The sequence below is a fragment of the Kineococcus arenarius subsp. arenarius genome (assembly GCF_050871845.1).
In the GTDB taxonomy this organism is placed as follows: Bacteria; Actinomycetota; Actinomycetes; order Actinomycetales; family Kineococcaceae; genus Kineococcus.
The window spans coordinates 1-57,671 of sequence record NZ_JBJLSE010000011.1; the positions used below are offsets into that span (position 1 = coordinate 1).

General features: G+C 73.8%; 48 protein-coding genes, 1 tRNA gene and 2 pseudogenes (1 of these 51 running past the window's edge). 39 read left to right on the plus strand and 12 right to left on the minus strand.

Annotated elements, in window-relative coordinates; translation table 11 throughout:
- Positions 1–732: 732 nt before the first annotated feature.
- Together ACRYM0_RS04715 and ACRYM0_RS04720 are read right to left on the minus strand one after the other, a co-directional pair.
- The gene (locus ACRYM0_RS04715) at positions 733–1,230 is read right to left on the minus strand and encodes a response regulator (RefSeq protein ID WP_432502570.1); all 498 of its coding nucleotides are present in this window, start codon (positions 1,228–1,230) and stop codon (positions 733–735) included.
- Positions 1,231–1,789: 559 nt separating this feature from the next.
- The gene (locus ACRYM0_RS04720) at positions 1,790–3,358 is read right to left on the minus strand and encodes a methyl-accepting chemotaxis protein (protein WP_432502571.1); all 1,569 of its coding nucleotides are present in this window, start codon (positions 3,356–3,358) and stop codon (positions 1,790–1,792) included.
- Between the two features lie 472 nt (positions 3,359–3,830).
- Between ACRYM0_RS04720 and ACRYM0_RS04725 the strand changes: the two genes are divergently transcribed.
- Both ACRYM0_RS04725 and ACRYM0_RS04730 read left to right on the plus strand, forming a co-directional pair.
- Positions 3,831–4,241 carry a hypothetical protein gene (locus ACRYM0_RS04725; RefSeq protein ID WP_432502573.1) on the plus strand — a complete coding sequence of 137 codons (411 nt, stop codon included), beginning with the start codon at positions 3,831–3,833 and terminating at the stop codon, positions 4,239–4,241.
- A 675-nt stretch (positions 4,242–4,916) separates the two neighbouring features.
- Positions 4,917–6,011 (plus strand): matrixin family metalloprotease, encoded by a 1,095-nt coding sequence (locus tag ACRYM0_RS04730; RefSeq protein ID WP_432502575.1) that lies wholly within the window; start codon positions 4,917–4,919, stop codon positions 6,009–6,011.
- A gap of 375 nt (positions 6,012–6,386) precedes the next feature.
- On the opposite strand, the gene ACRYM0_RS04735 is transcribed toward ACRYM0_RS04730, so the two are convergent.
- The 4 genes from ACRYM0_RS04735 to ACRYM0_RS04750 are packed head-to-tail and all read right to left on the minus strand — an operon-like array spanning position 6,387 to position 9,185.
- Positions 6,387–6,995, minus strand: a complete 609-nt coding sequence (locus tag ACRYM0_RS04735) for a phosphatase PAP2 family protein (RefSeq protein ID WP_432502577.1) — start codon at positions 6,993–6,995, stop codon at positions 6,387–6,389.
- Positions 6,992–8,146, minus strand: a complete 1,155-nt coding sequence (locus ACRYM0_RS04740; protein ID WP_432502579.1) for an MAB_1171c family putative transporter — start codon at positions 8,144–8,146, stop codon at positions 6,992–6,994. The genes ACRYM0_RS04735 and ACRYM0_RS04740 overlap by 4 nt, the downstream gene beginning before the upstream one ends.
- Positions 8,146–8,673 carry an ImmA/IrrE family metallo-endopeptidase gene (locus ACRYM0_RS04745; RefSeq protein ID WP_432502580.1) on the minus strand — a complete coding sequence of 176 codons (528 nt, stop codon included), beginning with the start codon at positions 8,671–8,673 and terminating at the stop codon, positions 8,146–8,148. The genes ACRYM0_RS04740 and ACRYM0_RS04745 overlap by 1 nt, the downstream gene beginning before the upstream one ends.
- Positions 8,670–9,185: an XRE family transcriptional regulator gene (locus tag ACRYM0_RS04750; protein ID WP_432502582.1), complete on the minus strand. Its 516-nt coding sequence runs from the start codon at positions 9,183–9,185 to the stop codon at positions 8,670–8,672. The genes ACRYM0_RS04745 and ACRYM0_RS04750 overlap by 4 nt, the downstream gene beginning before the upstream one ends.
- A 238-nt stretch (positions 9,186–9,423) precedes the next feature.
- Here ACRYM0_RS04750 and ACRYM0_RS04755 point away from each other — a divergent pair, with 238 nt between their 5' ends.
- The 4 genes and pseudogenes from ACRYM0_RS04755 (at position 9,424) to ACRYM0_RS04770 (ending at position 12,035) form a co-directional block, all read left to right on the plus strand.
- On the plus strand, positions 9,424–10,515 hold the full coding sequence (locus tag ACRYM0_RS04755) for a transglycosylase SLT domain-containing protein (protein ID WP_432502585.1): 1,092 nt from the start codon (positions 9,424–9,426) through the stop codon (positions 10,513–10,515).
- 22 nt (positions 10,516–10,537) lie between these two features.
- Positions 10,538–10,747 carry a DNA-binding protein gene (locus ACRYM0_RS04760; protein ID WP_432502587.1) on the plus strand — a complete coding sequence of 70 codons (210 nt, stop codon included), beginning with the start codon at positions 10,538–10,540 and terminating at the stop codon, positions 10,745–10,747.
- A 98-nt stretch (positions 10,748–10,845) separates the two neighbouring features.
- Positions 10,846–11,409: pseudogene (locus ACRYM0_RS04765) on the plus strand (site-specific integrase); the annotation flags it as partial.
- Positions 11,410–11,567: 158 nt separating this feature from the next.
- Positions 11,568–12,035 carry a tyrosine-type recombinase/integrase gene (locus ACRYM0_RS04770; protein ID WP_432502676.1) on the plus strand — a complete coding sequence of 156 codons (468 nt, stop codon included), beginning with the start codon at positions 11,568–11,570 and terminating at the stop codon, positions 12,033–12,035.
- On the opposite strand, the gene ACRYM0_RS04775 is transcribed toward ACRYM0_RS04770, so the two are convergent.
- Both ACRYM0_RS04775 and ACRYM0_RS04780 read right to left on the minus strand, forming a co-directional pair.
- Positions 12,009–12,081, minus strand: a tRNA-Thr gene (locus tag ACRYM0_RS04775). The genes ACRYM0_RS04770 and ACRYM0_RS04775 overlap by 27 nt on opposite strands.
- Before the next feature lie 90 nt (positions 12,082–12,171).
- Entirely contained in the window at positions 12,172–12,978 is an 807-nt protein-coding gene (locus tag ACRYM0_RS04780; protein ID WP_432502590.1) for a formate/nitrite transporter family protein, read from the minus strand.
- A gap of 190 nt (positions 12,979–13,168) precedes the next feature.
- Between ACRYM0_RS04780 and ACRYM0_RS04785 the strand changes: the two genes are divergently transcribed.
- The 8 genes from ACRYM0_RS04785 (at position 13,169) to ACRYM0_RS04820 (ending at position 23,404) form a co-directional block, all read left to right on the plus strand.
- Positions 13,169–14,695 carry a mannitol dehydrogenase family protein gene (locus ACRYM0_RS04785; protein WP_432502593.1) on the plus strand — a complete coding sequence of 509 codons (1,527 nt, stop codon included), beginning with the start codon at positions 13,169–13,171 and terminating at the stop codon, positions 14,693–14,695.
- Positions 14,692–15,435, plus strand: coding sequence for an HAD family hydrolase (locus tag ACRYM0_RS04790; RefSeq protein ID WP_432502595.1), 744 nt, complete (start codon positions 14,692–14,694; stop codon positions 15,433–15,435). Before ACRYM0_RS04785 ends, ACRYM0_RS04790 begins: the two co-directional genes overlap by 4 nt.
- Before the next feature lie 275 nt (positions 15,436–15,710).
- A complete protein-coding gene (locus ACRYM0_RS04795) occupies positions 15,711–16,202 on the plus strand; it encodes a hypothetical protein (protein ID WP_432502597.1) in 492 nt (163 codons plus the stop codon).
- A complete protein-coding gene (locus ACRYM0_RS04800; protein ID WP_432502598.1) occupies positions 16,199–17,983 on the plus strand; it encodes a hypothetical protein in 1,785 nt (594 codons plus the stop codon). The genes ACRYM0_RS04795 and ACRYM0_RS04800 overlap by 4 nt, the downstream gene beginning before the upstream one ends.
- On the plus strand, positions 17,980–19,491 hold the full coding sequence (gene pelF, locus ACRYM0_RS04805; RefSeq protein WP_432502600.1) for a GT4 family glycosyltransferase PelF: 1,512 nt from the start codon (positions 17,980–17,982) through the stop codon (positions 19,489–19,491). The genes ACRYM0_RS04800 and pelF overlap by 4 nt, the downstream gene beginning before the upstream one ends.
- Positions 19,488–20,795, plus strand: a complete 1,308-nt coding sequence (locus ACRYM0_RS04810; RefSeq protein WP_432502601.1) for a hypothetical protein — start codon at positions 19,488–19,490, stop codon at positions 20,793–20,795. The genes pelF and ACRYM0_RS04810 overlap by 4 nt, the downstream gene beginning before the upstream one ends.
- 26 nt (positions 20,796–20,821) lie before the next feature.
- On the plus strand, positions 20,822–21,730 hold the full coding sequence (gene pyrF / locus ACRYM0_RS04815; protein WP_432502678.1) for an orotidine-5'-phosphate decarboxylase: 909 nt from the start codon (positions 20,822–20,824) through the stop codon (positions 21,728–21,730).
- Between the two features lie 207 nt (positions 21,731–21,937).
- On the plus strand, positions 21,938–23,404 hold the full coding sequence (locus ACRYM0_RS04820; protein ID WP_432502604.1) for a M1 family aminopeptidase: 1,467 nt from the start codon (positions 21,938–21,940) through the stop codon (positions 23,402–23,404).
- A gap of 49 nt (positions 23,405–23,453) precedes the next feature.
- Here ACRYM0_RS04820 and ACRYM0_RS04825 read toward each other — a convergent pair whose 3' ends face one another.
- Positions 23,454–27,554, minus strand: a complete 4,101-nt coding sequence (locus tag ACRYM0_RS04825) for a Pls/PosA family non-ribosomal peptide synthetase (RefSeq protein ID WP_432502606.1) — start codon at positions 27,552–27,554, stop codon at positions 23,454–23,456.
- Between the two features lie 320 nt (positions 27,555–27,874).
- On the opposite strand from ACRYM0_RS04825, the gene ACRYM0_RS04830 reads away from it, so the two are divergent.
- From ACRYM0_RS04830 to ACRYM0_RS04850, 5 genes are all read left to right on the plus strand, one after another.
- Positions 27,875–29,146 (plus strand): heparan-alpha-glucosaminide N-acetyltransferase domain-containing protein, encoded by a 1,272-nt coding sequence (locus tag ACRYM0_RS04830; protein ID WP_432502609.1) that lies wholly within the window; start codon positions 27,875–27,877, stop codon positions 29,144–29,146.
- A gap of 7 nt (positions 29,147–29,153) precedes the next feature.
- Positions 29,154–29,909 carry a BPL-N domain-containing protein gene (locus ACRYM0_RS04835; RefSeq protein WP_432502611.1) on the plus strand — a complete coding sequence of 252 codons (756 nt, stop codon included), beginning with the start codon at positions 29,154–29,156 and terminating at the stop codon, positions 29,907–29,909.
- Between the two features lie 383 nt (positions 29,910–30,292).
- On the plus strand, positions 30,293–31,489 hold the full coding sequence (locus ACRYM0_RS04840) for a hypothetical protein (RefSeq protein WP_432502613.1): 1,197 nt from the start codon (positions 30,293–30,295) through the stop codon (positions 31,487–31,489).
- A gap of 177 nt (positions 31,490–31,666) precedes the next feature.
- Complete coding sequence (locus tag ACRYM0_RS04845; RefSeq protein ID WP_432502615.1) at positions 31,667–32,086, plus strand: hypothetical protein; 420 nt, start codon at positions 31,667–31,669, stop codon at positions 32,084–32,086.
- Between the two features lie 95 nt (positions 32,087–32,181).
- Positions 32,182–32,358 carry a hypothetical protein gene (locus ACRYM0_RS04850; RefSeq protein WP_432502618.1) on the plus strand — a complete coding sequence of 59 codons (177 nt, stop codon included), beginning with the start codon at positions 32,182–32,184 and terminating at the stop codon, positions 32,356–32,358.
- A 133-nt stretch (positions 32,359–32,491) separates the two neighbouring features.
- Here the strand turns inward: ACRYM0_RS04850 and ACRYM0_RS04855 are convergent, their stop codons facing one another.
- Positions 32,492–32,641: a hypothetical protein gene (locus ACRYM0_RS04855; RefSeq protein WP_432502620.1), complete on the minus strand. Its 150-nt coding sequence runs from the start codon at positions 32,639–32,641 to the stop codon at positions 32,492–32,494.
- Between the two features lie 67 nt (positions 32,642–32,708).
- Between ACRYM0_RS04855 and ACRYM0_RS04860 the strand changes: the two genes are divergently transcribed.
- The 12 genes from ACRYM0_RS04860 to ACRYM0_RS04915 all read left to right on the plus strand — a co-directional run bounded on the left by ACRYM0_RS04860 (position 32,709) and on the right by ACRYM0_RS04915 (position 48,167).
- Complete coding sequence (locus ACRYM0_RS04860) at positions 32,709–33,539, plus strand: helix-turn-helix domain-containing protein (protein ID WP_432502622.1); 831 nt, start codon at positions 32,709–32,711, stop codon at positions 33,537–33,539.
- On the plus strand, positions 33,461–34,714 hold the full coding sequence (locus tag ACRYM0_RS04865) for an MFS transporter (RefSeq protein ID WP_432502679.1): 1,254 nt from the start codon (positions 33,461–33,463) through the stop codon (positions 34,712–34,714). Before ACRYM0_RS04860 ends, ACRYM0_RS04865 begins: the two co-directional genes overlap by 79 nt.
- A gap of 232 nt (positions 34,715–34,946) precedes the next feature.
- Positions 34,947–35,957: an IS630 family transposase gene (locus tag ACRYM0_RS04870; protein ID WP_432502623.1), complete on the plus strand. Its 1,011-nt coding sequence runs from the start codon at positions 34,947–34,949 to the stop codon at positions 35,955–35,957.
- 16 nt (positions 35,958–35,973) lie between these two features.
- On the plus strand, positions 35,974–36,486 hold the full coding sequence (locus tag ACRYM0_RS04875; RefSeq protein ID WP_432502625.1) for a transposase: 513 nt from the start codon (positions 35,974–35,976) through the stop codon (positions 36,484–36,486).
- 38 nt (positions 36,487–36,524) lie between these two features.
- Positions 36,525–38,267 (plus strand): ABC transporter transmembrane domain-containing protein, encoded by a 1,743-nt coding sequence (locus ACRYM0_RS04880; protein WP_432502628.1) that lies wholly within the window; start codon positions 36,525–36,527, stop codon positions 38,265–38,267.
- On the plus strand, positions 38,264–40,114 hold the full coding sequence (locus ACRYM0_RS04885) for an ABC transporter ATP-binding protein (protein ID WP_432502631.1): 1,851 nt from the start codon (positions 38,264–38,266) through the stop codon (positions 40,112–40,114). Before ACRYM0_RS04880 ends, ACRYM0_RS04885 begins: the two co-directional genes overlap by 4 nt.
- Positions 40,115–40,199: 85 nt before the next feature.
- On the plus strand, positions 40,200–42,818 hold the full coding sequence (locus tag ACRYM0_RS04890; RefSeq protein ID WP_432502632.1) for an ExeM/NucH family extracellular endonuclease: 2,619 nt from the start codon (positions 40,200–40,202) through the stop codon (positions 42,816–42,818).
- 287 nt (positions 42,819–43,105) lie between these two features.
- Positions 43,106–44,065: a universal stress protein gene (locus ACRYM0_RS04895; RefSeq protein ID WP_432502634.1), complete on the plus strand. Its 960-nt coding sequence runs from the start codon at positions 43,106–43,108 to the stop codon at positions 44,063–44,065.
- Positions 44,066–44,255: 190 nt separating this feature from the next.
- Positions 44,256–45,269, plus strand: coding sequence for a siderophore ABC transporter substrate-binding protein (locus ACRYM0_RS04900; RefSeq protein WP_432502636.1), 1,014 nt, complete (start codon positions 44,256–44,258; stop codon positions 45,267–45,269).
- Positions 45,270–45,380: 111 nt separating this feature from the next.
- The gene (locus ACRYM0_RS04905) at positions 45,381–46,397 is read left to right on the plus strand and encodes an ABC transporter permease (RefSeq protein WP_432502638.1); all 1,017 of its coding nucleotides are present in this window, start codon (positions 45,381–45,383) and stop codon (positions 46,395–46,397) included.
- Complete coding sequence (locus tag ACRYM0_RS04910; protein WP_432502639.1) at positions 46,387–47,412, plus strand: iron chelate uptake ABC transporter family permease subunit; 1,026 nt, start codon at positions 46,387–46,389, stop codon at positions 47,410–47,412. Before ACRYM0_RS04905 ends, ACRYM0_RS04910 begins: the two co-directional genes overlap by 11 nt.
- Positions 47,409–48,167, plus strand: a complete 759-nt coding sequence (locus ACRYM0_RS04915) for an iron ABC transporter ATP-binding protein (RefSeq protein ID WP_432502641.1) — start codon at positions 47,409–47,411, stop codon at positions 48,165–48,167. Before ACRYM0_RS04910 ends, ACRYM0_RS04915 begins: the two co-directional genes overlap by 4 nt.
- Positions 48,168–48,213: 46 nt before the next feature.
- Here ACRYM0_RS04915 and ACRYM0_RS04920 read toward each other — a convergent pair whose 3' ends face one another.
- Together ACRYM0_RS04920 and ACRYM0_RS04925 are read right to left on the minus strand one after the other, a co-directional pair.
- Positions 48,214–48,858, minus strand: a complete 645-nt coding sequence (locus ACRYM0_RS04920; protein ID WP_432502643.1) for a CBS domain-containing protein — start codon at positions 48,856–48,858, stop codon at positions 48,214–48,216.
- A gap of 96 nt (positions 48,859–48,954) precedes the next feature.
- Positions 48,955–49,608, minus strand: a complete 654-nt coding sequence (locus ACRYM0_RS04925; protein WP_432502646.1) for a QsdR family transcriptional regulator — start codon at positions 49,606–49,608, stop codon at positions 48,955–48,957.
- Between the two features lie 71 nt (positions 49,609–49,679).
- Between ACRYM0_RS04925 and ACRYM0_RS04930 the strand changes: the two genes are divergently transcribed.
- From ACRYM0_RS04930 to gmk, 8 genes and pseudogenes are all read left to right on the plus strand, one after another.
- Positions 49,680–50,858 (plus strand): acyl-CoA dehydrogenase family protein, encoded by a 1,179-nt coding sequence (locus ACRYM0_RS04930; RefSeq protein ID WP_432502648.1) that lies wholly within the window; start codon positions 49,680–49,682, stop codon positions 50,856–50,858.
- Positions 50,859–51,075: 217 nt separating this feature from the next.
- Entirely contained in the window at positions 51,076–52,782 is a 1,707-nt protein-coding gene (locus ACRYM0_RS04935) for an ABC transporter substrate-binding protein (RefSeq protein WP_432502649.1), read from the plus strand.
- A 34-nt stretch (positions 52,783–52,816) separates the two neighbouring features.
- Entirely contained in the window at positions 52,817–53,821 is a 1,005-nt protein-coding gene (locus ACRYM0_RS04940; protein WP_432502651.1) for an ABC transporter permease, read from the plus strand.
- Positions 53,818–54,747 carry an ABC transporter permease gene (locus tag ACRYM0_RS04945; RefSeq protein ID WP_432502652.1) on the plus strand — a complete coding sequence of 310 codons (930 nt, stop codon included), beginning with the start codon at positions 53,818–53,820 and terminating at the stop codon, positions 54,745–54,747. Before ACRYM0_RS04940 ends, ACRYM0_RS04945 begins: the two co-directional genes overlap by 4 nt.
- Complete coding sequence (locus ACRYM0_RS04950) at positions 54,744–55,781, plus strand: ABC transporter ATP-binding protein (RefSeq protein ID WP_432502654.1); 1,038 nt, start codon at positions 54,744–54,746, stop codon at positions 55,779–55,781. Before ACRYM0_RS04945 ends, ACRYM0_RS04950 begins: the two co-directional genes overlap by 4 nt.
- Complete coding sequence (locus tag ACRYM0_RS04955) at positions 55,778–56,842, plus strand: ABC transporter ATP-binding protein (RefSeq protein ID WP_432502656.1); 1,065 nt, start codon at positions 55,778–55,780, stop codon at positions 56,840–56,842. The genes ACRYM0_RS04950 and ACRYM0_RS04955 overlap by 4 nt, the downstream gene beginning before the upstream one ends.
- A gap of 124 nt (positions 56,843–56,966) precedes the next feature.
- Positions 56,967–57,287: pseudogene (gene mihF, locus ACRYM0_RS04960) on the plus strand (integration host factor, actinobacterial type); the annotation flags it as partial.
- Between the two features lie 113 nt (positions 57,288–57,400).
- Positions 57,401–57,671, plus strand: partial view of a guanylate kinase gene (gene gmk / locus ACRYM0_RS04965; RefSeq protein ID WP_432502658.1) — the 5' portion only. 338 nt of this gene lie beyond the right edge of the window; only the first 271 of its 609 coding nucleotides appear in the window; it begins with the start codon at positions 57,401–57,403; the stop codon falls past the right edge of the window.

The window sequence follows — 57,671 nt, forward strand, 5'->3', positions numbered from 1 at the left end:
GGCAGTCACCTGTCCATCTTCGACCACGGGGGTGGGTGTCGTCACGGTCACGATCATGGTTCCGATCTCGCCCTGTCAGGAGAGGTTGCTACGAGCGGCTGGCCTCAACTCACCCTGACAGACAGGGGGATGCGGTCTTGTCGGCCACTCTGCAAGGCGTGCGCCAGGACGACGTCGCTGTACTGGCCCTGCACGCACGAGTCCAGGACCAGCCGCGATCAGCAGTGGTCACGGCACCCCGATCACACTGACCCTCGAAGTCCGTAGACGCGGGCACGTCATCGACGGACTTCTGTGACGTCACCAACCGTCGCCTCTGAGACGTCCGCGGCCTCAGTGATCGCAGTGTCGAGGGGGGAACGGGTGAAGCGGTGAGCCGGGCATCCGCTGCTCGCTCCAGAGGTGCTCACCCGCCTGAACGACGCCGGAGCCTGTGGGCCCAGATGGTCCGGTCGCAGGGGGACTGGTGGCCGCTGCGTGCTGTATCGGCACCGACTGCTTCGGGCTTGAGTCCGCGTGGAGGTGATGCCGGTCACAGCGCAGTGGTGGTGCTGCTCTGAGCGCTGGACGGAGACAGACAGTGCCTCAGTGCTTGGCGCGGCGAAGGAGTCTTGGCAGGGCCAAGGAGCCCGCCAGCTCCCCCTTCGCCGCCGAGGCCATCTGGGAGGCGCTCACCCCGACCTGCCGACCGTCGGTGAAGACCTGCTCAGTGTCAGGCGTCGTTCGCGGTGCTCACCGGGTGCAGCGCGTCCGCCGCCAGCTGGCCTGCTGGATGCCTTCGCGCAGCGTCGCCAGGGTGAACGGCTTGTGCACCACGGCGTCGGCGCCGGCCTGCAGCGCTTCCTGCGGGCCCTCGGCGTCGGCGAAAGCGCTGATCAAGACGATGGCCGGCTGCCACAGCTCCTGCTGCCGGCGGATCGCACGAGTGACCTCCACGCCGCTCAGGCCCGGCATCTGCACGTCCAGCAACAGCACGTCGAAGTGCAAGCTCATGGCCAGCTGCAACGCCACGTCGCCGCTGAGGGCGGTGTGGACCTCGTACCGGGTCACACGCTGGGGCCCGGGCCGGTCTGCCGTCACGCGATGCAGGAGCACACGCAGCAGATCGACGTCGTCGTCGGCGAGCAGGACGCGCTGCACACGCTCGTGGGCGAGCAGATCGGGCCGGGCGGGTTCCTGCTGGTGCTCGAGCGTGATCGCTTCAGTGATGGACTCGGCCGCGACGGACATGGTCAGCTCCTCGACGGGGATCGAACAGGATCGGGACGCCCGTGCGTGCCACCGGTGACGCTCGCTGAGGCCACCTCGCTGCGTGCACCGGCTCGAGCTGCGTGCACCGGCTCGAGTTGCCGGCGTCGCCAGCGCAGCGGGCCCTGGCGCGGGAGCTCGCGACGCGGTGGGAGCCCGCGCCGCAGTGAAAGCACCGCAACGAGGTGAGAGCACCGCAACGAGGTGAAGCGGTGAGCTGGGGCATCCGCCGCCCGGCTCACCGCTTCACGTGGCTGCTCGCTTCGAAGGTGCTCACCCGGTGAAGCGCCGCCAGGACTGGCAGATCCAGGCGACCCAGCCACATCGGGTGACTGGCAGCAGCTACCTGATGCATCGGCACCGCCCGCCCAGGACTTGAACACCCACCACAGCAGCGCCCTCACCGCTCCTCGCGGATGGGGGCAGCTGGCGATGACGACGCCCCGCCGGCCCGGTGAGCCAGCGAGGCGCCACGGACCCGCGTGCGGATGCCGATGCGGTGGCGCTGACGGTTGTGGCTGACCGCTGTGGTGGTCCGTCGTCAGCTGCGCGGCAGGGTGAAGGTGCTCACCAGCTCGTTGAGCTCGGCAGCCGCCGCGGAGACCTCACCGGCAGTGGCCGCGGTCTGGTTCGCGCTGGTGGTGGTGTGCTCGGCGGCCGCAGCGATGCCGGAGATGTTGGTGGAGATCTCCTGGCTACCGCTGGAGACCTCGGTGACGTTGCGCACCATCTCCGAGGTGGTAGCCGACTGCTCCTCCACCGCGGCCGCGATGGTGGCCTGCAACCCGTCGATGCGGGCGATGACCTCGCTGATCTCCGAGATCGCCCCGGCCGCGGCGGACGCGTCGGCCTGCGTCGCGCCCACCCGCCCGGTGATCTCCTCCGTGGCCCGCGCGGTCTGCTGCGCCAGCTCCTTGACCTCACCGGCCACGACGGCGAAGCCCTTGCCCATCTCCCCGGCCCGCGCCGCCTCGATGGTGGCGTTCAGCGCCAGCAGGTTCGTCTGCTCCGCGATGGAGGTGATCAGCTTGACCACGTCACCGATCTCCCGGGAGGAGGCCGACAGCCGCTCCAGGATCGCGGAGGCCTCCGAGGCGGAGGTCACCGCGGCGGAGGCGACCTGGGACGCCTCGGCGGTGGAGGAGGCGATCTCGCGGATCGCGGCGGTCATCTCCTCACCGGCGGCGGCCACGGTGCCGATCGAGGTGGAGATCTCCTCGGTGGCCGCGGAGACGACCTGCGACTGGCTGGCCGACTGCACCGCCCCGGCCGAGAGGCCGTCGGCCACCGTGCTCAGCTCCTCGCTGGAGGCGGCCAGGGTCTGCGCCGAGGCGGTGATGCGGCGCATGGTGCCGGTCAGGTTCTCCATCGTGGTGTCCACGGCGCCGGCCAGCCGGCCGACCTCGTCGGTGTTGACGTAGTCCACCCGCTGGTCCAGGCGGCCGGTGGCCAGGCCCTGCACCACGGTGAGCGTCTTGGCCAGCGGACGCGCGATCGAGCGCGAGACGGCCACGGCCACCACCACGGCCACGGCCACGGCGAGGGCGCCGATCGTCAGCAGCAGCGTCACCGCGGCGTGGAAGTCGCTGGCGCTCTTCTCGGCGAGCTCCACGGCGGCCTGGCTCTCCGTGTCGCTGATCGCGTCCAGCTGGCCAGTGATCTGCTCGCTCAAGGGGGTGACCTCAGCGTCGCGGATCGCGATGTACGTCTGCGTGTCGTTGGCCTCGGCTGCGGTGACCAGGCCCTCACGCACCGTGCGGTACTGCACCAGCAGGTCCTCGACCACGCCGTGGTCCTCGGCGGTGGCGGCCGGGGAGGTGGCCAGGTAGGCCTGCCACGCCTGGTCGTAGGCCTCGTCGTCGTCGGCCATGACCTCCAGCTGGTGGGTGGTCTTCTCCGGCGTGGGAGCCAGCGCGGCGCTGGTGATGGACAGGCGCATCCGCAGGAAGGCGGCCTTGACCTCGCCCACGGTCTGCACCGACGCCATCCCCTTGGTCGAGAGCGCATCCGTGTTCGCCTGCGAGCTGTCCAGGCGGTTGATGCCCACGGCGACCACGACGGCCAGCAACAGGCAGACGACGCCGAACCCGGCGAACAGCTTGGAGGCCACGTTCAGGCCACGAAGTCGAGTGAGCACACCAGATCATCGGCACCCCCGACACGGTGCTTGAGCGCATCACTTCTCCTGCCTGCCGCCGGCTCGGGCCTCACGGCCCTGGGGCGGGCATCACCGCTGCCGAACCGGGCGTGCCGGGTGTAGGTGAGCCGCCACGGCCAGCTCCACCTCGATCGTGACCAGCAGCAGTCGGGACCACGCCCGTGCTTCGCCAAGCGCGAGCCCGCGCTGGCCTACCGAGTGCTTCAGTAGCTCACGCCGCCTCGCTAAGGGTCGCTTCTGAGGCGGTCGACCGCTCGACGTCAGCGGCGTGGGCGGATGCGCCGTTGCGTGGCGGCAGGTCGACCTCGCCGCGGTCATGCTGACCCGCATGGCCGGTGAGCGTTCCACGTCCTCGCGTTCCTTGCCCGCGGTCGTGGGTGCGGGGTTGGTGCGGGGCCTGGGGTGCGGGGTCGTGCTGGGAGCCGTGAGCGGTGCAGCCCTGGCCGTGTGGTGCGGGGTGCACAACGTTCCCGGCGGCGCCGGGGCCTTCGCGGGCACGTCGGCGGTGCTGCGCGTGGCCGCGATCGCTGCTGGGGTGGGCGCGCTGATCGGGGTGGTGAGCGCGGCGGCGGCGCTGGTGGTGCTGGCCGGCGCGGGGCGTGGCCACAGCAGCTGGGCGGTCAGCGTGCTGGCGGCGGTGACGTCCGCCATGGTCAGCGTGCTGGCCCTGAGCCGGGCGTGGAGGAGCTTGTCCGGCGACGTCGCGGCGCTGAGCCAGGCCTGGGAGGCCTTCTCGGGCACCTTGGTCTCGACCCTGGTGCTGTTGCTGGTGGGGCTGGTCAACGCCGTCGTGGCGTTGTGGCAGGTGCGGCGCCTGGCTCGCCGCACCAGCTGAGTCACCAGCTGAGTCCTGCACTGCTGGTGGTGAAGGCGCACCAGGTCCTGCCCGTAAGCAGCTTCGGTCACGACCGGGTGAGCCCTCCCTGTCAGGGGCAGGTCGACGGACAGCTCACAACGCCCGGCGAAGACCTCGGTGCCCATGGCGGTGCCCGTGTCGGTGCCCGTGTCGGTGTCCATGGCGGTGTCCTGCGCCAGCACAAGCTGCAGGACACCGAGGCGATCCACCCCGTCCAGATCCACCCCGCCCAGCAGGGGCAGGGTGGATCCCCAGCTGCCCGCAGCTCGGGCCTTGGGCCGGGCAGGGGGTCGGTCAGCTCCTCCTGCCTCGCCACCGTCTCGCTTTCGAGGTGCCTGCTGCAGGCGCCAGCCGGTCCTCAGGTGGTCGCTGAGCAAGGGGCGCCCATACGTAGCGCTGCTTGACATCCAGCCGAGATTTTGGGATCATCCTCGGCACAACCCCGGATGTGGCCCATGGCCGCCGGGGTTTCGTCGTTCCCGGGACCCGTGGTGCGCCGGTGGGCGCCATCCGGGTGAGCATCGATCAAGGACGTGTCCGGCGGGACCGATGCGCCGCGGGAGCGCTGTCCCCACGGCCAGGCACCGGCCCCTGGTGCCGAAGCCGGGTACGGGACGGCGCTGCTGCAGCAGCGATCGGAAGCGGTGAGCCCACGTGCACGACAGTCCCCTCAGCCGACGCAGCCAGAAGGCCGGGCAGCACCCGCGCGACGGTGCGGTGCGCCGCTCCAGCAGCGGGCGCATCCCGCAGTGGGCCATGGACGAAGCCGCCGGCCGCCCCGGCACGGCCCCGACCTGGCGCGGCGACAGCGTCGACACCTCCGCCGGCACCACCGTCGGCACCGCCGCCGGTGGCACCGGGCACCGCAGGAACCAGCGCCGGCGCAGCAGCTGGTCGCGCGCTCGAGCGCGAGCACGCCTGCGCGGGCGCGTCGGCGTGGCCGCGGTGGTGCTGGCCGTCGCCGCAGGCACCGCGTGGGCGCACACCAGCGGCCTGACCGCGGGATCAGCCGCCGGCTCGGCCGCCACCCGGGCCGGGCAGGCCCCCTCCCCCGGCCACGAGGCCGCCGACACCCCTCTGGGCCAGCCCGCTCCCCTGACCCAGTCCAGCGACGCCTGGCGGGCGCTGCACACCCAGACCGACGGCACCACCCCGGTGGCCTGGGACCCCTGCCGGCCCATCCACTACGTCACCCGCCCCGACGCCGCCCCCGCCGGCGCCGGCGAGCTGCTGACCCAGGCCATCGCCCGCGTCAGCACCGCCACCGGCCTGCGCTTCATCGACGACGGCACCACCACCGAAGGCCCGGACCCCCAGCGCGAGCCGTACCAACCCCAGCGCTACGGCGACCGGTGGGCCCCGGTGCTGATCACCTACGTCAGCGCCGCCGAGGTCCCCGACATCGCCGCCGCCGTCATCGCCCAAGCCAGGCCCGTAACCATCACCACCACCCAGCCCAGTACGTGGGACCGCCTCAGCGGCCGACCCGGTGAACCGGTGGCGGTGTACGTCTCCGGCGCCGTGCAGGTCGACGCCGCCCAGGTCGCCGACGCCCTCACCCACCCCGGCGGCACAGAGCTGGTGCGCGCGGTCTTCGAGCACGAGCTGGGCCACCTGCTGGGACTCGCCCACGTCGACGACCCCGGCCAGCTGATGTACCCGCAGACCGCCGAGCAGTACGACTACGCCGCCGGCGACCTCACCGGCCTGGCCGCCCTGGGCACCGGGACGTGCGTGCCCGAACTTTGATCAACCTGTCGGTATGGCGACACAACGATCACTTCTGAGGCGGTGGCCCCTCACCGCGCAGCGTCCCTGCGAGGCATGACGATTTTCCGCTCAGGTAGCCGCAACCGAGAGCGGCTAGCCCGTCCTTGACGCCGTGGGTGCGTAGCGCTCCGACCCATCCGCAGGCACGAAGGGCCAAATGACGACCGGGCCGAGCGCCCGTTGAGTGTTGCGTTCTGAAGCCGCGGGCCCGGCGCAGCTGCCGCCCACCGCCTTCGGTCGACCGCGCTCGGTCCACCCCGCGGGTGCCGGCGGAGCCGCGTCTGCTGAGCAGACGCATATCTTGCTCCGCCGCGTCAGCGTCCCCACCGACTCCACCCCGCGACGTGGTCGAGCTCAGGCGACGCCCGCGACGACGCCGAGGACCGCACCCACGAGCGCTCCTGCTGCGAGCTGCGCCGGCGTGTGCTCAGTGACCACCAGCCGCGCCCAGCACACCGCCGGCACCAGCACGAGCAGCGGCGCCAGCCGCATGTCCAGTACCGCGAGCAGGACGACCGAGCCGGTGACGACCATCGAGTGCATCGAGATCTTCCACCAGCGCGAGACGAAGGCCGCGATGACGGCCATGAGCACCATGACGCCGAGGAAGACCGAGGAGGAGGTGGAGGCACCCAGCGCCCAGGTGACCACCCACGCCAGGACGACGAGGCCGGTCACGACGGCCAGGAACCGCGGCCGGTGCCGGCGGTCACGCAGGAATTTGTCGCCGTAGCGGCCGGAGCGTCGACCGGCCCAGATCAACAGGCCCGGCACGACGCCGACGAGCAGGCTCGTGACCAGCCCCAGCGCGAGCCCTCGCGGCCACGGCACGGTGGTCATGGCGCCGACGACCGGCGGGACGGTCACGGCCAGGTTCCACGGCGCCAGGACGTCGTTGACCACGTCGGCCAGCCGGTGGCTACGTGGCGAGCGGACAGCGGCCGTGCTGTCCGGGGCGGTCACGCGCGCACCGCCTGTCCGGTCAGCGGCCGGCCACGCCGCAGCCGGCGGTACTCGGCGGCCACCGCCAGGAGGTGCGCGGTCTCGTCGGCCATCGTCGAGCGGACGTCGTCGGTCACGGGGGCAGCATCACCTGTACGACGGCGCACGCAGCTGCGCGCGTCGTCGACGAGCGCGGCGAGGTCGGCGGCGTCACCCGCCGCTCCCGCGGCGAGCACCGGCCGGCCGTGGCCACGGGCCCGCAGCAGCGACCGGCCGTCGAGGACCTCGATGACCATGCGGTAGCGGTAGAAGTCCGTGCGGCCGTTGACCAGCCGCCACGGGGCGAAGCGCCGCGACGCCAGCGCCACCTCGGGCGCCACGGTCACGACGTCCCGCCACAGCGGGTAGAGCTGGAGCATGTGGCCGGCTCGTCGGACCTCGTCGCGCAGCCGGCGCGCCACCGCCACGACCCCGGACGCCGACGCGCCCAGCGTCAGGAGCACCGCCGCCAGGGCCCCGGTGGCCAGGCACACCTCGCGAGTGGCCTCGACGAAGCCGGCCGCGTCGGTGGTCATGAGGGCGACCTGGCCGGCCAACCGGGAGGCGACGTAGAGAAGACCGGTCGCGGCGGCCAGGGCGGTCAGCCGCACCCCCGTACGCGCCTCGAGGTGGGGCTGGCGGCGCAGCCCGCGCCAGCCGCGGAGGATGGCCGTGAAGCACCACGCCAGGTACAGCGAGAAGCTGCCCACGAAGAGCGCCACCGGCAGCTCGTAGCCGTGGTCGATGATGAGGTCGCCGCCGTAGGGCACGGCCTGGACGGCGAAGGACACGGTCATGGTGGTGGCGACCGCGACCACGAGGGCGATGTCCAGCCCCAGCGGCAGCCGCTTCTGCCCGGGGCCGAGAGTCAGCCGGAAACCGCGGAGGATGGCGAAGACGCCGAGGACGACGACGAGCCGGCCGAGCAGCACGTCGATCTGCGGCACGTCCACCGCGTCCGCGACCCGCCCACCGATCCACGGAGTGGCCAGCAGCACCGCGACGCCGAAGGTCAGCAGAGCCAGGGCGACGGCCCGTCGCTCCCTGTTGCCGCCCGGCGCGATGTCGCGGGAGCGCAGCAGCGCGCTGAGCAGCAGCGGCACGGAGACGAGCGGGAGGACTTGCTCCAGCATCAGGCGGCCGGGCGGGGCCCGAACGCCGTCGCGAGGACCGCGTCGGGCCCGTCCAGACCGGGCGAGGCCGGTTCCGGACCGGAGAGCGTCTCCAGCAGCATCCAGGCCATGACCTCCGCGTGCCGCTCCTGCGTCGAGGTGTAGGTGGAGCGCCCGAGCACGGCCCGCACCGTGGAGGGGTCGATGTCGGGAAAGAACTGCCGGACGAGGTCCGGGTCGACGACCTCGTCGGTGTCGTCGTGACCGAGGACGACGTGCGCGAGCTCGTGCGCCAGCGTGTGAGCGCGCCGGACACCGGTGGCGGCGGGCGCGATGAAGATGTGGTCGCTCGCCTCGCCGGCGACCCACGCCCCGCACAGCCCGACCGCGGCCGGTGACGACTCGATCGTCAGCGGCCGCCCGCGCCGGTCCCGCACCAGGTCCACGAAGCCGTCGAGCGTCGTCCCCGGCGGGATCGCGAGCTCCTGCAGCGTCGAGCGGCACCTCCGCCGGGTGGCCCACAGCCGCACACCGTCTCCTCTCGTCACGGGCGAGGAGGATCACCACCACCGAGGTCCGGATCCTCCGGGAGACCCTCCAACTTCCGGACGCGGTCGACCATCTCACCGAGGGCCTGCAGGCTCTCGCGGCTCAGTCCCGACGTCCGGAGCGCGACCTTTCGTACGTCACCGTCACGCAGCAGCGCAAGCAGGGCGAGCTGGTCGTGGACGCTGTCCGTCAGCTCGTCGTCGAAGAAGAAGCCGGGCGGGACGCCGAAGAAGCCGGCCAGCGCCTCGAGGTGCCGCAGCGTCGGGTTGTCCCGCTCCCCCTTGCGCAGCAGCCACAGGTAGCTGGCGGAGATCGACGGACCACCGCGCTCCCGGATGGCTTTGGCGACGTGCTCGTAGCTGTACTCGCCGCCCTTGGCGGGGTGCACGGTGCGGAAGAGCAGGTCGACCTTCTCGGCCAGCGTGCGGGGCCGGGATGCGGAGACGTCCGGCGCGGTCCGCGGAGTGCCGTCCTCGTCGTCCGTACCGCCACGAGGGCGTGCGTCCCCCATGTGTCGTCCACTCCCCCCACAGCCGTGCCTTGACATGTGTCCACGCTGGTCTATGGTTCAGACCAGAACGTTGACTGTTGTGGACGATCGGCTCGCCACGGCATCCACGGTGCCGAACCGTGGCGCCTGGGACCCGATCCGTCCTCCCCGTCCCATCCCGTCCGCCGACGCCACCCGGCTCGGGGAGCACGGGCGGATCGACTGTTGAGCGCGTCACGCTACCGGGAGGAGCCCCGCCGTGAGGACGATCGCCGCCGCTCTCACGGCGCTGATCTGCGGCGTCGTCCTGCTCGGCGGGGCGCTCCTCGGCGATGCGCAGGACGCGCAGGCCGTCACCGGGCAGGCTCTCGACGTGGAAGCACTGCCCGAGGCGGCGCGCAGCTCGCTCGGCGACCTCGAGGCCGCCCGCGACACCGCCTGCCCCGAGCTGCCCCTCGTGTGGCTGGTCGCCGAGGTCCAGGCGGAGTCGAGCTGGAACCCGCACGCCTACTCCCCCGCCGGTGCGGCCGGCCTGCTGCAACTGATGCCGTCCACGTGGGTCGACGGCGGAGGCGGGGACGGCTGGGACGTCGCCGGCGGCCCCGGAGACGACCACCCCGTGTGGACGCCGCGCACCCACTTCGCCGTCGCGCTGCCCTGGATGTGCCGGAACCTGCGGACGATGACCGAGCACCTGCAGACCACCGGCAAGGCCCTCAGCCCGCTGGACGCCCTGGCCGTCTGCCACATCGCCGGGTGCTCCCGCGTCACCGGCTCCGCGACCGGCATCCCCGCACCGGGCGAAGCCGGCTGCGGTGCGCAGTGCGTCCGCGAGGTCACCGACTACCTCGAGGCCATCCACGGCTACGTCGAGCAGTACACCGCCGCACCGGCCCTCACCGCCGCCGGCGCGGCCGCCGCGTTCCCCGGCGGGGCGAGCGGGTGCACCGTGCCCGACCCCACCGGCACCGGCGGGTGCGTCACCCCGGCGACGGCGTGGATGCTCGCGCAGTTCCGCACCACGTTCGGCAAGCGGTCCACCTCGTGCTGGGACGCCCACGCCTGGAACCCGACGTCCGACCACCCCAAGGGCAAGGGCTGCGACGTCTTCTACGGCACCCCCGGGAAGTTCCCCGGCCAGGAGGACGTCGCGCTCGGCTGGCAGGCCGCCACCTGGCTGCAGACCAACGCCGACGCCCTGCGCGTGTCCTACGTCATCTGGCAGGGCCGCATCTGGTCGCGCGCCCGGGCCGACGAGGGCTGGCGCGCCTACACCGGCGGCGGGGTCTACGACGCGCAGGACGCCACCGGCGGCCACTACGACCACATCCACGTCTCGATGGCCGAGTGAGCACAGGAGAAGGAGACCCACGATGACGCGACCGCAGTTCAACACCGACGAGATCCGCGAGCTGCCGCCCGTCGTCGACGTGCCGACCGCGGCGAAGGTCCTCGGCATCGGCCGCACCGCCGCCTACGAACGCATCCGCACCAACGCCTGGCCGACGCCGGTCGTGCGCCTCGGCAAGCTGATCCGGGTCCCGTCGGCACCGCTGCTGGAACTCGTCGGTGTCGTGCGGTGAGGAAGGGGCACGTCACCCAGCGACACGTGGCATCGTGCCCGCGTGATCAGAACGGTGAGCTGCAGCCGCACCGTTGCCGGGGCCCGTGGAAGTTCACGGTGGACTTCGGTCGCCGCCCCGACGGCGGACGCCGGCAGGTGACCCGATCCGGCTTCTCGACGAAGCGGGAGGCGCAGCAGGCGCTGGACGCGGAGATCGAGAAGCAACGGGCCGGCATCGCTTCGGACCACACCCTCACCGTGCAGCGGTTCCTGGACGACTGGCTGCGAGGCAAGCGGAACCTGCGGGACACGACGCGACGGAACTACGAGACCCACGTCCGCCGCTACCTAACCCCGGCACTGGGGCACTACCGCCTCGACGCGCTGCGCGCCGACCACATCGACACCCTCTACAACGACCTGATGAACGGCCGGTACACCGGCACCGGGACGGCGACCGTGCACCACGTGCACCGCACCTTGAGATCAGCCCTCAACACAGCGGTGAAGCGTCGCCTGATCCAGTGGAACCCAGCCCTGCAGGTCGAGCTCCCTGAGCACCGCCGCGCCGAGACGACCGTCTGGGAACCGCAGCAGATCGCGGACTTCCTCGACGCCTGCAGCCACCACCGCCTGTACGCGCTCTTCCACGTCCTGACGTTCACCGGGATGCGCCGTGGTGAGGCGATCGGCACCCACTGGAAGGACGTCGACCTCGACCGCGGACACATCACCGTCCGTTCTCAGGTGATCGACGCAGGCGCCGGCCCCAAGCTCGGAGCTCCGAAGACGCACGCCGGCGCCCGAGCGTCCCGATCGACGCCGCCACCGTCGACGTCCTGCGCGAGCACCGAGAGCGGCAGCAGCGGGAGCGGCGATCCTGGGGCGACGGCTACGTCGACCACGGCCTCGTCTTCGCTCGTGACAACGGCGACCTGCTGCGCCCGGACGCCGTCACCCACCTGTTCATCGACCTGGTCCGCAAGGCCGGCGTACCCGTCATCCGGCTGCACGACCTGCGGCACACGCACGCGAGCCTCGCCCTGGCCGCCGGCATCGACGTCAAGATCGTCAGCGCCCGCCTCGGGCACTCGACGAGCGCGATCACGCGCGACCTCTACATGCACGTCGTGCCGGAGCTGGCACGCACGGCCGCGGACACCATCGCGGCGGCCGTGGCGTACAGCCGGAAGCCCGATGTGGTCCCGATGTGGTCCCGCCAAGCCGATGAAGGCGACGAGCGGGCCCCTCCGGAAGGCAAAACTGCAGGTCAAACGGCGAGCCGGCAAGGGGACTTGAACCCCTAACCGCCCGATTACAAGTCGGGTGCGCTACCAGTTGCGCCATGCCGGCGTGCCGGGCCTCGCGACCCGGCACCCCGATCCTAGCCCCCGCACCGCCCGGGAGACGGGCGGTGCGAGCAGCCGAGGCGGGCCGGTCGCCTCAGGAGTGCTCGTGCTGGGCCTCGGCGACGCGGTGCGGCACCCGCAGCAGCCGGATCGCGGTGACCAGGAGCAGCCCGCCGACGAGGTTGCCGAGCACGGCCCAGCCGAGGCGGGGCAGCCAATCCAGGTAGCCGAAGGGCGCGTCCGCGTGGATGGCCGCGAACACCAGCAGGGAGTCCAGGACGGAGTGGAAGAGCTGCCCGCCGGCCAGCAGCGCGCCGAAGAGGATCGCGGGCACGATCCGCACCCCGGTGCTCTCCGTGCTGTGCTGCATGCGGGTCATGAGCGTGATCACCACTCCGGCGAGGACGGCCAGGCAGAACGACTCCAGGCCGATGGGCAGCGTCGCGTAGTGGGCACCGGACTCCACCACGGTGGCGCGCAGGTCCGGCAGGGCACCCACGATCAGCCAGGTGATCACCCAGCCGCCCAGGAGGTTCGTGGCCAGCGTCACCGCCCACAGCCGCAGCAGGGAGACGACGCTGCCCTCGCGCGCCACGACGGCCGTGACGGGCACGAGGAAGTCCTCGGTGAACAGCTCGCTGCGCGCCAGCAGCAGCGCCACGAAGCCGATGGAGAACGCCAGGCCCGCCAGCAGGTGGCTGCCGGTGGCGTGCAGCACCAGCAGGTACGCCAGGACCCCGGTGCCGACGTCGAGGCCGCCCAGGAACCCCGTGCTCACCAGCGGCAGCAGCGGGCGGGCCAGCCGGTCGCGGCCCTCGCTGACGAGCCGGTCGAAGGCCTCCTCGACCTCCGGCTCCGGGCGGGACGGCGCCTCGGTGGGGTCGGCGGTGCTGTCGGACACGAGCGCTCCTCCGGTGCCGGTGGGGCGGCCGGTGCCGCCCTCCGCGGGCACGTACCCGTTCGGCGACGGACGAAGCACCGAGGGTGCGGCACCCCGGTGGTTTGAGCGTGTCCGCAGCGGGTAGGAGACCAGTGCTCGAACCGACGGGCACCACTCCCCGCACCGCGGGCGACCTCTGCGAGGAGCGACGTTGGCCGACGCGCCCACCACCGGCTCGGGCCGGTCCGTCCCCCTGTCGGACAGCACCCTGCACGACCTCCCGGGCAGCGTCTCGGTCCCCGGCTACGACCGGGCCGCGCTCCTCCCCTCCGTCGTCCACATCGGCGTCGGCGGCTTCCACCGCGCCCACCAGGCCGTGTACCTGGACGAGCTCGCCCGGCGCGGCCACCGCGACTGGGGCCTCGTGGGCGTCGGGATGCACAGCCCGCAGATCGGTGAGGTGCTCCAGGCGCAGGACCGGCTTTACACGGTCGTGGAGCGCGGCGCCGAGCAGGAGAGCGCCCGCGTGGTGGGGGTGCTGACCCGCTACCTGCTGACCGCCGACGACCCCGGCGCGGTGCTGGACGTCCTGGCCGACGAGCGCACCCGCCTGGTGACGCTGACGATCACCGGCACCGGCTACCGGATCGACCCGCACAGCGGTGAGTTCGACGCCGACGACGACGCCGTCCGCGCCGACCTGGAGCACCCCGACCGGCCGAGGACCGTCTTCGGCCTGCTCACCGGCGCCCTCGCCCGCCGCCGCGACGCCGGCACCGGCCCCTTCACCGTGCTGTCCTGCGACAACATGCAGCACAACGGGGCGGCCGCCCGCACCGCCGTGCTGTCCTTCGCCCGGCTGCGCGACGAGCGCCTCGGCGACGACCTGGCCGGCTGGATCGAGGAGAACGTCACCTTCCCCAGCTCGATGGTCGACCGCATCACCCCCACCACCACGCCCGAGGAGCGCGACGCGATCGCCTCCTCCACCGGGGTGGACGACCGCTGGCCGGTCATCACCGAGCCGTTCACCCAGTGGGTCGTGGAGGACTCCTTCTGCGCCGGCCGCCCCCCGCTGGAGGAGGTCGGCGTGCAGTTCGTGGACGACGTCACGCCGTACGAGACGATGAAGACGCGCCTGCTCAACGCCAGCCACTGCGCGTTGGGCTACCTGGGTCACCTGGCCGGGTACGGCACCATCGACGAGCTCATGGCCGACGACGTCTTCCGCGAGTACCTCGTGCGCCTCATGGGCGATGAGATCGCCCCGCTGCTGCCGGAGGTCCCGGGCATCGACCTGGACGAGTACCAGCGCACCCTCGTGGAGCGCCTGTCGAACCCCAGGATGGGTGACCAGCTCCTGCGGCTGTGCCGGCGCGGCTCGACGAAGATGCCGAACTACGTCTTCCCCTCGGTGCGGGCCGCGCTGGAGCAGCACCGGCCCCACCAGCTCCTGGTGCTGGCGGTGGCCGGCTGGATGCGGTTCCTGCGCGGGTACGACTACGCCGGGGAGGGGTTCCCGGTGGAGGGACCGCTGTCCGAGCGCCTCGTGGAGCTCGCCCGGGAGGGCGCCGTGGAACCCGAACCCCTGCTCAGCGAGAGCACGGTGTTCGGCACCCTCTCCCGCGACGAGCACTTCGTCGCCTCCGTGGAGGTGGCGCTGCGGGCCCTGGAGGAGCAGGGTCCCCGCGAAGTGGTCCAGCTGTACCTGACGCTCGACGAGGAGGGCGCTGCGTGAGCGACCGTTCCACCGGATTCGACCCCACGGGGGTCACCACGCTGCTGTGCGACGCCGACGGGACCCTGTTCCCCTCGGAGGAACCCGCGTACGCCGCCTCGGCGGACGTGACGAACCGGTTCCTGGCGGAGCTGGGCGCCGAGCGCCCGTACTCCCCCGCCGAGCTGCAGTCCATGACCAACGGCAAGAACTTCCGCGCCGCCGCGCAGGAGCTGGCCCGCGGCTACGGCCGGGACCTCGCCGCCGGCGACCTGGAGGACTGGGTCGCGCAGGAGAAGGACGTCGTCACCGCGCACCTGCGCACCGTGCTGCGCGAGGACCCGGCGGTGCGCGAACCGCTGACCCGGCTGGCGGAGGGCTTCGGGCTCGCCGCCGTCACCTCCAGCGCCGTCTCGCGTCTGGACGCCTGCCTGGACGTCACCGGCCTGGCCGGGTTCTTCAGCGCCGGGCGCCGCTACAGCGCCGAGGACTCCCTGCCCGAGCCCACGAGCAAACCCGACCCGGCGGTGTACGTGCACGCCCTGCAGGACCTGGGGATCACTCCGGACGAGGCCGTGGCGGTGGAGGACTCGATCAACGGGGCCCTGTCCGCGGTGGCCGCGGGGGTGCGCACGATCGGCACCGTCCAGTTCGTGCCCGAGCAGGAGCGCGAGGCGCGCACCGACGCCCTGCGCGAGGCCGGGGCGTTCGCGGTGGTGTCCTCCTGGGGCGAGGTCGAGCGGTTGCTGACCGGCCGCTGAGGGTGTGCGCCGCGGCCGGGGTGCGGCGCCTTTCCCGTTTCGGCCGGCCTGCCGGTCGTCTCCGCGCACCCGTCGATCCACCTGGGGCGACTGGGGTGGAGAGCTCCTCGAGCACCACCCGCAGCTTCACAGAGTGATTGCTCGAGCACTCAACGTCCATCGCATGGAACTCGTCGGCCGGATCGACCGAACTTGTCCCGCGTTCACCCAAAAGGGTGCCCGAGGTCCGCTACCGTCCCTGCCGAGCTCAAGTTCCTACGGCTCCGGGGGGAAGCATGAGGACAGCGCGGTGGTGGCGTCGAAGCGGGGCGGCCGGCGGCGAGGAGGCCGAGCTGCACCTCGAGGTGGAGCGCCTCAGGCGGGAGAACGCCCGCTTGCAGCTGGAACGCCAACGCCCGCGGAGCATCAGCGAGGTCACCGAGCAGTTGCGCGGCACCCTCGCCGGGCACCCCGCCCTCCTCGACGCGCTGGAGGCGCAGGACGACGCTTACCACGTGATGGCGCACACGGAGGCGACGCGTCGCGCCCTCGTCGACGTCCTCGACGAGCTGACCGTCGCCGCCGCCCAGATGAAGCGGCAACTGGGTGGGGGCCTCCCGCTCGCCGAGATCGACCGGCGCGTGGTCGAGCGGCGCGGCCCCCGGGGCAGCCACGTCGCCGAGCGCCCCACCGACCACGGCACCGACAGGCGCGGCGCCGGCAGCGGTGCGGACAGGCGCAGCGGCGGGCACGGCGAACCGGTGCCCGCGAGGACCGCGGCGCGGTGACGCGGTTCGGCCGATGGGCCGCCCGCCGCCGCGCAGCGGCGGGGCTGCGCACCGACGTGCGGGTCCTGCTGCTGGCCGGGAACCCCGAGGATCCGACCACCCGGGCGTGGCGGGCCGTGCTGGACCGCGTCGGCACCGACCACGACGTCCTGCACCCCGACGGCGCCCGGCCCGTCACGGACGGCGATCTGGTGCACGGCGGGGACCCCGACCACGGCCGCTACCACGCGATCATCGCCGGCACGGACACCTCCGCGTTCTGGAGCAGCTCCGCCGCGCTGCACCGCTACCGCCGCCGCTTCGGTGTGCGGCAGCTGGCCGCCTACGAGTTCCCCCGCCCCGGCGCGGGGCTCGAGGCGCACGGCGGACGCGACACCACGGGGGTCACGGTGCGCGTGACACCCGCGGGCGCGGCCGTCTTCGGCTACCTCCGCGGTGAGCTCGTCCTCGGCGCCGGCAGCTGGGGGTACCGCGCCACCGTGCTGGACCACGACCGGTTCACCACCCTGGTCGAGACGACCGACGGCGAACCCGTCGTCGGGGTGGCCGACGACGGGCAGGGCCTGGAGGACGTCGTGGTCCTCGTCAACAACGACGAGTGGATGCTGCACGGGCTGCTGCTCGCCCGCGGCCTGCTGACCTGGGTCACCCGGGGCACCCACCTGGGCCTCGAGCGCCACTTCCTGTCCTGCCACGTGGACGACGTGCTCCTGGCGAACGCCACGACGCGCCAGGGCGAGGTGGTGCCGGCGGAACACCCGGCGGTCGTGCGGATGACCCCGGGGGACGTGGAAGCCCTGGTCGCGTGGCAGGAGGAGCACGGGTTCACCTTCGACCTGGCCTTCAACGGTCGTGGAGCCGGCACCGACGACGCGCTGACGCGTTCGCTGCTGACCAGTGCCGCCGAGTTCCGTTGGATCAACCACACGTGGAGCCACCGCGACCTCGGGCGGGCCGCCACCCACGACCGGTCCCCCGCCGGTGCGGCAGCACCGTGGCTGGACGCCTCCGCCCTCAGCGAGGAGATCGGCGCCAACAACGACTGGGCCCGGTCCGTCGGCCTGGGCGCCAGCGCCACCGCCCTCGTCACCGGAGTCCACTCCGGCCTGGACAACCCCAACCTGCCCGAGGCGTTGCGCGGCAACGACATCACCGCCATCGCCACGGACTCCTCCCTGCCGGCCCACGGCTCCTCGATCGGTCCCGCCACCACCGTGCCGCGCCACCCGACCAACGTCTACGCGCACGTGAGCACCTGGGGGCAGCTGCTCGACGACTACAACCGCCAGTACGCGCCGCAGGGCGTCCGGGCGGCGTCCACCGAGGAGTTCCTCCGGTCGGAGACGACGATCGTGCTGCGCCACGTCCTCACGAACGACCCCGGCCCCCTCTTCGCCCACCAGTCCAACCTCGCCGGGGAACGCGTCCTGCTCACGTTCGTCGGTCACGTCCTCGGGGTCCTCGGCTCCCTCCTCGACGGCAGCGCCCCCCTCGTCAACACGTCGATGGACGAGGTGGCCGAGGAGCTGCGCCGCCGGCACCGGTGGCGCTCCGCCCTGGCGTCGGGCCGGGTCACCGCCCTCCTGCACGCCGGCGCCCTGGAGGTGCGGACGACCGAGGACGTGCAGGTCCCCCTGACCGTGCCCGAGCACAGCCGCACCGCAGGACGCCGACAGCGCCGCGCGCACCTCGGTGACGCCTACGCGGGAACGCGCTCCGGCTGGATCGACGTGCGGGCCGGCGAGCCCCTGCGCGTCACCCTCCCGGTGGGGGCGCGGTGAGCGGCGGGACCCCGGCCGCGGCCGGCGACGATCGGGAGCCGCCCCTGCGGGTGCTGCTGCTGACCGAGGGCACCTACCCCTTCGTCGTGGGCGGGGTCAGCACCTGGTGCGACCTGCTGGTCCGGGGCCTGCCCCACGTGGAGTGGTCGATCTTCGCGTTCACCGGCAACGTCGACGAGCCGGTCTTCCAGCTGCCGCCACAGGCGCAGCTGGCCGGCCACCTGCACCTGTGGGGCCCCGCCCGGACCCCCCGCCGGGCAGCGGTGCGGGCCCGCGGCCGGAGGCGCAACCGCGTGGACCTGGCGGGTGAACTGGTGGAGGGGCTGCTCGGCTGGTCCACGGACCCCCTGGCGGTGGTCGAGGCGCTCACGTGGTGCCGCCGGCACCCCGACCGCCTCGTGCCCACCTTCCGGGACGAGGAGACCTGGCACCGGTACACGCTCGCGCTGTCACGCGTGCTGGCCGACCCGGACGGGGCCGGCGGCCCGGCGCCGGCGTTCGACCTCTCCCGGGCCGTCGAGCTGTACCAGACGGTGTTCTGGATCGCGCGCGCCGGAGCTGAACCCACGCCCGACGCCGACGTGTCCCTCGTGACCGCCGCGGCATGGTCGGTGCTGCCCGCAGCGGTCGACAAGGCCCTGCACGACCGCCCCGTCGTGCTGTCCGAGCACGGCCTGTACGTGCGGGAGAGCTACCTGGCCGCCGCCCGCTCCTCCGACCCCGCCGCCGCGCGCTTCGTCACGACGAGGCTGGCGCGCGGGTTGTCCCGGCTGACGTACGCGGTCGCGGACGTGGTGGCTCCGGTCGCGCCGGCCAACGCCCCGTGGGAGGAGGAGCTGGGGGCCGACCCCCGGCGCATCGTCGCCATCCCCAACGGGGTGCCGGTCCCCGGTGCGGCCGAGCCCGCACCACGCACCCGCACGGTCGTCTCCGTGGGCCGCCTCGACCCCCTCAAGGACGTCCAGACCATGCTGCGGGTGGCCGCCGCCGTGCGGCGGCGGGTGCCCGACGCCACGTTCCTGCACTACGGGCCGGTCCCGCAGGGCCAGGAGGCCTACGCCGAGAGCTGCCGCGCGCTGCACGAGGAGCTGCAGCTGGGGGGTTCCTTCCGCTTCATGGGGCCCACGAAGGACCCCACCGGAGTGGTGCGGACGGCCGACGTCGTGCTGATGACGAGCATCTCGGAAGGGTTCCCGATGTCGGTGCTGGAGGCCCTGTCGGAGGGTCGCCCGGTCGTCACCACCCTGGTGGGCGGAGTGCTGGACGCGGTGCGGGGAGCGGGGATGACCGCTCCCCCCGGGGACGTGCACGGCCTCGCCGACGCGGTGACCACCCTGCTCACCGACCCGGACCTGGCGGAACTGCTCGGCGAGCGCGGGCAGCAGCGCGTCCGGCGGCTGTTCGGCCAGCAACGCTGCCTGGACGGCTACGACCTCCTGCTGCGCGCCGTGGCCGCGCGGGACCCCGCCGCACCCGGACCGGACGACCACGTGGGAGCGGGACGATGAGGATCACCACGGAACAGGCCTCCGCCCGCGTGCGGGCCGGGCTGGGACGCGAGCCGCAGGACCCGCTGGAGGCCAGCGTGGTGCTCGAGGCGTGGGGCGGGCTGCTCGCGCGCTCGGCGCTGCCGCTGGCCCGCGAGGTGGCCGCGGTCCGGCGGGCGTCCCCGCCCGCCGGACCGTACCGCCGCGCCCGCGGCGACGTGGCGCCGGACTCCACCCGGGAGTTCCTCGGCCTGATCGCCACGCTGCTGGCGACGACGGCCTGGGTGGCGCCGCTGGCCGGTGCGCTCGGGTCGGGGGCGGTCGAGCAGGCGTGGAAGCTCGCACTGCCGGTCAGCCTCGGGCTGCAGTGGTTCCTGCGCCGGCGCTACCTCACCGACGCGCGCGGCATCGGCAGGTTGCGGGCCGACCACCGCGCCGTCGGGGTCGGTGCCGCGACGTCGCTGCTCGCGACCGGAGGCCTGGTGCTGGACCCGGCGCTGGTGCTGCCCGCTGCCCTCGTGGTCACCTGGGTGGGCGGGCTGCTCGTCGTCGTGCGCGGCTGGGGGGTGCCGTACGCGGCCTCCCTGCTCCTGGCCACGCTGGCGATGAACCTGGGGGTGCCCGTCGTGCTGGACGTCCTGCTCGTCGTGGTGCTCACGCAGGTGGTGGTCGCAGCCGCCCTGGTCACCTGCGCACCGTCGGCGTCCCCGCCGACCCCGCTGCCGCGGTCCCTGGCGGCCGGGACCATCGGGGGGACGACCGCCCTGCTGATCGTCGTCGACCCCTCGGTGGAGTGGTCCACCTGGCGGCCGTTCCCCGTCGTCGCGCTGGTCCCGTCCCTGCTCGGGAGCGTGTGGGCCGGGCGGCACCTGAACCGGGTCTGGACCGTCCTGCTGGGGTCCCTGGCCTCCACCGACCTCGGCGACCGTTCCAGCCGGCGCAACCGGCGCGTGTTCGGCGGCATCATCGCCGGGGCCCTGGTGCGCCTGGTGCTGCTCACCGCGGCGGCGTCGGCGTTGACCTTCCTCCTCGTGCAGCCGGCGGCCACGTCGGAGCGCGGCCTCGTGCTGCTGCTGGTGGGGCTGGGGTGCTTCGGCGTCGTCGGGTTCGTCGCCGCCCTGCTGGAGTCGTTCTCCCGGCTCGCGTCGGCAGCCACCGTCGCCCTCGCCGCTCTCGGCGCCTCCGCGGTCGTGGTGTCCGGGGCGCTGCCCTGGACCGGTGTCCCACCGCTGGCGGCGGCGGCGTGCACGGCCGCCGCCGTGGCACTGGTGCCGATCGCCCGCCTGGTCAGCCAGCCGGACCGCACGCTGGCGACGATGTTCTGACCCGCGCGGGTCCCCGCGTCCCCGCGCTGGGCGAACCCGGCGCAGGGGGGGGGGGGGGGGGGGGGGGGGGGGGGGGGGGGGGGGGGGGGGGGGGGGGGGGGCCGGGGGCGGGCGCCGGCGCGCGCGGGGGGGGGGGGGGCGGCGGCCCCGCCCCCGCCCCCCCCGCGGCGGCGGGGGCGCGCGCCCCCCCCCCCCCCCCCCCCGCCGGGGTGGAGCGCTTCGGCCGCACCGTCGTCGAGGCCCTCGCCGGGCACGTCGCGGCCCTGAAGCCGCAGGCGGCGTTCTTCGAGCGGCACGGCTCGCGCGGCGTCGCGGCGCTGGAGCGGGTCGTCGCCGACGCCCGCGAGGCCGGGCTGCTGACGATCGTGGACGCCAAGCGCGGTGACATCGGCTCCACCATGGCCGCCTACGCCGACGCGTTCGCCGGCGACTCCACGCTGGCCGGCGACGCCGTGACCGCCTCGCCGTACCTGGGGTTCGGTTCCCTGCAGCCCCTGCTGGACACCGCCGCCGAGCACGGCCGCGGGGTGTTCGTGCTCGCCCTGACCTCCAACCCGGAAGGGCCGGGCGTGCAGCACGCGGTGGGGCCCGACGGGCGCTCGGTGGCGCGCGCGGTCGCCGAGGCCGCGGCGGCCGAGAACGCCGGAGTGCCGCCGATGGGCGACGTCGGGCTGGTCGTCGGCGCCACCGTGGGCAGCGCCGTGCAGGACCTCGGCATCGACCTGGCGGCGGTCAACGGCCCGCTGCTGGCGCCGGGGTTCGGTGCGCAGGGCGCCACCGCGGCCGACCTGCGCACCGTGTTCGGCGCCGCCCGCCCGTTCGTGCTGGCGGCGAGCTCGCGCGAGGTGCTGGCCGCCGGACCGGACCCGGCGGCGCTGCGGGGAGCGGCGCGGCGCTCGGCCGACGCCGTGCGCGCAGCGTTGTCGGGGAGCTGACGGCCTCCACGGCGTGGTGAGGACGAGCCGTGTGGTGCCTCGGCCCCGATTGCAAGGTAAATTCCGCTTATCGCGGGTAATAGAACTCGAACAGAGATCGCGGAACGACGAGCCCGCACCTGACGCGTGGTCCGGAGGGAGGCCCGGGCACAATGGCGGCGGCCCCGCCGACCGGCGAGTGCACCTGGTCCCGCGGGAGAACACCGTATGCGCGTCATCCCACCCCGGCTCCTGCTCGCCGGGGCCGGGGCCGGGGCCGGTGCCGGTGCGGTCCTGCTCGCCGGCTGCAGCGGAGGACCGGTGCCCGACGTGGCGCCGACCCCGACGGGCACGGCCGGGCCGTGGGACCAGCGCCCGGTGGTGCGGCTGTCCTTCGACGTCGCCGACGACCTGAGCAGCGTCTCGGGGCGGGAACGGATCGCCTTCACCCCCGACGAGCGCGTGTGCGAGCTCGTCTTCCGCAACTGGCCCAACAAGCCCACCACGGCCGAGCCCGGCAGCGGGCTGGTCGTGACCGAGGTGCGGGTCGACGGGGAGGTGGTGGACGCCCGGGACGAGGAGGCGGGAGCGCCGGCCGCAGCACCCGCCGGGACCCTGCTGCGGGTGCCCCTGGCGCAGTGCGTCGACGCGGGCACCACCCTCACGGCCGACCTGCGCTTCGACCTGCAGCTGGGGGTGGACGTCGACGAGCGCATCGGCCGCTCCTCGCGGGGGGACGCCGCGTGGTTCGCCACCGCCTTCCCGCTGCTGGCGTGGGAGCGCGGCGTCGGCTGGGACGAGACCCCGGCGGTGGCCGTCGCCGGGGAGACGGCGGTCAGCGAGGAGTTCCGGCTGGAGTCCCTCCAGGTGACCGCCCCCTCCGAGCACGTCGTGCAGGCCACGGGATCCCTCGAGGACCGCACCGCGGGTGCGGGCGACCCGGACCGGACGACGACGGAGTTCAGCGCGCCGTCGGTGCGGGACGTGGCCGTCCACGTCGGCGACTACGAGGTGCGGGAGTTCGACGTCGAGGGGGTGCGGGTCCACTTCGCCGGGGTCGAGGGACGCGTGGAGGCGCCGCTGGACGACTGGGAGGAGGTCATCGGGGAGTCCCTGGAGGACCTCGTCGACCTGCTCGGCCCGTTCCCGTACGACGACCTGTGGATCACGGTGGTCGAGAGCGACAGCAGCGGCATCGAGTTCCCGGGCGCCGTGCAGGTCGCGGACGTCGACCCGCAACGCCGCCGCCCGCTGATCACCCACGAGCTCGCCCACATGTGGTTCTACAGCCTGGTCGGCAACGACCAGGGGCGTGACCCCTGGCTGGACGAGGCCTTCGCCACGTTCGCCCAGCGGGTCGCGGACGGCGACGACGTGTCGCTGGACGACCTGCCGCGGCGGACGCTGACGGACGTGGGGCGGCCCCTCAGCTGGTTCACGCGCTACCGGAGCCCTGCCACGACCTTCTACGAGCGCGTCTACACCGCCGGTGGCACCGCCCTCGTCGAAGCGCGGGACCGGGTCGGTGCCGAGGAGTTCGACGCCGCGCTGCAGCGGTACCTGCGCGAGAACGCGCACACCATCGCCACCCCGGAGGACGTGGCCGAGGCGTTCGCGGAACTGCCCGAGGTCCTGGAGGTCCTCGTCGAGGTCGGCGCCCTGCCGGAGGCCGACGACCCCCGGGCCGCTCCCTGAGAGCAGCGGGACCGGTCCGCGCACCGCGGACCGGCCCCGCCGGGTGGGCTCAGTGCTCGGCTTGAGCGGGGATGCCCCGCCAGTGCGTTCCCGCGGCCAGCGTCTCGCCCTTCATCACCAGCGACAGCGGGCCGAGGGTGCTCCCGGCCCCGACCACCGCGTCGTAGAGCACCACCGAGCGCGTCCCCACGGACGCACCGGCCTCGATGCGCACGTCCGACATCTTCATCACCCGGTCCTCGAAGAGGTGGGTCTGCAGCGAGACCCCGGAACCGATGCAGGCGTCGTCCCCGATGTGCACCAGGTCGAACTCGGTCAGGTACGTCGTGTCGATGTACGTCCGCCGGCCGACGTGCGTGCCGAACAGCCGCAGCAGCGGGCCGAGCATCGGGGTTCCGGCCAGCGGCTGCAGCAGCGCGGGGACGGCTGCGGCCTCGTACAGACCGGTGGCGAGTTCCGACCAGCGCACGAACGGGTTCCACAGCGGCTCGACGCGCGGGCGGTAGCGGCCCACGGCGAGCCACTTGAACCCCGCGACGGCGCACACCACGACGAGCCCCGCGCCGAGGAACGCCGCCGGTGCGGCGACCACGACGATCCAGTGGTCGTACTCGCTGGCCACCGTGGCGACGACCCACATCGCCAGGAAGGTGGAGATCGCCAGCACGGACGCGGGCAGGGTGATGCGGGCGAACTCGATGGCGTGCCGCTGCAGGACCCGCGCGGGGTGCGGGCGGAACGTCTGGGACTCGTCGAAGGAACCGCTGTCCTGCCGTCGCGGCAGGAAGATCGCCGGCGAGCCCAGCCACGAGGAACCCTCCGGGGCGCCCGCAGCCGGCGGCACGGTGTGCACCCCCACGAGCGAGTCGTCACCCAGGGACGTGCCGGCCGGGACGAAGGAGGCGTTGCCGATGAAGGCGCGGCTGCCGACGGTCGTGCGCTCCATCACCATCGCGCCGCGGTAGTAGGTGGCGCTGCCCACGCTGGCCATGTCCGCCACGAAGCTGCCGGGGGCCAGTTCCAGCAGGTCGGGGTCGAGGTGGGCGACGGTGGAGACCTCCGCGCCGCGCCCCACGCGGGCACCCAGCGCCCGCAGCCACGGCGAGGTGAGCAGGGTGGAGTACAGGGTGTTCGTGGAGATCAGGCTGAGTTCCAGCAGCTTGTCCGCCAGCCACTTGCGCAGCCCCAGGGCGGAGTTGGCGGCGGTCACGCCCACCGGCGTCTCCGGCAGCACGCGCCGGCGCAGCAGGGCCACCAGCAGGCACGTCCACCCCACGTAGAGGGGGCCGGTCAGCAGGCACGCGGCCAGGGCGGCGCCGCTGCCCCAGATCAGCAGCGTCCACCAGACGAGGACGATGGGCGGCAGCAGGGTGATGAGCTGGACGAGCTCCACCCCCAGGAAACCGGCGCGGAAGGCCCCGCGCAGTCGCCGCGTCGCCGCGGGGAAGCGACCGGCGGCGGCGATCTGGGCGAGCACGGCGTGCGGCTGGGGATCGGGGACGGCCGGGGAACCGGTCCAGCGCTGACCGGCAGGAACCTCGGTGCCCGCGGGCAGCGAGGAGTGCTCCGAGAGCACAGCGTCGGCGCCCAGGCTCGCGCCGGCGCCGACGAGCGAGCTGGAGCCGACGAAGGCACCGGGCCCCACCTCGACCCGGCCGACGTGCAACCAGCCGTCCTCGACGTGGAAGCACTGCAGCTGGGCGCCGTAGCCGACGCTCGCCCCGTCCCCGATCGTCGTCAGGGACGGCAGCATGACCTCACCGCTGGCGATGTGGACGTCACGGCCCACCCGGGCCCCGCAGAGCCGCAGATAGCCGGGCAGCAGCGGAGATCCGCTCAGCACCGTGATCGGCGACATGACCATCAGCTTCTGCAGGAACCACACGCGCAGGTGCGTCCAGCCCCACAGCCGGTATCGGCCGGGGCGCACGCCGATCGTCAGCAGCCGGCTGCCCAGGGGCGGGAACACCCAGCGCCCCAGCAGGAAGGTGGCCGCCGTGGCCACCATCAGCTGCACCAGCAGGGTCAGGGACGGGCGCCCGTCGTTGAAGGAGTAGGCGAGGGCGACCGGGGCGCAGAAGAGCAGCATCAGCGCGTACAGCGACGCGAACTGACCGGCCCCGCACAGCGCGACGCGCAGCGAGCCGTGCCGGGCTCGGCCGGCGCGTTCCGGCACCGTCGCGCCGGTGCCGCGGTCGGCGTCGGCCTGGAGGTGGGCCGCGAGTTCGCGCACCGTCGGGTGGGCGTACAGGTCGCCGACGGCCATCCGCGGGGCGATCTGGCGCCGCCGCAGGGTGGAGACGACGTTGGCCGCGGCCAGGGAGTGCCCGCCGAGCGCGATGAAGAAGTCGGCCTCCACGCTCAGGGCGGCCGGTTCCAGACCCAGGACGTCCGCCCACACGGCCGCGACCTCCTGCTCCAGCGGGGTGGCGGGTGCGACGTGCTCCCCGTCACCGCCCACGGATCGCCCGCCCGTCGGCACCGGCAGCGCCTTGCGGTCGGCCTTGCCGCTGGGGAGCATGGGGAAGGCGTCGACGAGGAGCAGGTACGGCGGGACCATGTACGGGGGCACCTGCCGCTGCAGGCGCTCGCGCACCCTGCGCAGCAGTTCATCCTCGTCCTGGCCGGGGTGCGCGGTGACGTAGCCGGCCAGTTCCCCGATCTGCTTGTGGAGCGTGACGACGGCGTCGTTGACGCCGTCGTCCTCGCGCAGCACGTTCTCGATCTCCTGCAGGTCGACGCGGTGGCCGCGGACCTTCACCTCGCTGTCGGCGCGGCCGAGGTACTCGATCTCGCCGTCCGGCAGCACGCGCGCGAGGTCGCCGGTGCGGTAGAGGCGGCCGCCCTCGCAGAAGGGGTCGGGCAGGAACTTCTCCGCCGTCAGGTCGGGGCGCCCGACGTAACCGACGGCGACGCCGGGGCCGCCGATGCAGAGCTCGCCCGGTTCCCCGTCCGGCAGCGGCCGCAACTGCTCGTCGAGGACGTGGGTGGTGTACGTCGGCAGCGCGCGACCGATGGTGACCGGCCGGCCGGCGACGAGTTCCGCCATCGTCGCGGTGACCGTCGCCTCGGTGGGGCCGTAGGTGTTCAGGATGCGACGGCGCCCGCCCTGGCTCCACCGCTCGACCAGTTCCTGCGAGCACGCTTCCCCGCCGACGTTGAGGGTGTGCAGCAGCGGCAGGTCGCGGTCGATGGTCGCCAGCACGGTCGGCACGCAGTAGAGCATGGTGACGCGGTGGTGCTCGAGGAAGTCGGCGAGCTCGGAACCCAGGCGGCGTCCGTCGTTGGGGCCCGCGACGACGGTCGCACCGACCGCCCACGTGGGCCAGATCTCCTCGATGGAGAAGTCGAACGCGATGGTCATGCCCTGGTAGACGCGGTCCTCGCGCCTGACGCCGTACAGCTCGGGGACGACCTGCAGGAAGTTGCAGATGCTCGACTGCGCCACCTGCACGCCCTTGGGGCGCCCGCTCGAGCCGGAGGTGTAGATGATGTAGGCGACCGGGTCCCCCGTCGCCTCCACGACCGGGCGGGACGAGGGCATGGTCGACAACTGCCCGCCCGCCTCGTCGAGCACCAGCACGGGGCGGCCCGTGGTCGCGGCGGTGTCGGCGAGTTCGCGGGTCGTGATGAGCAGGTCGACGTCGGAGTCCGTGGCGATGTACTCGACCCGGTCCTGCGGTGAGGTGGGGTCGACGGGCACCAGCGTGGCGCCGGACTTCAGCACGCCCAGCACCGCGGAGTAGGTGAGCAGCGAGCGGTGCAGGTACACGGCGACGCGGTCGCCGACGCCGATGCCGCTGCGGCGCAGGTGGTGCGCCAGCCAGTTCGCGCGGACGTCCAGTTCCACGTAGCTCAGGGAATCGTCCTCGCACTGGACGGCCGTCGCCGCGGGCGTGGCGTCGCAGCTGGCCTCGAAGACGTGGTGCATCCGGGCGCCCGAGCGCGGGGTCGCCGGCCGGTGCGGCCGGCCGGGGGGCAGGAGCAGTTCTCGCCGGTGAGCGGGGACGAGGTTGCGGGGGATCGGCTCGACGGCCGGTGCGTCCGCGCGGTGCCGGCCGGTGCGGAGGACCTCCGGGGGGCGCTCCTGGCGCGGGAGTTCTCGGACGGTGGAGTCGGCGGGGGAGTCGTGGTGGGGCGTGGTGGTCACGAGGCCCTTCCTGGCGGAATCGTCGCGTTGCGCACCACCAGGTCCGGGACGCCTCTGACCGGGCGTCCAGCGGTGCGCTGCCGTTGCAGGGCGATCGACGCCGCCCCCCCAGGCTTGCGGAGTCAAGCACAGGAAAGCAGAAGGAAACAATTGCTCGGACCACACGAGTTACTCAGGCGACCACAATCGGACACACAGTAGTTACATGCCTACGGGCGGTTCTTGCATTGAGTGAACAGATTGCGACAGGCAGTGGGATTCTCGCGGACGTCTCCGTCAGCGGTGTGTGAGTGCGAAACTTCTCTGTAACGTGACGTCCCGTGGCGATCCCTCAACACCCCCGCGAGCCGGGGTCCGTGCAGCAGGTCCTCCGGGGCTCCACCGCCGAGATCCCCGTGGCGGCCCGGGCCCCGCGGGCCGGCGACGACCCCCGGCCGCAGGTGCGCAAGACCCGCATCACGGGGGTCGACGCCGCGCGCGGGTTCGCGCTCATCGGCATGGCGGCGGTGCACACCTACTCGCTCGTGACCGACGACGGCGACCAGTCGTGGTCCTGGGCGCTGTTCGCGGGCAAGGCCGCCGCGCTGTTCGCGCTGCTGGCCGGGGTGAGCCTGGCCTTCATGACCGGGGGCTCGCGGCGGTCCACGGACGGGCGCACCAGGGTCGCGGCGTGCGCAGGACTGGCCGCCCGGGCGCTCTGCATCACCGTGATCGGGCTCCTCGTCGGCTCGGTGGTCGACGCGCCGTACGTGATCCTGCCCTACTACGGTGTCATGTTCCTGCTGGCCGCCCCGGTGCTCTACTCCCCGGCGCGCGTGCTGATCTTCCTCGCCGTGGTGAGCGCGCTGGTCGCCCCCTTCGTGATGCAGGCCGTGCGCTCGGGACTGCCGTTCCCCTTCGTCGAGAACCCCTCGCTGGGGGACGCGTTCGTCCACCCGTGGCGCCTGGTGACGAGCCTGCTGCTCACGGGCGTGTACCCGGCGATCCCGTGGATGACGTACATCTGCGCCGGTCTGCTGATCGGCCGGTGCGACCTGCGCCGGGCCCGGGTCGCTGGGTGGCTGCTGGGCGGCGGCACCCTGCTGGCGGTCGTCCCGCTGCTCGTCTCCAACGTGCTCCTGTACCAGTTCGGCGGCTACGACGCGCTGGTCGCGACCCCCGGGCTCTCGGTCGAGGAGGTCGACGACGTCATCGGCTGGGGCCCCGACCCGGTGCTGCCCAGCAGCACCTCCTGGTGGCTGGCCATCAGCGCGGCGCACTCCAGCACCCCCGTCGACCTGCTGCACACCACCGGGGTGGCGATGGCCGTGCTCGGCGCGGTCCTGCTGCTGGAGCGGGTGCGCGGCGCGCGCACGCTGCTCGCGCCCCTGGCCGCCCTCGGCACGCTGACGCTGACCTTCTACACGCTCAACGTCCTGGCCACCCGGTACATCACCTCGGAGGACGACACGACGTTCTTCGCCTCCCAGGTGGTCGTGGGCCTGGTCGTGGCCGTGCTCTGGCGGCACCGCTTCGGGCAGGGTCCGCTGGAGCGGGTCGTGGCGGCCGGTGCGCACCGCGCGCGCGACGGCGTCCTGCGCGGTGGGCGGTGACCGGCGCGTGCCCGCTGAACGCCCCCGACGCCGCAGCGGCGGGCTCGCCCTCGTCTACCGCGGACCGGCGGCCACGGACGCCTGCGCGGCTTCGGCGGCGGTGCTGGTCCGGCGGGTCCGCCCGGACCTGGAGGTCCGCTTCACCGGTCGCGGGCAGGACCTCCCGCTGACGGCGAGGACCCTCGCCGAGGCCCACCTGTACGTGCAGCCGGGCGGCGGGACGCTGCGCCGCGCCTGGCGGCACCTGCGTTCCTCGGCCGACGACGTGCGCGGTTTCGTCGAAGGGGGCGGGGCCTACCTGGGCATCTGCCTCGGCGCCTACCTGGCCGGGCGCACCCCCGGTTTCGGCCTCTTCGACGGTGACACCGACCGGTACGCCGGGTCCCCCGGCGCCGAGCTGCGCCACGCGCGCGACACCGTCCTGCCCGTCAGCTGGCGCGGCTCGGCGCGGCACGTCTTCTTCCAGGACGGCCCGCGCTTCCTGCTCGACGACCCCGCCGCCCCCGGCGTCCAGGTGCTGGCCCGGTACGCCAGCGGCGCTGTCGCGGCTCTCGTGCAGGCGCGCGGGCGCGGGCGCGTGGCCGTCGTCGGGCCGCACCCGGAGGCCACCTCCGACTGGTACTCCCACGCCGGCCTGGTCAACCCGGACGGTGTCCGCGCCGACCTCGGTGCCGACCTCCTGGACGCGCTGCTCACCGCTGCGCCGGGTACCGCCGTTCCGGGTGCCGCGCTGCCGGGCGGGGGCGTCCGGAACGCCGGCTGACGTGCTCGGCACACCCCCCTCCCGCCCCTGCACATGAGCGTGTCCGGCACGCTCGGCTGAGTCCCCGTCGCGGCACCGACGCCGGGGCGGCTCGCGGGGCGCTCGGCGGATCCCGCGACGACGCGGGGACCGCTGAGCCCCGGACTCCGTGATCCCTGCGGTGCAACGGACCCGTTCCGCACGCCGCGTCACGGTCCCAGCCCGCGGTCCCCGCCGTGGTCCCCGCCGTGGTCCCCGCCGTGGTCCCCGCCGTGGTCCCCGGTCGTGGTGGAGCCCGGTCCTCAAGGTGGCCCTCCCCGCCGCCGACCCAAGGGGGGTCAGTGGTGTCGTGCAGCACCTCGTGCTGCGCGCGCCCTCATCACCTTGATCGGGGACTTCCCAGCATGAAGATCTTTCGCGCCGCCGCCGTGGCCCTCGCCGCCGCTGCGCTGACGCTGCCCGCCGGCGCCGCCACCGCAGCCTCGACGGGTGGGACCGGGGGACCGCTCACCGACCGCCTCGACGTGCCCTTCAGCAGCGGGGGCCTGACCTCGGACTACCACGTCTTCGCCAAGGGCCTGGACTGGTCGAAGTCCGTGGGTCTGCTCGTCTACGGGGACGGCTCGGGCGGGTACGGCCTGGACAACCCCAACGCCTCCTACCTCCTCGACGCGGACGGGCAGGCCGGGCTCGTCGCCGTCGCCAAGAAGCACAACCTCCTGCTCGTCGTGCCGGAGGCCCCCGGCCCCGGCTGCAACGGGTACGACAACTGCTGGTTCGACTCCACCGCCCCGCAGAAGGCCGCCTGGTCCAACGCCCTCGTCGACCAGGTCAAGAGCCAGTACCCCGTCGACACCGACCGCATCGTCGTCGGCGGTTACTCCTCGGGTGCGCAGTGGGCGACCCGCTGGTTCCTGCCCACCTACGGGGAGGCGCAGTCGGTCGACCTGGCCATCGCCATCGCCTACGGCGGCGCGCCGGCCGTCGCGGGGAAGTTCTCGTCCGCGTACAAGGCGTCGACGACCGTCTCCTTCGACACGGGAACCGCGGACCAGGCGTACTCGACGTCCTCGGCGGGCGCCCTCGGTGGCCACAAGTGGTACACCGCAGCGGGTTTCACGACGGACGCGACCTGGCCCGCCGGGGTGGGGCACTCGCGCTCCGGGCAGTTCGCCGCGATCGTGGACCGCGAGGTCAGCCAGCACCTGCGGCCGGCCGCGGCGCTGCCGCCGGCCCCGGTCCCGGTGTTGGCCCCCGTGCCGACGCCGGTGCCCACCACGCCGGTGCCCACCACGCCGACCACGCAGGTCACGGCGAACCCCCGGGTCGTGTCCTCGACCGCCTACGCGACGAAGGTCACCCCGACGGCGACCGGCGTGACGTTCACGGTGCAGGTTCCGCAGAACGCGACGGAACCCACCTACGTCCGCCTGTCCGGGCCCCGTTCGACGTACCTCTACACGTCGGCGAAGCCGTCGGCGCAGCTGACGTTCAAGACGCTCGGCACCGACGGTGCCAAGTGGAACTACACGGTCCACGTCGGTTCGTCGACCTCCGCCGCCCCGGTGGCGTCGGGCACCTTCTCGACCGTCGTGCGCTGAGGACGTGGTGAGGTCCGCGCGCCCCGCGGCCCGCCCCACGTCCTAGTGGTCAGCTCGGAAAGTTCCTGATCACGCGGCGAGTTGCCAGGTGAAGCTGACCGGCCGATGGGTCCGGGTGCGTTCCTGAACCCACTCCCGCACGGCCTGGTCGCAGTCGTCGCCGGTCGTGAACCAGCCGTGCTTGAGGACCTGGCGGGTGACGTCTTCGCGCAGCAGGTCCTGCAGGTCGCGCTGGGGGCCCGCTCGGCGGCGACCGCGGCGCTCGCGGCGCTCGCGCAGGACGTCCTCGCCGTGGGCGACGCAGCCGGGGCGTCCCTGCACGTGGCCGCGCGCTCGGGCGCCGAGCCTGCATTCCGGTGTTCTGCCGAGGACCCGGGTCTGCGCCTAGCCGCCCCGGCGGACGCCCTCGACGCCGCCGCGCGCGTCGACAGCGGCGTGGTGACCCTCGTGGCCGCGCAGACGCACACGTTCACGTCGCCGGAACTGCCGGACGTGGCGGCGCCGCGGACGGCACCCGTGCTGCGCAGCGCCAACGACCTCGTGAACCGACGCAGGTCCGTTCCAGGGCGGTCCGCACCCGCCGGGGAGGATCTGTGAGAATTGTGCGCGCGACGGCGGTCCGGGGCCGGGAACTGCCAGGGTCGGGACCCTGGCGTCCCGGCCCGGGATGCGACCGGACCCGGAGGTCGGCCATGTCGTTCACGACGCTCGCGTTCCTGCTCACCGTGCTCGCCGCCGTCGCGGCGTTCGTGCTCGTCCGGCCGCGCCGCGGCGTGCTGTCCGCGACGCTGGCCGCGGCGGCCTGCGTGGTGCTCGGGGCGGCGGGCGCGTTAGCCGTCATGGCTGGTATCACCGGCGGGGTGGGGTGAGCAACGCCGGCACCACGCGCCAGCGTCAACCGGCCAGGACAACGCGGTTGCGGCCCGGCCACTTCGCCGCGTGGAGGGGCGCGTCCGCCGCCGCGAGGGCCGCGGGCAGTCCCACGTCGAGCCAGCGCCGGTTTCAGGTGCCAGTCAGGGAATCGCGCACCGCCTCATCCGACGGCCGCAGCCGCAGTTCCTCGTTGTGGCGTAATTGCTCGGTGAGGCGGGCGCTGGCCTCCGCCAGTTCCTCCCGCTGCCCGACCAGCTCCGGGACGTCCCGCAGGACCACCACCCGTCCTAGTGGTCAGCTCGAAGAGTCCTTGATCACATGATCTGCACATGTCGCTGCCAACTGCGTGATCAAGGACGCGGCACCGTCGGTGGCCGTGGGTGCAGCACTTCCAACGATGCCGCGCACGGCCGAGACTGTCGAGCAGCAACTGCAGTACGTCGCTGCCCACCCCGGCGTGGTGCAACGGCACGCCTTCCGAGCCCGCCTCGTGCTGGCCGCCGCCGCGAAGTCGCTGCGCGCAGTGGCCGCCGTCCACGGCACCACCCGCAACACCGTCCGCAAGTGGGTCCGGCGCGTGGCAGCCGAGGGCATCGAAGGACTGCTGGATGCCCCCCGCTCGGGTCGGCCGGTGTCGTACCCCGACAACGCTGCCCGGGACCTGGTGACCCTGGCCACCTCCAAGCGTCCTGGCCCGTACGCGTTGTGGACCCACCGCGCCCTGCGCGATGCGATGTGGAACCTGAACTGGGGCGTCACCTGCTCTTGGATCACGACGACGTTGAACACGCTGGGGCTGAAGGTGCACCGGGTCCGCGGCTGGATCCACCGTCGTCCTGCCCCGGACTTCAAGGCCAAAGTGATGGCGGTGCATGACGCTGTGACCACCGCTAGTGATCTACGGCCGAAGTCCGTGCCCCACCGTTGCGGTCCAGGGGGACGAGGGACTGCGGGTCGGGTGCCGACCGACTCCGTCGGAGCCTGTTGCTTCTCGCCCGCCCCAAGCACTAACGTCGGCCTTCGCACTGGTGTGCGTGCGAGTTGGTGTCCAGTCCGACCTGTCTGGCAGCTCGCGGCGATGAGCCGTTGGAGTTCCGCATGGCTACAGGTCGATCTTCCCTTTTCTTCGCTGCGGCGGGCCGCTACGTGCAGGTCCTCGGGCTTCCGGGCGCATTGAGGTTCTTCCTTCCTGCTGGGCTCGCGCGGCTCGGTGTGGCCATGACCGGCCTGGCCGTGCTGTGGACGGTGCAGGGCGCTTCCGGCTCCTTCACCCAGGCGGGGGCCGCGACCGGCGTCTTCGCCATCGCCGACGCCGCAGTGGGCCCTCAAATCGCCCGTCTGATTGATCGGTGGGGGCAACGCCGGGTCGTAGCGGTAAGCGTTCCCATCTTTCTCGTGGCCGGCTCGGCCCTCGTCGTGGCGTGCGCATCACTGTCGCCGGCCGCCTGGGTCGTGCTCGCTCTGGCAGGGCTGACCGGAGCGACAGCGCCGCCTGTGGGGGCACTGGCGGCGGCGCGGTGGAGGAGGACGGCAGAGTCGACCGGCCTCCTCCCGGCCGCGTTCGCCCTGGAGGGATCGCTCAACGACCTGACGTTCTTCATCGGCCCCATCCTCGTCACCACGGTCAGCGCGACCGTCGCCCCATCGGCTGGGCTCGTCGTCGCCCTGTCCTGCGTGGCGGTCGGGATGATCGGCCTCCTGACGGCGACAGAATCCGAACCGGCTCCGTCACAGAGCACGACTCGTGGCGTGCTCGCCGATCCCCGGTTGCTCAATCGGCGGTTCCTTACGTTGTTCGTTGCCAACCTTGCAATGGGATTCTTCTTCGGTGGTATCGGTGTGGCGATCACCGCCTTCGCGCTTGCTCATGATGCCGGTGCACTCGCCGGGCCCATCGCTGCGGGGAGCAGCATCGTGAGCCTGCTGGCCGGTCTGGCCTACGGCGCTGCGCAGCGCGGGCGCCCGACAGAGACGATGTTGAGCGCAGCCACCGTAATCACGCTCGGCTGTGCTTCGCTGGCGTTAGTACCGGGCGTTCCCTTGATGTTCCTCGGGTACGCGATCGTCGGAGGTTGCGTCGCGCTGGTGCTGATCCCTGCTTCGGAGCTTCTGCAGAAGGCGACCGTGGCCGCGGTTTACACCCAGGCGATGACCTGGATCAACTCCGCCAGCGCGGTCGGGATCGCAGCATCGGCCTCCGTCATCGGCTACGTCATCCAGGAGCGGGGTTGGCAGGACGGGTTCCTGTGGCTGTCGGCCCTGACCGCGCTGCTGCCCCTGACGCTGGCCATCACCTACCAGACACTGCGCACCCTGCAACGCGACGCAGGAACGAGGGCCACGTCCGCGTGAGCTCAGCGTTCATCCCCTTGCGAACGGTGGCGTGGGAATCGGTGAGGGCCGACGGCGCACATGGCGGTAGCTGATCATGAGCCGAAAGATCACCGAGCCGCGTCGACCTCGGCCGGGTACTCGCAGGTGGTGCGCCAGTCCTGCCGGCCTAGTCACAGGGGCACCAGCACGCGGCACATCCCACCTGAGGCTGCCGCGTGCCGTCGACGATAGTCGTGAGTCACTGCAGGCGGTGGCCGACGGCCCGGGCGAGCAGCAGCGGCATGCGCTGCGGGCGCGACTGGCGCTGGCGATACTGGACGGGGCAGGCGTCCGGCAGGTCGCCCGCGCCCACAACTGCTCCCCGAAAACGGTACGGAAGTGGTGGCGGCGCTGGCGACACGACGGGATCGCCGGCCTGATCGATGCGCCGCGGTCAGGGCGTCCCGCCCTCTACGACGACTCCACCCGCCGGGATCTGCTGGCGCTGGCCACCGGCGAAGCGCCGGCCCCGTTCGCCGGCTGGACGCACCAGTTGCTGAGCGAGGCGATGGGGTTGCTGAACTGGGGGGTCAGCCCGTCTTGGGTCGGGCGGACCCTACGGTCACTGCAGCTGAAGGTGCAGCAGGTCCGCGGCTGGGTGCACCGCCGCGCCGACCCGGACTTCGAGGCACGGGTCGCGGCAGTCGAAGCCGGCATCGCCAGCGCGTCTGCTGATCCGTTTCCGGTGCTGTGTCTGGATGAGAAGACCAGCCACCCCCTGCGCACCCCGGTCCGGCCCGACAGCCGCGACGGACAGGGGCGCTGGCGCCGGGAGTTCGAGTACGTCCGGCACGGAACGATCTCCTGGTACGGCATCCAAGACGCTGCGACCGGGGCGGTGGAGATGATCCGCGCCACCTCCTCAATGGACTCCGCGGCGTTCATCGAGGTGCTGCAGCACCTCACCGACGCCCACGGGCCCACCTTCACCCTGGTGATGGACAACGGTCCCGCGCACACCAGCCACGCCACCCGCAGCTGGTTGACCGAGCACCCTGGCATCACGGTGCTGCTGACTCCGCAGCACGCCTCGTGGGTGAACCCGGTGGAGTCCGTCTTCGGCATCCTCACCCGCCAGGTCCTCAAGCACGCGGCCTTCACCAGCGCTGAGGAGTGCGACGAACGTGTCCAGCATTGGACCCGGCTACGCGGCCAACAGCCCCGACCCGTCACCTTCACCTGGCAGCGAGCCGGGGCACGGACTTCGGCCGCAGATCACTAGGGTCGGCGGACGGCCGGTGCTGAGTCTGGGTGAGAAGACCTCCCACCCGGTCCGGGCTCCCGTCCGGGCCGACACCCGCGCCGGTGATGGCGGCGTGCGGCGCGAGTTCGAGTACGTCCGCAAGGGCACCGTCTCGTGGTACGGGGTCCAGGACTGCGTCAGCGGAGCGGTGCAGATGCTGCGGGCCCGGTCGTCGATGGACTCCGCGGCGTTCATCGAGGTGTTGGAGTACCTCAAGGATGTCCACGGACCCGACTTCATGTTGATCATGGACAACGGGCCGGCGCACACCAGTCCGGCCACGACGGCCTGGCTGGCCGAGCATCCCGGCATCGAGATCTTGCTGACGCCCAAGCACGCTTCGTGGGTGAATCCGATCGAGTCGGTGTTCGGGATCGTCACCCGCCAGGTCCTCGAGCACGACTGGTTCACGACCGGCGACGACTGCGACCAGGCCGTGCGGGAGTGGGTTCAGGAACGGACCCGGACCCATCGGCCGGTCAGCTTCACCTGGCAACTCGCCGCGTGATCAGGAACTTTCCGAACTGACCACTAGGGTCGTCCCCCGTGAACCCCTCGCGCCGGCTGCTGGCCGACGTCCTGCGCCGCCGCCGGCGCCCCGCCCTGATCGGGTGCCTGTCCTCCACCGTGCACCAGACCTGCGAGGCGCTGGTCCCCGTGGCCGTCGGCCTGGTCGTGGCCCGTGCCGTCGCCACCGGCAGCACCAGCGCCATCGCCTGGTCGGTGGCCGGGGTGCTGGCGCTGTTCGCGGTCCTCACCGCCGCGGGGGCCTACGCGTTCTGGACGATCGACGGCGCGCAGCTGCGCGAGGCGCACCACCTGCGGGTGGCGGTGCTCAGCGCGGTGCTGCACCGCCCGCCCGCCGCGCCGGTGCTGCGCGACGGCGACGTGCTCAGCGTCGCCACCTCCGACACCCGCCACAGCGCGCAGGTGATCGCCCTGCTGGGCTACCTGGTCTCCGCGAGCGTGGGGACGGTCGTGTCCGCGGTCGTGCTGCTGCGCGTGGACGTGCTCCTGGGTGCGGGGCTGCTGGTGGCGGTGCCGCTGCTCGTGCTGGGCCTGCAGCGCCTGGCCCCGCGGCTGGAGCGGCGCGTGCGCACCCGGCAGGAGGCTGCCGGCCTGGCCGCGGCCACCGCGGCGGACCTGCTGGCCGGGCTGCGCCCGCTGCGCGGCTTCGGCGGGGTGCCCGAGGCGGTGCTGCGCTACCGCACCGCCAGCCGCACCTCGCGCGACGCCGCCGTCGGCGCCGCCGGCGCCACCGCCGCGGTCGTCGGTGCCGGCAGCCTGGCCACGGGTCTGCTGCTGGTGGGCACCGCCGCCGCGGCCACCGCCCTGGCGGTGCGCGGGCGCATCGGCGTCGGGGAGCTCGTCACCGTCGTGGGTGCCGCGGCGTTCCTGGCCGACCCGGTGCGCACCATCACCTCCTGCGTGCAGGGGTTGGCGGTCGCCCGCGCCGGCGCCGGGCGGGTCGCGGCCCTGCTCGCCGACGGAGCAGCCCCGCACCCGACCGCCGACGCCGCGGTCCGCACGTCCCCGGCCGTGGCGGGCACCCCGGCGGGCGCAGCGGTGCCGCTGACCCTGCGCGGCGTCAGCGCCGGGCCGCTGCGCGAGCTGACCCTGAGCGCCGCGCCCGGCGAGATGCTGGGCGTGGTCACCACCGACGTCGCGCTGGCCGACGCGCTCGTCGGCGTGCTGAGCGGGCAGCGGGCCCGCGAGGCCGGCGAGGTGCGCCTGGGGGAGCTGGACCCCGCCGTCGACCCCGCCGGCGCCACCGGCCACCTGCTCGTCGAACCGCACGCGGTGCACCTGCTGGGCGGGTCGCTGCGCGAGGCGCTGAGCACCGGCGCGCCCGACGGCACGGCCAGCGGCGGGCGCGCACCGGCGTCGCTGGAGCGCGCGCTGGTGGCCTCGGCGGCCCAGGAGGTGGTGCGGGCCCGCCCCGCGGGGCTGGACGAGGTGCTGCTGGAGCGCGGGGCGAACCTGTCCGGCGGCCAGCAGCAGCGCCTGGCCCTGGCGCGGGCGCTGGCCGCCGACCGCCCGGTGCTCGTGCTGCGCGACCCCACCACCGCCCTGGACGCCGTCACCGAGGACGCCGTCGCCGCCGGTCTGCGCGCCCTGCGCCACGGCCAGGGCAGCCCCGCCGGGCGCACCACCGTGGTGCTGACCACCTCGCCGCTGCTGCTGGCCCGCTGCGACCGCGTCGCACTGCTCACCGCCACCGGCTGCCGCACCGGCACCCACGCCGAGCTGCTCGGCGAGGACGCCTACGCGACGGCGGTGCTGCGGTGAGCGCCCCCGACGGCACCACCCTCGACGCAACCACCCCCGGTGCCCTGCCGGTCGCCACCGCCCGGCGCACCGCCGCGGTCCTGGTGGCCACCGCCCGCGCCCACCGGCGCACCCTGCTGCTGGCGCTGGCGACCACCGTCGTCTCCAGCGCCGGCCTGGTGCTGGTGCCGCTGCTGCTGGGCGGCGTCGTGGACGTCGTCGTGGCGGTCCTGGACGAGGGGGCCGCCGCGGGAGCGGGCCGGGAGCGCCGGCAGCGGCTGTGGTGGCTGTTCGCGCTGCTGGCCGCGGCCGCCGCCGGCACCGCCGTGTTCGCCGCACTGGCCCGCGCCCACGGCGAGCGCCTGGGCGTGGAGATCGCCGCCGACCTGCGCGAACGGGTCGTGGACCGCTCCCTGCGCATGGACGCCGAGCGGCTCGAGCGCGCCGGCGGCGGTGACGTCGCCTCGCGCGTCACCGAGGACGTGGAGCTGTTCACGTCCTCCAGCGAACTGGCCGCCACCGTCCTGACGTCCCTGGTGACGGTGGTGCTGGCCGCGGCCGGCTTCGCCGCCCTGGACTGGCGCCTGGCGCTGGCGTTCTGCACGGTCTTCCCGGTCTACGCGATCGCGCTGCGCCACTACCTGCCGCGCGCCGCGCCGCTGTACGCGCGCGAGCGGGCCGTGGCCGCCGAGCGGTCCCGGGTGGTGCTGGAGTCGCTGCACGGCACCCGCACCGTGCAGGCCTACGGGGCGCAGGAGCAGCAGACCGCACGCGTGGAACGCGCCTCGGGGCGGGGGGTCGGTGCCGCGCTGGACGCGCTGCGCACCTTCGCGCGCCTGTCGGTGTCCATGAACGCCGCCGAGGCGATCGGCCTGTCGGCGCTGCTGCTGACGGGTTTCCACCTGGTGCGCGCCGGGGCGGTCAGCGTCGGCGACGTCACCGCCGCCGCCCTGCTGTTCCACCGGCTGTTCGGCCCGCTGGGCGTGCTGCTGCTCAGCTTCGACGACGTCCAGCGCGCCGGTGCCGCGCTGGCCCGCCTCGTCGGCGTGGCCGACACCGCACCGCCCGCCGAGCGGCCGCGCCGCCAGGTGCGGCACCCGGCCGCGCTGCGGGCGCAGGACCTGCGGCACGCGTACGGCGCCGGGGCGCCGGTCCTGCACGGGGTGGACCTGGACGTGGCGGCCGGCGCCTCCCTGGCGGTGGTGGGGGAGTCCGGGGCGGGCAAGTCCACGCTGGCCGCGCTGCTGGGCGGGGTGTTCGCGCCCTCCGGCGGGCGGGTCCTGCTGGACGGGGTGGACCTGGGCGAGCTGGACCCGCTCCAGCTGCGCGAGCACGTCGCCGTGGTCACGCAGGAGGCGCACGTGTTCACCGGCACCCTGCGCGAGGACCTCACCCTGGCCGCTCCCGCCGCCGGCGACACCGAGCTGCGGGCGGCGCTGGACGCCGTGGGCGCCTGGGCCTGGGTCGCCGCCCTGCCGGACGGGCTGGGCACCCGCGTCGGCACCGGCGCCCACCCGCTGACCGCCGCGCAGGAGCAGCAGCTGGCCCTGGCGCGGGTCGTGCTGCGCGACCCGGCCGTGGTGGTGCTGGACGAGGCCACCGCCGAGGCCGGCAGCGCCGGCGCGCGCGAGCTGGAGGTCGCCGCCCGCGCCGTGCTGGCCGGGCGCACCGCCGTGGTCGTGGCGCACCGCCTCACCCAGGCGCGCGCCTGCGACCGCGTCGCGGTGCTCGAGCGGGGGCGGCTGGTGGAGCTGGGCACCCACGACGAGCTCGTGGCCGCCGGCGGGCGCTACGCGCGGCTGTGGGCGACCTGGGGTGCCGGCGCACCGACCGGGCCGCCCGGTCGCCCGGACGTCACACGACGTTAACCGGGTGGGCACCGGGGCCACCGCTGAACGGGGCGGTGGGCGGTTAGCGTCGGCGCGTCCACGTGCCCTCCCGGAAGGACCTGCTGTGCCCACTCGCCCCCGCGCGACCCGCTTGACCGGTGGTTGCACCGCCCTCGGTGTGGCCGGTGTCGCGATCACCGCCCTCGGCCTGCCCGTCACCGCCGCCTCGGCGGCCGCGCCCACCGCGCCGTTCGTCTCCGAGGTCCACTACGACAACGACGGCACCGACACCGGCGAGTTCGTCGAGGTCCAGCTGCCCGCCGGCACCAGTTCCGCGGGACTGTCGATCGTCCTCTACAACGGCGGCAACGGTTCGGTGTACGACACCGACCCCTTGCCCGAGGTGACCGCCCCCGCCGACGCTCCGGCCGTGGCCGTCGTGGAGTACCCCGCCAACGGCGTGCAGAACGGCAGCCCGGACGGCATCGCGCTCGTGTGCGGCGACGAGGTGCTGGAGTTCCTCTCCTACGAGGGGAGCCTGACGGCGGTGGGTGGTCCCGCCGACGGTCTGACGAGCACGGACATCGGCGTCGCCCAGGCCAGCAGCACCCCGGTCGGGCAGTCGCTGCAGCGCACCTACGACGCCACGGCCGACGCGCTGGTGTGGTCCGGCCCCGCTACCGCCACCCCCGGTGCGGTGAACGGCGCCGCCCCCGTGGAACCCGAGCCGGAACCGCCCACGCCGACCGAGCCCGTCGAGGTCGGCGCCGTGCAGGGCACCGGCGCGAGCACCCCGCTGGCCGGGCAGCAGGTCACCGTCACCGGCGTCGTCGTCGGCGACACCCCCGGCCTGTCCGGGTTCTACCTGCAGGACCCCGACGGCGACGGGGACCCGGCGACCTCCGACGGCGTCTTCGTCCACAGCACCGCCGCGGTCGACCTCGGCGACACCGTCACCGTCACCGGTCAGGCGCAGGAGTACTACGAGCAGACGCAGATCTCCGCCCCCGCCGGCGTCACGGTCGTCACCGACGGCACCGCCGCGAACCTGCCCGCCCCCGCCGCGCTGGACCTGCCCGCCGGGGACGAGGAGCGCGAGCGCTACGAGGGGATGCTCGTCGCGCCGGCCGACACCCTCACGGTCAGCGAGGTGTACGACCTCACGACCTACGGCGAGCTGACCCTGTCCGAGGGCGGCGTCCTCGTGCAGCCGACCGAGCTGGCCCGGCCCGGTGAGGCCGCCGAGGCCATCGCCGCCGAGAACGCGCGGCGCAGCGTCGTCCTCGACGACGCCGTCAGCTCCCGGGTGTCCGTCACCACCCGCCCGTACCTGAGCCCGCAGACCCCCGTGCGCGTCGGCGACGAGGTGGGGTTCACCGAGCCGCTGGTGCTCGGCTACGGCTTCGACGCGTGGCGCCTGCAGCCCGCCGACGGCACCGCCGACGGCGTCTTCGCCCCCCGGGACACCCGCCCCGCCGCGCCCGAGGCCGTCGGCGGCGACGTTCAGGTCGGCGCGTTCAACGTCCTGAACTACTTCCTCACCTTCGGCGGCGTCGGGCGCGGCGCCGCGAACCAGGCGGAGCTGGACCAGCAGGCCGGCAAGATCGTCCCCGCGATCGAGGCGCTGGGCGCCGACGTCGTCACCCTCATGGAGATCGAGGACACCGACTCCTCCGGCTACAGCCCCGGTGACGCGAACCGGGCGCTGGCGGACCTGGTGCAGCGGCTCAACACCGCCGCCGGGTACGACGAGTGGGCCTACGTGCCGCTGCCGCAGGAGCTGTACGCCGTGGACCGCGACGTCATCCGCAACGCGATCATCTACAAGCGGGGTGTCGTGCAGCCGGTCGGCGACCCCATCGCGCTCGTCGACGAGGACGTCTGGTTCAACGCCCGCGAGCCGATCGCGCAGACGTTCGTCAAGGACGGCGACCGGTTCACCGTGGTGGCCAACCACTTCAAGTCCAAGGGCTCCAGCGGCGCGGCGGGCGACAACGCCGACACCGGTGACGGGCAGGGCGCCTACAACGGCGACCGCGTCCGGCAGGCCGAGTCCCTGGCCGGTTTCATCGCCGACCTGCGCGAGAGCACCGGCGACGCCGACGTGGTCGCGATGGGCGACTTCAACGCCTACACGCGGGAGGACCCGATCGAGGTCCTGCGCGAGGCGGGGCTGACCGACCTGGGCAGCGAGTTCGACGAGGGCGGCTACAGCTACGTCTACGACGCGCTGTCCGGTTCCCTGGACCACGCGCTGGCCACCGCGGAACTGACCGCGAAGGTCACCGGCGCGACCCACTGGAACATCAACTCGGTGGAGTCCTTCGCCTACCAGTACACCGGCGACGAGGCGCTGTACGCGCCGAACCCCTACCGCTCCAGCGACCACGACCCGGTCGTGTTCGGCATCGACCTCGACGAGCGCTGCCAGGGCCTGGTGCCCACGATCCGCGGCACCGCCGGGGACGACGTGCTGAAGGGCACCAAGGGCCGCGACGTGATCGTGGGGCTGGGCGGCAACGACGTCATCACCGGGGGCAACGGTGAGGACGTGCTGTGCGGCGGCGCCGGCGACGACACCCTCTCCGGCGGCAACGGCGACGACGCGCTGCTGGGCGGGTTCGGCCAGGACCGCCTCGCCGGCGACAACGGCGCCGACGCCCTGGTGGGCGGCCCCGGCACCGACGCCCTGGACCAGGGTCGCGGGAAGGGCGGCCAGGAGCAGGACGGCGCGGAGTCCTGAGCCGCTGAGCCTGCGGTCCGCGGTCCCCGACGGGGTCGCGCGCCACCCGTGACCGGCAGCACGTGAGGTGGGTGGGTGACCACCGGGTCCCCCACCCACCTGCTCAGCGCGCCGACCGGCCGGCCGGCGCGCTCAGCACTGGCGCGCTCAGCACCGGCGCGCTCAGCACCGGCGCGCTCAGCACCGGCACGGGCGCGCGCCAGCTCAGGGCCGGGGCCGTAGGTCCCGGTGTCGCCGGGGCGTCGCGCGGGGCACCCTGGGGGCACCACGGGCGAGGGGCGGTGGACGTGAGCGGCGGCAGCGGGGGCGTCGACGGCGCCGGGGAGCGCTCGCGCGGCGAGGTGGTGGTCGGGGTGCAGGAGGCCGGGGAGTCCGGTGCGGTGGCGCGGTGGGCCGCGGCCGAGGCCCGCCGTCGCGGGGTGCCGCTGCGCCTGGTGCACGCCGAGCAGGTCCCGTTCGGCGCGGACGCGGTGGGCGCGGCCTGGGCCGGTGAGCTGATCGACCAGCTGGACCGCCAGGCGCTGCAGGACCTGCGGGAGCTGGCGGAGCTGGTGCGTGCGACCGCGCCCGGCCTGGAGGTGCGCACCGAGCTGGTGCACGACCACCGCCGCCACGCGCTGCTGCGGGCCTCCGAGCGGGCGTGCCTGGTGGTCACCGGTCCCGGGCGGCGCGGCGGTGCGCTGGGGGAGCTGCTGCTGGGTTCGACGAGCCTGTTCCTCGTGGCGCACGTGCCGTGCCCGGTCGCGGTGGTGCGCGAGCCGCCGGCCGGTGCCGGAGACGGGGGTGGGGGCACCGGTGTGGTGGTGGGCACCGACGGCTCCTGCGCGGCCCGGGCGGCCGAGCACTTCGCCGCGGCCCACGCACGGGCCACGGGGCAGGAGCTGACGGTGGTGCGGGCGTGGTCCGCACCGGCGACGGGGAGCCGGGCGGCGCAGTCCCTGCGCGAGCGGGCGCAGCCCCTGCGCGAGCGGGCGCAGGAGGAGGCCGGGCGGGGGCTGGCCGAGACGGTGCGGCGAGTGCGCGAGGGGCACCCGGACCTGCCGGTGCGGTGCTCGCTGGTGCAGGACGCCTCCCCGGCCGAGGCCCTGCTGGCCGCCGGCGCCGGGGCCCGGTTGCTCGTGCTGGGCTCGCGCGGGCGCGGCGCGTTCGCCAGCGCGTTGCTGGGCTCGGTCAGCCACGAGGTGCTGCACCGCGCCGCAGGTCCCGTGGTGGTGGTCCCGGACGCCGGTCGGCGACGCGCGCTGTGACGCGCCGCACACGTCCGTCAGCGGGCCGGGGCGGCTCGACGGCGACAGCGAGATTAGGTTAGCCTCGCCAACGATCCGATGGGTCGAACCCTCCTGGAACCCGTGCGACCTCCTGGGCGCGCAGGACCGGGACGGACCTCCGCCGTGCCCACGGGCCGAACCGCGCCCTCACAGCAAGGAGAACCAACTCGTGTCCACGATCCGCCCGATCGCGGTGCTCTCCCTCGTCGTCGCGTCCGCCCTGGTCGCCGGGGGCTGCTCGTCGTCCTCCGCCGCCGAGGAGTCCACCGGTGCGGCCGCCGCCGAGACCGTCACCTTCTCCTGGGACCGCAACGTCGCCGGTGAGGACGAGGAACCCCGGTACGAGGAGACCACGGTCGAGGTCCCCGCCGACCCGGAGAGGATCGTCGTCTTCGACATGGCCAGCCTGGACACGATCGGCGCACTGGGCGGTGAGGTCGCCGGCGCACCGCTGGACTCGGTGCCGGAGTACCTGCAGGGCTACCTCGCCGAGGACGCCTTCAACGCGGGCACGCTGTTCGAGGCGGACCTCGTCGAGATCGAGTCGCAGCAGCCCGACCTGATCGTCGTCGGCGGGCGTTCCTCCGCCCTGTACGAGGACCTCAGCGAGATCGCCCCGACCGTCGACCTCAGCCTGACCGGTTCCTACACCGAGAACCTCGAGCGCAACGCGACGTTCCTCGGCCAGGTGCTCGGCGCCGAGGAGGAGGCGGCCACCGCCCTCGCCGAGGTCGAGGCGGGGATCGAGGAGGCCCGGGCCGTCGCGTCCGCCGCCGGCACGGGCCTGGGGGTCATGGTCTCCGGCGGCAAGCTCAGCGCGCTGGCCCCCTCGGGCGAGGACGCGAGCGGCCGCGGCGCGCGCGGCGGCCTGATCTACGACGCGTTCGGCGTGCAGCCCGTGGTCGAGGACGTCGAGGCGGCCACGCACGGCGAGCCGATCTCGTTCGAGTTCCTCCTCGAGCACGACCCCGACTACCTGTGGGTCGTCGACCGCGACGCCGCCACCGGCGCGGAGGGCACCCAGGCGGCCGCTGCGGTCCTCGACAACGACATCGTGAAGCAGACCACCGCCTACCAGCAGGACCACATCGTCTACCTGGACCCGACGGCCTGGTACATCGTGTTCGGCGGCCTCGACACCACGCAGATCATGATCGACGACGTGATGCAGATCGCTCAGTGACCGCTGCGCACTGACACGACCCCGCCCGGGTCCGACGCGACCCGGTGCCCGACTCCGACTGAGACGGCGTTCGAGTGATGTGGCGTTCGACTGACACGGCGTTCGACTGACATGGCGTCCGACACGACCGCGGCGACCACCCCCACCCCGGTGCGCTCCCCCCGCACCGGGCTGGGGGTGCTCGTCGTCCTCCTCCTCGCGGTCCTGGTGGCCCTGAGCCTGTTCACCGGCGTCTCCGACGTCTCCCCGACCTCGGTGCTCACCGGCGGCCGCGACGGCGACGCGGCCTTCCTGCTCCTGGTGAGCAGGATCCCGCGCACGGTCGCCGTGCTGCTCGTCGGCGCGTCCATGGGCATCGCGGGCCTCATCATGCAGATGCTGGTGCGCAACAGGTTCGTCGAACCGAGCACCACCGGGGTCAGCGAGTTCGCGATGCTGGGCATGCTCGTGACGATGGTCTTCCGCCCGGGCATGGCCGTGGCGGGGAAGATGTGCGTGGCCGCGGTGTTCGGCCTCGCCGGCACCTGGGTGTTCCTGCGGGTCGTGCGCGCGGTGCCCGCGCGCCAGCTCGTGCTCGTCCCGCTGGTCGGCATCATGCTCGGCGGTGTCGTGGGGGCCGTGACGACGTTCTTCGCGTACCGGCTGGACCTGCTGCAGTCGCTCGGGCAGTGGTCGCAGGGCAGTTTCTCCAGCGTCATGCAGGGCCGCTACGAACTCGTCTGGATCGCCGGAGCGATGGTCGTCGTGGCGTGGTTCGCCGCCGACCGCTTCAGCGTCGTCGGGCTCGGCGAGGACTTCGCGACCAACCTGGGCCTGAACTACCGCGCCGTCGTCGCCGTCGGCACGGTCGTCGTCGCGGTCATCACCGCGGCGGTGCTCGTGACGGCCGGCACGGTCCCGTTCCTGGGCCTGGTCGTGCCCAACGTCGTCAGCCTCCTGATCGGCGACAACGTGCGCCGCTCCATCCCGTGGGTCGCGGCCCTCGGTGCCCTGTTCGTCGTCGGCTGCGACATCGTCTCGCGCGTGGTGCGGTTCCCGTACGAGATCCCGCTGTCGGTCGTGGTCGGTGTCGTCGGCGCCGCGCTGTTCCTCTGGTTGTTGCTGCGCAGGGGGAGCCGTGCTCACTGAACCCACGCCGGCGGTCGTCCCCTCGGCCCCCGCCCGGCGCCGGCGGAGCGGCGCCACCTCCCGCCCGGCCCGGCCCGGGGTCCGGCTCGCCGTGCTCGCCGCCGTGGTCGCGGGCATGGTCGCCGCCTACCTGCTGCTGGACGTGCCCGGCTCGTACGCCTTCGCGCTGAAGATCCGCGTCCCCGCGGTCCTGGCGATGCTCGTCGTGGCGACGGCCGTGGGGACCTCCACGGTCGTCTTCCACACGATCACCCAGAACCGCATCCTCACGCCCTCCATCATGGGTTTCGACGCGTTCTACGTGCTGATCTCCACGGTCGTCGTCTTCTTCCGCGGGGCGGTCTCGTTCGCGCGGACCGACGAGCTCACCCTGTGGGCCGTCCAGGTCGCCGTCATGGTCGCCTTCAGCGTCTTCCTCTTCACGTGGATGTTCGGCGGCAAGCGCCGCTCGATCCACCTCATGCTGCTGGTCGGCATCGTGCTGGGCACGTTCTTCCGCAGCTTCACCGAGTGGATGCAGCGGATGCTCGACCCGCTGGACTTCCAGGTCCTCACCGACGCGATGTTCGCGTCCCTGACGCGCCCGGACCCGTTGCTGCTGCTCCTCACCGGCGCCCTCGTGCTGCTGGGGTGCGCCGCGCTCGTCCCGCTGCTGCGCACCCTCGACGTGCTGACCCTGGGGGAACCGGCGGCCGTGGGGCTCGGGGTCGACCACCGGCGCGTCGTGATGGTCCTGTTCACGGTCGTCTCCGTGATGATCGCCGCCTCGACCGCCCTGGTGGGGCCGGTGCTCTTCCTCGGCCTGATCGTCGCGAACCTCGCGTACTCGTGCGCGGGGTCCTTCCGCCACGCCTGGACGCTGCCCACCGCCGTGCTCATCGGCGTGGTCTGCCTCCTGGGCGGGCAGCTCGTCCTCGAGCAGCTGCTCGGGTACGGCGGCACCCTGTCCACCGTCATCGACTTCGCCGGCGGCCTGTTCTTCCTCCACCTCGTGCTGCGAAAGGGGACGCGGTGATCGTCCTGGACGGTGTCACCAAGCGCTACGCCGGTCAGGCGGTCCTGGACGACGTGAGCATCCGGTTCGGCGGAGAGGGCGTGACCGCGCTCATCGGCCCCAACGGCGCCGGCAAGTCGACGCTGTTCGCCCTCGTCGGGCGCCTGCTGCGCCCCGACGCCGGCCGCATCGCGGTGGACGGCGAGGACGTCGCGAAGGCGTCGTCGGGCGAGCTCGCCAAGGTCCTGGCGGTGCTGCGGCAGGACAACCACGTCGCGGCCCGGCTGACCGTCCACGACCTCGTGGAGTTCGGCCGCTTCCCGCACACGCGCGGACGGCTCACCGTGCACGACCGCGACCACGTCGAGCGCGCCATCGCCTACCTCGACCTGGAGCCGTACCGCGGCCGCTTCCTCGACGAGCTCTCCGGCGGCCAGCGCCAGCGGGCGTTCATCGCCATGGTGCTGGCGCAGGACACCCGGTACGTCCTGCTCGACGAGCCGCTGAACAACCTCGACCTGCGGCACATGTCTGAGACGATGAAGCTCGTGCGCCGGATGGCCGACGAACTGGGCAAGCGGGTCGTCGTGGTGCTGCACGACATCAACTTCGCGGCGACCTACGCCGACCGCATCGTCGCGATGCGCGCCGGCCGCGTCGTGGCGGACGCCCCGGCCGCCGAGGTCATGCGCCCGGAGGTGCTCCAGGCGGTCTACGACACCAGCGTCGACGTCCGGCTGGTCGACGGCAGGCCCGTGGCCCTGTACTACGGCTGAGCGGGCTCGAGCGGCTCGGGGGTTCGGGGGGCCGCGCGCCGGCCGCTCACGGGCGCGCGCGCCCCACCGGCTGGTCGATCGAGACGTGCGCGTCCACCCCGGACACGTGCACCACCCCGGGCACCGTGCGCAGCAGCACGGCAGCGATGCGCCGCTGCCCGGGGTCGTGCACCCCGTCCAGCGTCACCACCCCGTCCTCGACCTCCACCCGCCACGGCTGCCCGGGCAGGTCCTCGGCCAGGCGCGCCAGCGCCGCGGCGCGCACGTCCTCGTCCGGGTGCGCGATGGTGCGCAGCACGTCGCGCCGCGCCAGGATCCCCACCAGCCGGCGCCCGTCGCACACCGGCGCGGCGTGGATGCCGTGGTCCAGCAGCAGCGCCGCCGCCGTGGCCAGGTCCGTGCGCGGCTCCACCGTCAGCGGCCGCGTCGTCATCACCTCCGCGACCGTGCGCGGCGGCGCCGCACCGTCCCCGCTGTCGCCGTCGCGGTCCATCTCGCGGCTGCGCGGGTCGCTGCCCAGGCGCTCGCGCAGCAGGTCGCTCTCGCTGAGCATCCCCACCAGGTGCCCGTCGGCGTCCAGCACCGGCACCGAGGAGACGCGGTGGTGCAGCAGCGTGCGCGCCGCGTGCGCCACCTCGTCGTCGTCCAGGACCGTCACCACCGGGACCGTCATCGCCTCGCGGACCAGCACCCCGACCACCTCCCGGCGCCCGCCGCGACCCTCGCGGCGCTGCTCACTCCCGATGGTGGCGCCTGAGCGGGCGCACCGCCAGGCCCCCGCGCCGGCTCAGGCGAGGTCGGTGCGCATCACGTGCGCCAGCGCCGCCGCCGCGCGCGCGGTGTCGGGGCGCTCCCCGGCGATGAGGTCGGCGAAGGTGAACGACTCCGCCACCCGCACCAGCAGGTACGCCAGGTCGTGCGCCGGCAGCGCCGGCAGCAGCCGCCCGGCGGCCTCCTCCTCGGCCAGCAGCGACTCCACCGTCGCCACCAGCCGGCGCTGCACGTCGCCGGCCGCCGTGGTCAGCAGCCGCAGCGCCCGCACCGGCTCGCGGTGCAGGAACGCACGGAAGTACGGCGCCGAGATCAGCGCGTCGGTGAACGCCGTCAGCACCGCCACCACGCGCGGCCCGCCGCGCTCGGGCACCGCCGCGTCGATGCGGTCCAGCGTCGGCTCGGCCAGCGACCACAGCAGCTCCGACAGCAGCGCGTCGCGGTTGCCCAGCCAGCGGAACAGCGAGGTGCGGTCCACGCCCAGCTGGGCGGCCAGGGCGCTGACGTCCAGGCGCTCGCCGGCGATGAAACCGCGCCGGGCCCGGCGGAAGGCGTGCACGGCGTCGCCGCTGCCGCCGCCGGCGGCCAGGCGCTGCGACAGGGGCGTGGGCACCAGCAGCACGCCGCGCCGCCCCAGCGGCAGCGCCAGGACCCCCGGTGCGTGCAACACATCGCCGAGTGTTGCAGACTGGGCTCGTGCGGCGCAGCGGCGCGCCGCCTCCACCAGTGACGGAGAACCTCGTGACCGACCTGCTCGCCAGCGACTTCTACGCCTTCCAGGACACCGCCCTGACCCCGCGCGAGCTGGAGTCCGTGCTCGCGCTGCGCGAGTACCTGGAGGCGAGCGTGCGGCCCATCGCCGACGACTGCTGGGTGCGCGCGCACTTCCCCACCGAGGTCGTGAAGCCCCTGGCCGAGCTGGGCTGCTACGGGGCCGCCTGGCCCGAGACGCGCCGCTTCGCCAACTCCGCGGTGCACCGCGGCTGGGTCGCCATGGAGCTCTCGCGCGTGGACGCCTCCATCGCCACGTTCGTCGGCGTGACCAACGGCCTGGCCATGGGCTCCATCGCGCTGACCGGCTCACCCGCCCAGCGCGAGCGCTGGCTGCCGCCCCTGGCCCGCGGCGAGCTGGTCGGCGCCTTCGCCCTGACCGAGCCCGGCTCCGGTTCCGACGCCGCCCGGGGCCTGGCCACCACCGCCCGGCGCGAGGGGGACGAGTGGGTCCTGCACGGCGCCAAGCGCTGGATCGGCAACGCCACCTTCGCCGACGTCGTCGTCGTGTGGGCCCGCGACGTCGCCGACGACCAGGTCAAGGGCTTCCTCGTGCCCCGCGGCGCCCCCGGCTTCACCGCCACGAGGATCGAGGACAAGATCGCGCTGCGCACCGTGCAGAACGCCGACATCGTCCTGGACGGCGTGCGGGTGCCCGAGCAGGACCGCCTGGCGGGCGCCCGCTCCTTCAAGGACACCGCCACCGTGCTGCGCCTGACCCGCGCCGACGTCGCCTGGCAGGCCGTCGGCGTCGCGATGGGCGCCTACGAGGCCGCGCTGGCCTACGCGCAGCGGCGCGAGCAGTTCGGCCGGCCCATCGCCTCGCGCCAGCTCGTGCAGGACCTGCTCGTGCGCAGCCTGGGCGACATCACCGCCTCGCTGGCCCTGTGCGTGCAGGTCTCCAGGCTGCTGGACGCCGGACGCCAGCAGGACGCGCACTCGGCGCTGGCCAAGGCGTACACCACCACCCGCATGCGCGAAACCGTCGCGCGCTGCCGCGAGGTCCTCGGCGGCAACGGCATCGTGCCCGAGCACGGGGTGGCGCGGCACTTCGCCGACGCCGAGGCGATCTACTCCTACGAGGGCACCCGGGAGATGAACACCCTCATCGTCGGGCGCGCGATCACCGGGCACGCCGCGTTCGCCTGAGCGGCGCCGCCGTCGCGCTGGCACTCTGTTCACCGGATCTCCGCCGTTCTGAGCAGATCTCCCGGCGCACGACATGTGTAACGAACGTGTGACACGCGTGGCGTGGCGTTGGTGTACACGTCGCGATCGCCTACGTTCCCCCTGGCACCGGCGCAGACCGCCGGTGGCCGTCGATGCCGCAGCACGCCGCACCACCGACGCCGGAACGAGGGCCCCGATGACCGAGCTGCCCGGGACGGGCGAGACCCGCCGCCCCACCCGCCGCGCCTTCACGCTCGCCTCCCTGGGGGCGGCCGCGCTGGTCACCACCAGCGCCTGCGCCGAGAGCGAGCGCGACGACAGCGGCGACCAGGGCGCCGGCGCCGGCGGGACCGTCGACACGTTCGTGTTCGGCGGTTCCTCCGACCCCGACTCCCTGGACCCGGTGTTCGCCTCCGACGGCGAGACCTTCCGCATCACCCGGCAGATCTTCGAGGGCCTGGTCTCCACCGAGCCGGGCACCACCGAGCTCGCCCCGTCGCTGGCGACGGGGTGGAGCGCCTCCGAGGACGGCCTCAGCTACACCTTCACCCTGCAGCAGGGGGTCACCTTCTCCAACGGCGTCCCGTTCGACGCGAACGCCGTGGTGGCGAACTTCGAGCGCTGGTACGACCTGCGCGGCCTCGCCCAGGGCGAGGACCTGGCGTACTACTACCGTTCGATCTTCCGCGGGTTCAGGACCAACGACGACCCGGCGCTGACCACGAGCCTGTACGCCGGCAGCACCGCCAACCCCGACGGCACCGTCACCGTCAACCTCACCTCGCCGTTCGCCGGGTTCCTCGCGTCCCTGACCCTGCCGGCGTTCGTCATGCAGGAGACCGGCGCGGTCGAGGCCGGTGGCGGCAACGGCGCCGACGGCGGCGATCCGCGGCAGAGCGCCTACGCCACCTCCGGCCCCGTCGGCACCGGACCGTTCGTGTTCGACTCCTGGCAGCGCGGGCAGCAGATCACCCTCAAGCGCAACGACGACTACTGGGGCGAGAAGGCCAAGGTCTCCACCGCCATCGTCCAGTTCATCGGTGACGGGACCGCGCGCCGCCAGGCGCTGCAGAACGGCGACATCGACGGCTACGACCTCGTCGCGCCCGCCGACGTCGCGACGCTGGAGGGCGACGGTTTCCAGATCCAGAACCGCCCCGCCTTCAACGTCCTCTACCTCGGCATCAACCAGGCGTTCCCGCCGCTGAACGACCTGAAGGTCCGCCAGGCGATCGCGCACGCGATCGACAAGGAGGCGGTCGTCCGCAACGCGCTGCCCGAGGGCACCGAGGTCGCCACCCAGTTCATGCCGAGCAACGTCATCGGCTGGAACGAGGACGTCACCACGTACGAGTACGACCCCGACCGGGCGCGTCAACTGCTCGCCGAGGCCGGTCAGAGCGACCTGACCATCCCGTTCAACTACCCCACGGACGTCTCGCGCCCCTACATGCCGGACCCGGCGACCATCTACACCGCCGTCTCCAGCCAGCTCGACGCCGTGGGCATCACCACCACGCCCGTCGCCGAGCAGTGGAGCCCGAACTACCTGGGCACCGTGCAGGGCGGCACCGAGCACGGCATCCACCTGCTCGGCTGGACCGGTGACTACAACGACCCGGACAACTTCATCGGCGTGTTCTTCGGTGCGGCCACCAACGAGTGGGGTTTCGACGACCCCGGCCTGTTCCAGGGCCTGGCCGACGCGCGCACGGCGACCAGCGAGCAGGCGCAGGAGCAGGCGTACCAGGACCTCAACGAGCAGATCATGACGCTGCTGCCCGGTGTGCCGATCGCCAGCCCCGTGCCGTCGCTGGCCTTCGCGCCCGGCGTGTCCGGGTACACCGCCAGCCCCGTCCAGGACGAGGTGTGGAACACCGTCACGGTGAGCGCCGACAGCTGATGCTCCCCACCCCCCGCCGGCGCGGGGAGGGCCCGTGCTGAGCTTCGTCGCGCGGCGCCTGGTCCTCCTCGCGCTGGTGCTGTTCGGGCTGTCCCTGCTGCTGTTCGCCTGGGTGCGGGCCCTGCCCGGCGACCCCGCCCGGGCGCTGCTGGGGGAGAAGGCTACCCCCGCCGGCATCGCCGCGGTCAACGAGCGCTACGGCTTCGACGAGCCCGTGTGGCAGCAGTACCTCACCTACCTGGGGAGGCTGCTGCGCGGGGACTTCGGTGCCTCCATCAACACCGGCGAGCCGGTGCTGAGCACGTTCGCCGAGCGGTTCCCCGCCACGATCGAACTGTCCGTGGTCGCCCTCGTGCTGGCCGTGGGCGTCGGGATCCCCCTGGGGTACCTGGCGGCCCGCCGGCGCGGGGGACTGCTGGACAACCTGGCCGTGGGCGGGTCCCTGCTGGGCGTCGTGGTGCCGGTGTTCTTCCTCGCGGTGCTGCTGAAGTACCTGCTGAGCATCCAGCTGGGGTGGTTCCCCACCTCCGGCAGGCAGGACCCGCGCATCGACGCCACCCACGTCACCGGCTTCTACGTGCTGGACGGCCTGCTGACGCGCGAGTGGGACGCCTCCTGGGACGCGCTGGTGCACCTGGTGCTGCCCGCCCTCGCGCTGGGCTCCATCCCGCTGGCCATCGTCGTGCGCATCACCCGCGCCTCCGTCATCGACGTCCTCGGCGAGGACCACGTGCGCACCGCCCGCGCCAAGGGCCTGCCGGCGCGCGTCATCAGCCGCCGCCACGTCCTGCGCAACGCGCTGCTGCCGGTGTCCACCACGCTCGGCCTGCAGGCCGGCGCGCTGCTGTCCGGCGCGGTCCTCACCGAGACCGTCTTCTCCATCAACGGCATCGGCAGCTACCTGTTCGACGCCGTCAACCAGCTCGACTACCCGGTCCTGCAGGGGTTCATCCTGTTCATCGCCGTCGTGTACGCCCTCGTCAACCTCGCCGTGGACATCAGCTACGGCTTCATCGACCCCCGGGTGCGTGTGTCGTGACCGCCGTCGAGGCCGTCGCCGCCCAGCCGGCCGGCGGACCGCCCCCCGAGAGCACCGGCGCGTCCGGCACCGGTCCCTGGCGCGCCGCCTGGCGCCGGCTGCGGCGCAACCCCGCCGGCCTGCTCGGCGCTGCGCTCGTGGCGGTGTTCGTCCTCGTCGCGCTGCTGGCCCCCGTGCTGGCTCCGCACGAGCCCGCCACCGCCGAGTGGTTCGGCCAGGTCACCCCCACCTCGGTGCCCGGGCCCAGCGCCGGGCACCCCCTGGGCCTGGACGCCTTCGGCTCGGACCTGCTGACCCAGCTGCTCTTCGGCGCGCGCTCCTCGCTGGTCATCGGCGTGGTCTCCACCGCGGTGGGCCTGGCCGTCGGCGCCGCCCTGGGCCTGCTGGCCGGCGGCGTCGGCGGGTGGGTCGACACCGCCGTCATGCGCGTGGTCGACGTACTGCTGTCCATCCCGTCGCTGCTGCTGGCCGTCTCCGTCGCCGCCGTCCTCGGGCGCAGCGGCGCCTCGATCATGCTGGCCATCGCCGCCGCCCAGGTGCCGGTCTTCGCCCGGCTGCTGCGGGCCTCGCTGCTGGCGCAGCGCGGGCAGGAGTACGTCGTGGCGCTGCGCTCGCTGGGGCTGCGTCCCCGGCGCATCGTCGTGAGCCACATGCTGCCCAACTCCCTGGGCCCGGTGCTGGTGCAGGCCACCCTCGTGCTGGCCACCGCGGTCATCGAGGTCGCCGCCCTGTCCTTCCTCGGCCTGGGCGACCCGGACCCCGCCGTCGCCGAGTGGGGCCGCATGCTCGTCACCGCCCAGGCGCGCCTGGAGCAGGCGCCGCACCTGGCGCTCTACCCCGGCCTGTGCATCGCCGTCACCGCGCTGGGCTTCACCCTGCTCGGCGAGGCGCTGCGCGAGGCCCTCGACCCCCGGAGCGACCGGTGAGCACTCCCCAGCCCCAGCCCCAGCCCGGCCGCACCCCCGAGCCCCTGCTGGCGGTGCAGGACCTGCGGGTGCGCTTCACCCGCCGCGGCCAGGAACCCGTCACCGCCGTGGACGGCGTCTCCTTCACCGTCGGCGCAGGCGAGGTCGTCGGCCTGGTCGGCGAGTCCGGCTGCGGCAAGTCCGTGACCTCCCTGGCCGTCATGGGCCTGCTGCCCCGCCGGGGCGCGCACGTCAGCGGCTCGGTGCGCTTCGACGGCACCGAGCTGCTGACGCTGCCGCCGGCGCAGCTGGCCCGCCGGCGCGGCAAGGACCTGGCCATGGTGTTCCAGGACCCCATGACCTCGCTGAACCCCGTGCTGACGCTTGGCCGGCAGCTGACCGAGGTGCTGCGCGCGCACACCGACCTCACCCGCGCCCGGGCGAAGGCCGAGGCAGTGGACCTGCTGGGCCGCGTCGGCATCCCCGACCCGCGCCGCCGGGCGGGGGAGTACCCCCACCAGCTCTCCGGCGGGATGCGCCAGCGGGTGCTCATCGCCACCGCCCTGGCCTGCTCGCCGAGGCTGATCATCGCCGACGAGCCCACCACCGCCCTCGACGTCACCATCCAGGCGCAGGTCCTCGACCTGCTGACCACCCTCGTCCGGGAGTCCGGCACCGCCATGCTGCTCATCACCCACGACCTCGGCGTGGTCGCCGGCACCTGCGACCGCGTCAACGTCCTGTACGCCGGCCGCGTCGTCGAACAGGCCCCGCGGCGGGAGCTGTTCGCCGCCCCGCGCCACCGCTACACCACCGGCCTGCTCGGCGCCGTGCCCCGCGTGGACGCCCCCGAGGGCACCGCCCTGCGGCCCGTGCCCGGCACCGTGCGCGACCGGCTGCCCTGGAGCGAGGGCTGCGCCTTCCTGCCCCGCTGCGCGCGCGGGGACGACGCCTGCCGCGGCGGGGAGGTCGCCCTGGCCGAGCAGGCACCGGGGCACCGGGCCCGCTGCGTGCACCCCGCAGGCGCCCCGCTCGCCGCCGGCGGTGCCCGGTGAGCGCCGCGCTCGAACCCGAGGTGGCCGCCACCGCCGTGCAGCCCCTGCTGTCCGTACGCGGGCTGCAGGTGCACTACCCCGTCCGCACCGGGCTCCTGCGCCGCACCGCGGGCGCGGTGCGCGCCGTCGACGGGGTCGACCTCGACGTCCCGCGCGGCACGACCTACGGGCTGGTGGGGGAGTCCGGTTGCGGCAAGTCCACCCTGGGCAGGGCCGTGCTGCGCCTGACCGAGCCCACCGCCGGGTCCGTCGTCGTCGCCGGCACCGACCTGCTGTCGCTGGGGCCCGAGGCGCTGCGCCGCGAGCGGCGCCGGCTGCAGATGGTCTTCCAGGACCCGCTGGCCAGCCTGGACCCCCGCCAGAGCGTGGAGAGCGCCCTGACCGAGCCGATGGCCGTGCACGGCCTGCCCGGCGGCCCGCGCGCCCACCGCGCCAGGGCGCGCGAGCTGCTGGACCGGGTGGGCCTGCCCGTCGCCGCCGCCGGGCGCTACCCCCACGAGTTCTCCGGCGGGCAGCGCCAGCGCGTGGGCATCGCCCGAGCCCTGGTGCTCGAACCCGACCTGCTCGTGGCCGACGAGCCCGTCTCCGCGCTGGACGTGTCCGTGCAGGCGCAGGTGCTCGTGCTGCTGGAGGAGCTGCAGCGCGAGCTGGGCCTGACCTACCTCGTCATCGCCCACGACCTGGCCGTCGTCAAGCACGTCAGCAGCACCGTGGGCGTGATGTACCTCGGCGGCATCGTCGAGGAGGGGCCCAGCGCGCCGGTGTACGCGCGCCCGCTGCACCCCTACACGCGCGCGCTGCTGTCCGCGGCGCCCGTGCCCGACCCCGTGGCCGAGGAGCGCCGCGAGCGCATCGTGCTGACCGGCGACCTGCCCAGCCCCGCCGACCCGCCCTCCGGGTGCCGCTTCCGCACCCGGTGCCCGTGGGTGCAGCCCACCCGTTGCGCCGACGAGCGCCCCGCGCTGCGCACCGTGGCCGGGCACCCCGCCGAGCAGCGGGTCGCCTGCCACTGGGCCGAGGACATCGAGTCCGGGCGCCTGCCCGCGCGGGCCGCCGCCTGAGACGACCCCGCCGTTGCCGCTGCCCGCGGGGTGTCGCTAGGTTGCCGCGCACGCCCTGACCAGCTGCGCCGACCCGCCTGCTGACCAGCGGGCCTGCCCCAGCCGGACGACCCGAGGTGACACCGTGGCCCTGCCTCCCCTGACCGCCGAACAGCGCGCAGCCGCACTGGAGAAGGCGGCCGCCGCCCGACGCGAGCGCGCGGAGGTGAAGAACCGCCTGAAGTACGCCGGCGGCTCCCTGGAGGACGTCGTCCGGGAGGGCCAGGAGAACGAGGTGCTGGGCAAGATGAAGGTCTCCGCGCTGCTGGAGTCCCTGCCCAACGTCGGCAAGGTCCGCGCCCGGCAGATCATGGCCGAGATCGGCATCTCGGAGTCGCGGCGCGTGCGCGGGCTGGGCGCGCACCAGATCGCCGCCCTCGTGGAGCGCTTCGGCGGCGCGCGGGCCACCGGCGGTGAGGGCGCCGAGGGCGGCCGGGACGGTGCCGGTGGCGCCGCGGGCGCCGCCGGCGCGGCGCCGGCGAGCGCGAACGGGAACGCGAACGGGAGCGCGGCCCGCCCGTGAGCGACGCGCACCACCCCCCGGTCCAGCACCGCCCGCACGCCCCCGGCCCCGCGCGCCTGACCGTCCTGGCCGGGCCCACCGCCGTGGGCAAGGGCACCGTCTCGGCCGACCTGCGCCGGCGCTACCCCGAGGTGTGGATCTCGGTGTCGGCGACCACCCGCCCCCAGCGGCCCGGCGAGGTCGACGGGGTGCACTACCACTTCGTCTCCGAGGAGACCTTCGACGGCTACGTCGAGCGCGGCGAGCTGCTGGAGTGGGCCCGCGTGC

Bases quoted from the DNA above. Each gene is read 5' to 3' on its own strand.
- ACRYM0_RS04905 (WP_432502638.1), top strand. From the start codon at position 45,381: ATGGCGTCCGACACGACCGCGGCGACCACCCCCACCCCGGTGCGCTCC.
- ACRYM0_RS04795 (WP_432502597.1), top strand. From the start codon at position 15,711: ATGAGGACAGCGCGGTGGTGGCGTCGAAGCGGGGCGGCCGGCGGCGAG.
- ACRYM0_RS04760 (WP_432502587.1), top strand. From the start codon at position 10,538: ATGACGCGACCGCAGTTCAACACCGACGAGATCCGCGAGCTGCCGCCC.
- ACRYM0_RS04865 (WP_432502679.1), top strand. From the start codon at position 33,461: ATGGCTACAGGTCGATCTTCCCTTTTCTTCGCTGCGGCGGGCCGCTAC.
- ACRYM0_RS04740 (WP_432502579.1), bottom strand. From the start codon at position 8,146: ATGCTGGAGCAAGTCCTCCCGCTCGTCTCCGTGCCGCTGCTGCTCAGC.
- ACRYM0_RS04750 (WP_432502582.1), bottom strand. From the start codon at position 9,185: ATGGGGGACGCACGCCCTCGTGGCGGTACGGACGACGAGGACGGCACT.
- ACRYM0_RS04840 (WP_432502613.1), top strand. From the start codon at position 30,293: ATGAAGATCTTTCGCGCCGCCGCCGTGGCCCTCGCCGCCGCTGCGCTG.
- ACRYM0_RS04935 (WP_432502649.1), top strand. From the start codon at position 51,076: ATGACCGAGCTGCCCGGGACGGGCGAGACCCGCCGCCCCACCCGCCGC.
- ACRYM0_RS04715 (WP_432502570.1), bottom strand. From the start codon at position 1,230: ATGTCCGTCGCGGCCGAGTCCATCACTGAAGCGATCACGCTCGAGCAC.
- ACRYM0_RS04850 (WP_432502618.1), top strand. From the start codon at position 32,182: ATGTCGTTCACGACGCTCGCGTTCCTGCTCACCGTGCTCGCCGCCGTC.
- ACRYM0_RS04810 (WP_432502601.1), top strand. From the start codon at position 19,488: ATGAGGATCACCACGGAACAGGCCTCCGCCCGCGTGCGGGCCGGGCTG.
- ACRYM0_RS04820 (WP_432502604.1), top strand. From the start codon at position 21,938: ATGCGCGTCATCCCACCCCGGCTCCTGCTCGCCGGGGCCGGGGCCGGG.